Source organism: Hymenobacter crusticola (assembly GCF_002154225.1).
Lineage (GTDB): Bacteria > Bacteroidota > Bacteroidia > Cytophagales > Hymenobacteraceae > Hymenobacter > Hymenobacter crusticola.
The window spans coordinates 1-57,671 of sequence record NZ_MTSE01000001.1 but is presented as its reverse complement, the minus strand read 5'-3'; the positions used below and the strand labels follow the sequence as shown (position 1 = coordinate 57,671).

General features: G+C 54.7%; 43 protein-coding genes (1 of these 43 running past the window's edge). 13 read left to right on the top strand and 30 right to left on the bottom strand.

Annotated features, from left to right (window positions below):
* The 9 genes from fucP to BXP70_RS00175 all read right to left on the bottom strand — a co-directional run.
* A protein-coding gene (gene fucP / locus BXP70_RS00215) for an L-fucose:H+ symporter permease (protein WP_086592009.1) crosses the window boundary here: on the bottom strand, positions 1-252 show its 5' portion. 1,056 nt of this gene lie to the left of the window's left edge; the window shows 252 of its 1,308 coding nt (coding positions 1-252); it begins with the start codon at positions 250-252; its stop codon lies beyond the left edge, outside the window.
* A 20-nt stretch (positions 253-272) separates the two neighbouring features.
* Positions 273-716 (bottom strand): MaoC/PaaZ C-terminal domain-containing protein, encoded by a 444-nt coding sequence (locus BXP70_RS00210; protein WP_086592008.1) that lies wholly within the window; start codon positions 714-716, stop codon positions 273-275.
* Positions 717-964: 248 nt separating this feature from the next.
* A complete protein-coding gene (locus BXP70_RS00205; RefSeq protein ID WP_086592007.1) occupies positions 965-2,065 on the bottom strand; it encodes a Gfo/Idh/MocA family protein in 1,101 nt (366 codons plus the stop codon).
* Complete coding sequence (locus BXP70_RS00200) at positions 2,058-3,299, bottom strand: ABC transporter substrate-binding protein (protein WP_086592006.1); 1,242 nt, start codon at positions 3,297-3,299, stop codon at positions 2,058-2,060. Before BXP70_RS00200 ends, BXP70_RS00205 begins: the two co-directional genes overlap by 8 nt.
* Positions 3,289-4,455: a CaiB/BaiF CoA transferase family protein gene (locus tag BXP70_RS00195; RefSeq protein WP_086592005.1), complete on the bottom strand. Its 1,167-nt coding sequence runs from the start codon at positions 4,453-4,455 to the stop codon at positions 3,289-3,291. Before BXP70_RS00195 ends, BXP70_RS00200 begins: the two co-directional genes overlap by 11 nt.
* Before the next feature lie 4 nt (positions 4,456-4,459).
* Positions 4,460-5,617: a CaiB/BaiF CoA transferase family protein gene (locus BXP70_RS00190; RefSeq protein WP_086592004.1), complete on the bottom strand. Its 1,158-nt coding sequence runs from the start codon at positions 5,615-5,617 to the stop codon at positions 4,460-4,462.
* 140 nt (positions 5,618-5,757) lie between these two features.
* Complete coding sequence (locus BXP70_RS00185) at positions 5,758-6,915, bottom strand: ABC transporter substrate-binding protein (protein WP_086592003.1); 1,158 nt, start codon at positions 6,913-6,915, stop codon at positions 5,758-5,760.
* A gap of 204 nt (positions 6,916-7,119) precedes the next feature.
* Positions 7,120-9,900 (bottom strand): family 78 glycoside hydrolase catalytic domain, encoded by a 2,781-nt coding sequence (locus BXP70_RS00180; RefSeq protein WP_086592002.1) that lies wholly within the window; start codon positions 9,898-9,900, stop codon positions 7,120-7,122.
* A 245-nt stretch (positions 9,901-10,145) separates the two neighbouring features.
* The gene (locus tag BXP70_RS00175; protein ID WP_143436318.1) at positions 10,146-11,306 is read right to left on the bottom strand and encodes an esterase-like activity of phytase family protein; all 1,161 of its coding nucleotides are present in this window, start codon (positions 11,304-11,306) and stop codon (positions 10,146-10,148) included.
* 264 nt (positions 11,307-11,570) lie between these two features.
* Between BXP70_RS00175 and BXP70_RS00170 the strand changes: the two genes are divergently transcribed.
* Positions 11,571-12,710, top strand: coding sequence for a glycosyltransferase family 4 protein (locus BXP70_RS00170; RefSeq protein WP_086592000.1), 1,140 nt, complete (start codon positions 11,571-11,573; stop codon positions 12,708-12,710).
* Positions 12,711-12,770: 60 nt separating this feature from the next.
* On the top strand, positions 12,771-13,313 hold the full coding sequence (rfbC, locus tag BXP70_RS00165) for a dTDP-4-dehydrorhamnose 3,5-epimerase (RefSeq protein WP_086591999.1): 543 nt from the start codon (positions 12,771-12,773) through the stop codon (positions 13,311-13,313).
* A gap of 78 nt (positions 13,314-13,391) precedes the next feature.
* Here rfbC and BXP70_RS00160 read toward each other — a convergent pair whose 3' ends face one another.
* Positions 13,392-14,696, bottom strand: a complete 1,305-nt coding sequence (locus BXP70_RS00160) for a UDP-N-acetylmuramoyl-tripeptide--D-alanyl-D-alanine ligase (RefSeq protein WP_086591998.1) — start codon at positions 14,694-14,696, stop codon at positions 13,392-13,394.
* A 179-nt stretch (positions 14,697-14,875) separates the two neighbouring features.
* Here BXP70_RS00160 and BXP70_RS00155 point away from each other — a divergent pair, with 179 nt between their 5' ends.
* Positions 14,876-17,134 carry a T9SS type A sorting domain-containing protein gene (locus tag BXP70_RS00155; protein WP_086591997.1) on the top strand — a complete coding sequence of 753 codons (2,259 nt, stop codon included), beginning with the start codon at positions 14,876-14,878 and terminating at the stop codon, positions 17,132-17,134.
* 7 nt (positions 17,135-17,141) lie between these two features.
* On the opposite strand, the gene BXP70_RS00150 is transcribed toward BXP70_RS00155, so the two are convergent.
* The 3 genes from BXP70_RS00150 to msrA all read right to left on the bottom strand — a co-directional run bounded on the left by BXP70_RS00150 (position 17,142) and on the right by msrA (position 20,026).
* Positions 17,142-17,924: an amidohydrolase gene (locus tag BXP70_RS00150; protein WP_086591996.1), complete on the bottom strand. Its 783-nt coding sequence runs from the start codon at positions 17,922-17,924 to the stop codon at positions 17,142-17,144.
* Positions 17,925-18,094: 170 nt separating this feature from the next.
* Positions 18,095-19,267, bottom strand: a complete 1,173-nt coding sequence (locus BXP70_RS00145; protein ID WP_086591995.1) for a methionine aminotransferase — start codon at positions 19,265-19,267, stop codon at positions 18,095-18,097.
* A gap of 93 nt (positions 19,268-19,360) precedes the next feature.
* Positions 19,361-20,026 (bottom strand): peptide-methionine (S)-S-oxide reductase MsrA, encoded by a 666-nt coding sequence (gene msrA / locus BXP70_RS00140; RefSeq protein ID WP_086591994.1) that lies wholly within the window; start codon positions 20,024-20,026, stop codon positions 19,361-19,363.
* A gap of 361 nt (positions 20,027-20,387) precedes the next feature.
* Here msrA and BXP70_RS00135 point away from each other — a divergent pair, with 361 nt between their 5' ends.
* A complete protein-coding gene (locus BXP70_RS00135; RefSeq protein WP_245849389.1) occupies positions 20,388-20,777 on the top strand; it encodes a hypothetical protein in 390 nt (129 codons plus the stop codon).
* 15 nt (positions 20,778-20,792) lie between these two features.
* On the opposite strand, the gene BXP70_RS00130 is transcribed toward BXP70_RS00135, so the two are convergent.
* On the bottom strand, positions 20,793-21,644 hold the full coding sequence (locus BXP70_RS00130) for a YitT family protein (RefSeq protein WP_245849476.1): 852 nt from the start codon (positions 21,642-21,644) through the stop codon (positions 20,793-20,795).
* 274 nt (positions 21,645-21,918) lie between these two features.
* Here BXP70_RS00130 and BXP70_RS00125 point away from each other — a divergent pair, with 274 nt between their 5' ends.
* Positions 21,919-22,341 (top strand): hypothetical protein, encoded by a 423-nt coding sequence (locus BXP70_RS00125; protein ID WP_086591991.1) that lies wholly within the window; start codon positions 21,919-21,921, stop codon positions 22,339-22,341.
* Between the two features lie 220 nt (positions 22,342-22,561).
* Here the strand turns inward: BXP70_RS00125 and BXP70_RS00120 are convergent, their stop codons facing one another.
* Positions 22,562-23,023, bottom strand: a complete 462-nt coding sequence (locus BXP70_RS00120) for an META domain-containing protein (RefSeq protein ID WP_143436317.1) — start codon at positions 23,021-23,023, stop codon at positions 22,562-22,564.
* Positions 23,024-23,365: 342 nt separating this feature from the next.
* On the opposite strand from BXP70_RS00120, the gene BXP70_RS00115 reads away from it, so the two are divergent.
* The 3 genes from BXP70_RS00115 (at position 23,366) to BXP70_RS00105 (ending at position 29,689) form a co-directional block, all read left to right on the top strand.
* Entirely contained in the window at positions 23,366-26,239 is a 2,874-nt protein-coding gene (locus BXP70_RS00115) for a TolB-like translocation protein (protein WP_086592555.1), read from the top strand.
* Between the two features lie 214 nt (positions 26,240-26,453).
* Positions 26,454-27,053, top strand: a complete 600-nt coding sequence (locus BXP70_RS00110; RefSeq protein ID WP_179197533.1) for a DUF4136 domain-containing protein — start codon at positions 26,454-26,456, stop codon at positions 27,051-27,053.
* Positions 27,054-27,199: 146 nt separating this feature from the next.
* Positions 27,200-29,689 carry a carboxypeptidase-like regulatory domain-containing protein gene (locus BXP70_RS00105; protein ID WP_086591988.1) on the top strand — a complete coding sequence of 830 codons (2,490 nt, stop codon included), beginning with the start codon at positions 27,200-27,202 and terminating at the stop codon, positions 29,687-29,689.
* A 57-nt stretch (positions 29,690-29,746) separates the two neighbouring features.
* Here the strand turns inward: BXP70_RS00105 and BXP70_RS00100 are convergent, their stop codons facing one another.
* From BXP70_RS00100 to BXP70_RS00080, 5 genes are all read right to left on the bottom strand, one after another.
* Complete coding sequence (locus tag BXP70_RS00100) at positions 29,747-30,298, bottom strand: porin family protein (protein ID WP_179197532.1); 552 nt, start codon at positions 30,296-30,298, stop codon at positions 29,747-29,749.
* A 202-nt stretch (positions 30,299-30,500) separates the two neighbouring features.
* Positions 30,501-31,430, bottom strand: a complete 930-nt coding sequence (locus tag BXP70_RS00095; RefSeq protein WP_086591986.1) for a YsnF/AvaK domain-containing protein — start codon at positions 31,428-31,430, stop codon at positions 30,501-30,503.
* Between the two features lie 73 nt (positions 31,431-31,503).
* The gene (locus BXP70_RS00090) at positions 31,504-31,968 is read right to left on the bottom strand and encodes a YsnF/AvaK domain-containing protein (protein WP_086591985.1); all 465 of its coding nucleotides are present in this window, start codon (positions 31,966-31,968) and stop codon (positions 31,504-31,506) included.
* A 294-nt stretch (positions 31,969-32,262) separates the two neighbouring features.
* A complete protein-coding gene (locus BXP70_RS00085; protein ID WP_086591984.1) occupies positions 32,263-33,255 on the bottom strand; it encodes an aldo/keto reductase in 993 nt (330 codons plus the stop codon).
* Between the two features lie 30 nt (positions 33,256-33,285).
* On the bottom strand, positions 33,286-33,648 hold the full coding sequence (locus BXP70_RS00080; RefSeq protein ID WP_086591983.1) for a hypothetical protein: 363 nt from the start codon (positions 33,646-33,648) through the stop codon (positions 33,286-33,288).
* 291 nt (positions 33,649-33,939) lie between these two features.
* Here BXP70_RS00080 and BXP70_RS00075 point away from each other — a divergent pair, with 291 nt between their 5' ends.
* Positions 33,940-34,437 carry a YciE/YciF ferroxidase family protein gene (locus BXP70_RS00075; protein ID WP_179197531.1) on the top strand — a complete coding sequence of 166 codons (498 nt, stop codon included), beginning with the start codon at positions 33,940-33,942 and terminating at the stop codon, positions 34,435-34,437.
* A 9-nt stretch (positions 34,438-34,446) separates the two neighbouring features.
* Here the strand turns inward: BXP70_RS00075 and BXP70_RS00070 are convergent, their stop codons facing one another.
* Entirely contained in the window at positions 34,447-34,944 is a 498-nt protein-coding gene (locus tag BXP70_RS00070) for a YdeI/OmpD-associated family protein (RefSeq protein WP_086591981.1), read from the bottom strand.
* 93 nt (positions 34,945-35,037) lie between these two features.
* Here BXP70_RS00070 and BXP70_RS00065 point away from each other — a divergent pair, with 93 nt between their 5' ends.
* On the top strand, positions 35,038-35,730 hold the full coding sequence (locus tag BXP70_RS00065) for a DsbA family oxidoreductase (protein WP_086591980.1): 693 nt from the start codon (positions 35,038-35,040) through the stop codon (positions 35,728-35,730).
* Positions 35,731-35,861: 131 nt separating this feature from the next.
* Here BXP70_RS00065 and BXP70_RS00060 read toward each other — a convergent pair whose 3' ends face one another.
* Positions 35,862-38,621 (bottom strand): T9SS type A sorting domain-containing protein, encoded by a 2,760-nt coding sequence (locus tag BXP70_RS00060; protein WP_086591979.1) that lies wholly within the window; start codon positions 38,619-38,621, stop codon positions 35,862-35,864.
* A 748-nt stretch (positions 38,622-39,369) separates the two neighbouring features.
* On the opposite strand from BXP70_RS00060, the gene BXP70_RS00055 reads away from it, so the two are divergent.
* A complete protein-coding gene (locus BXP70_RS00055; protein WP_086591978.1) occupies positions 39,370-40,374 on the top strand; it encodes an AAA family ATPase in 1,005 nt (334 codons plus the stop codon).
* A 43-nt stretch (positions 40,375-40,417) separates the two neighbouring features.
* Here BXP70_RS00055 and BXP70_RS00050 read toward each other — a convergent pair whose 3' ends face one another.
* Both BXP70_RS00050 and BXP70_RS00045 read right to left on the bottom strand, forming a co-directional pair.
* Positions 40,418-41,710 (bottom strand): lipopolysaccharide biosynthesis protein, encoded by a 1,293-nt coding sequence (locus BXP70_RS00050; protein WP_179197530.1) that lies wholly within the window; start codon positions 41,708-41,710, stop codon positions 40,418-40,420.
* Positions 41,667-42,890, bottom strand: a complete 1,224-nt coding sequence (locus BXP70_RS00045) for a glycosyltransferase (RefSeq protein WP_086591976.1) — start codon at positions 42,888-42,890, stop codon at positions 41,667-41,669. Before BXP70_RS00045 ends, BXP70_RS00050 begins: the two co-directional genes overlap by 44 nt.
* A gap of 435 nt (positions 42,891-43,325) precedes the next feature.
* Between BXP70_RS00045 and BXP70_RS00040 the strand changes: the two genes are divergently transcribed.
* Positions 43,326-44,219, top strand: a complete 894-nt coding sequence (locus BXP70_RS00040; RefSeq protein ID WP_086591975.1) for a YicC/YloC family endoribonuclease — start codon at positions 43,326-43,328, stop codon at positions 44,217-44,219.
* Between the two features lie 314 nt (positions 44,220-44,533).
* The gene (locus tag BXP70_RS00035; protein ID WP_086591974.1) at positions 44,534-45,079 is read left to right on the top strand and encodes a hypothetical protein; all 546 of its coding nucleotides are present in this window, start codon (positions 44,534-44,536) and stop codon (positions 45,077-45,079) included.
* A 139-nt stretch (positions 45,080-45,218) separates the two neighbouring features.
* Here BXP70_RS00035 and BXP70_RS00030 read toward each other — a convergent pair whose 3' ends face one another.
* The 6 genes from BXP70_RS00030 to BXP70_RS00005 form a co-directional block, all read right to left on the bottom strand.
* Positions 45,219-46,508: a M28 family metallopeptidase gene (locus tag BXP70_RS00030; RefSeq protein WP_086591973.1), complete on the bottom strand. Its 1,290-nt coding sequence runs from the start codon at positions 46,506-46,508 to the stop codon at positions 45,219-45,221.
* A gap of 23 nt (positions 46,509-46,531) precedes the next feature.
* Entirely contained in the window at positions 46,532-46,936 is a 405-nt protein-coding gene (locus BXP70_RS00025) for a VanZ family protein (protein WP_086591972.1), read from the bottom strand.
* A 12-nt stretch (positions 46,937-46,948) separates the two neighbouring features.
* The gene (gene gcvH, locus BXP70_RS00020; RefSeq protein ID WP_086591971.1) at positions 46,949-47,329 is read right to left on the bottom strand and encodes a glycine cleavage system protein GcvH; all 381 of its coding nucleotides are present in this window, start codon (positions 47,327-47,329) and stop codon (positions 46,949-46,951) included.
* A gap of 138 nt (positions 47,330-47,467) precedes the next feature.
* Positions 47,468-55,063 carry a T9SS outer membrane translocon Sov/SprA gene (gene sov, locus BXP70_RS00015; RefSeq protein ID WP_245849386.1) on the bottom strand — a complete coding sequence of 2,532 codons (7,596 nt, stop codon included), beginning with the start codon at positions 55,061-55,063 and terminating at the stop codon, positions 47,468-47,470.
* Positions 55,064-55,096: 33 nt separating this feature from the next.
* A complete protein-coding gene (ruvA, locus tag BXP70_RS00010; protein WP_086591970.1) occupies positions 55,097-55,702 on the bottom strand; it encodes a Holliday junction branch migration protein RuvA in 606 nt (201 codons plus the stop codon).
* Between the two features lie 214 nt (positions 55,703-55,916).
* The coding region (locus tag BXP70_RS00005; RefSeq protein WP_086591969.1) for a phosphate acyltransferase at positions 55,917-57,671 on the bottom strand (1,755 nt) is incomplete at its 5' end.

The following is a 57,671-nucleotide window of genomic DNA, read 5'->3' as shown; positions in this document are numbered from 1 at the left end:
CTTCAGCAGCACGCCCGCCGGAATAGCCATCAGAAAATACGCCAGGAACACCGCCGTATCCACCAGCGTCGATTGACGGTTGTTCAGCTGACACGCTTTCTTGAGGTGCGGAATCAGGATGGAATCGAGGTTGTGGGCCATGCCCCACAGGAAGAAAAGGCACGTGACCAGGATAAACGGGAACGTGTAGTTCCGGCGGCCGGTGCCTTCGGCAATCGTCGCCGTGGGTGCTGTGTTCGTTGCAATTGCCATGAGCTAGCTTGTTTTCGAGGTTAAGAACGGAATTTCACGACGAGCAAATGGTCGCAGGCTAGGACTACTTCGCCGTGTTCATTGAGCACTTCCACGTGCTCGGTAACGGTGCCGTAGCCGGGCTTCTTGCCTTCTTCCTTGTTTGAAATCGTGACTTCGGAGTGGATGGTGTTGCCAATGAACACCGGCTTCACAAAGCGCAACCGGTCGTAGCCCTTGGAAAAAGCCTCAGGGTTAATCTCGGAAGCCGTCAGGCCGATGCCAATGCTAAAGATCATGGTGCCATGGGCAATGCGCTGCTGAAACGGCTGGGTCTTGCACCACTCGGCATCTAGGTGGTGGGGGAAAAAGTCGCCGGTGTGGCCGGCGTGCACCACAAAGTCGGTTTCGGTGATGGTGCGACCTAGGGTCACGCGCTTGTCGCCAAGCTGGTAATCTTCGAAAAAGGTGGATTTGAAATACATGGAGTACTTATCGGTTGATAATTGCTAGAGCGTGTTAGGCGGAACTGCTCGAGAAGTATCTCGCATGCTTCGTGGTAAACACAAACTGCTGTAGAGACGCGACACTTCGCGTCTCAATCGGTGCTGATGTTGTTTACCTAGGTAGTCCTAGATAAGTCGTTCAGCACCAAGACGCGAAGTGTCGCGTCTCTACACTTGTGCAACAAAGCCTACGAACTGCTTCGGCAAGCTCAGCATGACACGTTCTACTAGTTGGTTGCGGTAAGCTGATCGGCCACGACTACGCCGCCGGTGTCGCTGGAAATATAGGCGCTTTCCACCACAGCCATGGTTTTGATGACGTCTTCCACGCTCGTGGGCAGCACGTCAATTTCGCCTTGCTTGTATTGCATCAGGCTGCCCATGGTGCCCATGAAAGCATCTGGAAACCAAGAGCCTTCTAGCGCTACGGTGTGCCAGGTGGGCGCTTGGCCTTCCTGCATGATGCAGTACTCGAACTTATCCGGTACGCCGTGCGGGTAGTCCATCAGCAAGCCCATCCGCGCTTTGATGGCGCCTTTCGTGCCTTCCCATTTGATAAAACTCTCCTGGTTTTCGGGGCCGAAGGAGTGGTCGTGGTTCGTGTTGATGACGGCGTGCACCGTGTCGCCGTAGTCGAACAAAATGGTCGAGCGGGAAGACGACAAGGACTTCGCCGGGTGCTTTAGGGTCTTGGCCATCACGCTGCGCGGCTCGCCCAGGAACGACCGAATCAGGTCGATGTAGTGGATGCTGTGGTACTGGATTTCCAGGCGCGGGTGCACCATCACGTGCGGAAACAGCTCCCATGGGGTTTGCAGCGTCACGCGCACTTCTATATCGTATAGCTCGCCGATGAGTCCTTGCGTGAGCATTGAGCGCGCGGCACTCACGTAGGGCGCGAAGCGCAGCTGGCAGTTGATGGCCGCCGCTAGGTTTTTGCGCCGGCAAACTTCCAATATTTCTTTGCTCTGCCAGAAGTAGTCGCCCATGGGCTTCTGAATCAGCACGCCGCAACCGTCAGGCAGCTGGTTCAAGGTTTCGACAAACTGTTCGGGCATGATGGTGATGTCGTACACGGCATCTTGCGGCGCGTGCGCGACGGCATCGGCCACGTTGTCGTACACGTTCTGGATGCCCCACTCGGCAGCTAGCTTTTCGGCGCGGGCACGGGTGCGGTTGGTAATGCCTACGACCTCAAAACCAGCCTTTTGGTAAGCCGGCAAGTGCGCGTCGCCCACGATGCCGCCGGCACCGATGATGACGATGGGCAAGGGGTTTTTGGGCAGTACGGGCTTGTACTGGATGGGAGTGCCGTTTATCTCAAACATGCTCAAGCGAATTGATTTTTGATTGACCTGCTGCCAGCAGCTTTTCTATATCGTGCTCAGTGCCCGTAGCTTGCAGCACTACTTCGTCGATGATGGCGGCTATTTGGGCCCAGTTACTTTTTTGCGGTAAGCTCTCGGCTTGCTCGTGCAGCAGGGCTAGCTTATGGTAGTAAGGCACCGTGGCGTTTATCTCTGCATCGTGCCACGTCGAGAGACGGCAGCCAATACCGCCTTCCAACGTTAAGAGTTTGTCATTCTGCGGATTGATAGCGAAGCGAATGAAGTCGTAGGCTGTCTGCTTGTGCTGGCTGCCGGCGCCGATGGCGTACAGCCAATACACGTTCAAGGAGCACGGCTTGCCACCTTCGCCCTGCGGAATGGTGGTGATATCGACCTTGCCTTTCACCTGGGACGCCTCATCGACTTCGCACATCGAAGCGAAGCCAAACCAGTTGATCATCATGGCCGCCTCGCCGCGCATGAAGGCCAAGCCCGCCTGCACCGACTCATAGGTGCCGGAGCTAGGGTGAATGGCGGTTTGGTCGTGCAGCAAGGCGCGGTAGAAAGCTAGGCCCGCCTTCGCCTCGGGCGTGTTAATCTGTACGCGGCCTTGCGCGTCCACTAGCTTTCCGCCCCTCGACCAAAGCTGAAGGCAGAAGTCGAACACCGTGTTGTGGCCGTCGGGGTAGGCGGCCACGATGGTGCCGTAGCGGTTCTGCGCGGGACGGTGGAAGAAGCGGGCAACGGTGTGGAAGTCGTCCCAGGTTTGGGGCGGCTGCAAAGGCTTGCCGTGCTGGCGCTGAAACTTGGCTTGCTCGGCGGGGTCCTCAAACAAATCCTTGCGGTAGATGAGGCATTCGGGGCCGTCGTGGAAGGGGAGGCCCGCTACATCGTCGCCGTATTGCTGCATCCCTAGCAGCGACTGGCTCCACCCTTGGGGAAAGTCGGCGGGCGGATTTTGGGCTAGGTACGGAGCTATGTTTTCGAGGGCACCGGCGCTGTAAGCTTCTAAGAGCCAGTCGGTATTGATGTGCGCCACGTCCCAAGTGCCCTTGCGCAAACCGTTGTCGGTCAGCAGGCTTGTGTGAAGCGGGTGCAGATCCATCGGCACCATCTCAGCCTGCAATTGACAGCCCAAATGCTCACAAAAGCTAGCCCATAGCTTCTCCATCGCGCTTTCAAACGGACCGAATTTGCGCACCGCAATACGAAACGTCTGAGGCTCAGGCGTCATGGCGAGCGGCTTTTAAGTTGGCTATTTCCTGAAGCAGCGCCTCGTTGTCCTGACCTAGCTTGGGTGAGCCTTTTGGGGAGGTAAGTAGCTCGCCGTCAATGCGCACGGGGCAGCGGGTGGTCTGGTACTGGTAGCCGTCCGTCATAGTCACGCCTTGCAGCATGTCGAGGGCTTTGAAGCCGTCGTGTTGCATGAGCCTGTCCCAGGTCAGCACGTCGGCGCACCAAATGTCGGCGGGCTCCAAGATGGTGAGCCACTGCTCGGTGGTGCCGGTGCGCAGGTGGTCAGCTAGCGTCACTTTGATTTCGTCGCGCTTGGAAAAGGCTTCACTGACTTCCGTGTAGGCCAGCAAGGGGTTGCAGCTCAGAAGTTTGCCGAGCACCGGGATAGAGCCCATAGCCAACGCTAGGTAGCCGTTGCTGGTCTGGTAGATGCCGTAGGGTGCCCCGAGGTAGGCGTGGGCGTTGTTGTGCTCCGTGCGCACGGGCAGCACGCTGCCGTCGTTGTAGAAGGTGGTGATGGTTTCGAACTGAAAATCAAACGCCGATTCGAGCATGCTTACTTGTACCAAGCCGCCTTCGCCGCGCACGCTGCGGCGCACCAGGCACGCGAGCAACCCTTGGGCTAGGTGGGCGCCGGCCAGCATGTCCACGATGGAAAGGCCCATCGGCACGGGGCCGTGGCTGGCGTTGCCGCTGAGCCAGGTTAGGCCCGAAACGGATTGCAGCAGTAGGTCTTGGCCGGGTTTGTCGCGCCAGGGGCCTTCGGTGCCGTAGCCGGAAATTTCGCCGTACACCACGCCGGGATTCAGCTGCTTCACGCTGGCGTAGTCGAAACCGAGGCGCTCCATCACGCCGGGGCGGTAGTTGTGCATCACCACATCGGCCTGGCGCACGAGCTCGGTGATGTACTCCCGGTCTTGCGGGTTTTTCAAGTCGGCGGCGAAGCTTTCCTTGTTGCGGTTGATAGCGTGAAACACCGACGACTCGCCATTCATGATGACGTTGGAGGTGTACAGGTGCCGGCAAATGTCGCCCGTCTCGGGGCGCTCAATCTTGATGACCCGCGCCCCAAAATCGGCCAGCCGCAAGCTAGCGGACGGCCCGGAAAGGAACTGGCTAAAGTCAACGACCAGATAGTCTTCGAGTGGTTTCATCGGGTTAGTGGGCGGCCAGGTTAAACTCCTCGTTGATGCGCTCAGTATCCACGCCGGGCCTCGGGGCGGCTTTGTCGGAGTACAGCTTTTGCCCGTCGATGCGGATGGGGCAGCGGGTGGTAGCTAGGTTGCTGCCGTCGGGTAGCTGCACCTGTTGCTGCATGCCGATGGCCTCGTAACCAGCGGTTTGCGTGGCCTGCTGGTAGTTCAGTACTTCAGCACACCAAATGTCTTGGGGCTCCAAAATGGCTAGCCATTCTTTGGTCGGCTTGGCCTGAAGCGTGGTTGTGAGCAAGGCGGCTATTTCGTCGCGGTGCTCAAACCAGGAGCTAGGATTGGGGTACGCGGCCATGATGCCGCAACCTAGGCTAGCATCGAGCTTCGGCATGTTACCCATGGCCAAGGCTAGGTAGCCATCTTGGGTCGGGTACACGCCGTAGGGGGCGCTGAGGTAGGCGTGGGCCGTACCGCGCGCCGCGCTGCGCTGAGGAAGTTGGCCGCCGTCGTTCAGGTACGTCGTAATGACTTCGAATTGCATGTCGAGCACCGATTCTAGTAAGCTTACTTCCACCAGCACGCTCTGCTTGGTCTTGGCCCGCTTGAGCAGCGCCGCCAGCAACCCTTGCGTGAAGTGCGACCCGCAGATAATATCGGCCACGGCAATGCCGAACGGCACCGGCCCGTCGTTCTTGGTGCCCGACAAATACGCAAGACCCGACAACGACTGAATCAGCAGATCCTGCCCCGGCTTCGCGGCCCACGGGCCTTTGTTGCCGTAGCCCGTCACGATGCCGTACACGATGCGCGGATTAATAGCCTTCACCGCCTCATAATCCAGCCCGATCTTCTCCATGATGCCTGGCCGGAAGTTATGGGTCATGATGTCGGCCTGGGCCACGAGCTGGCGCACGCGGGCTAGGTCCTCGGGGTCTTTCAGGTCGGCGGCGTACGACTCTTTGTTGCGGTTGATGGTGTGAAATACCAGACTGTCGCCGTTGATAAACAGGTTCTTGATGGCAATCTGTCGGCCTGCTTCCCCTTTGCCAGGGCGCTCAATCTTGATAACCCTAGCACCTAGGTCAGCCAGGCGCAACCCAGCTGAGGGCGCCGCCAAAAACTGCGCAAATTCAATGACAAGTAAGCCTTCTAAAGGGCGCGCCATAGTATAGTTCGTGATAGATAGTTCTTCAGTTCACTTAGACCGTCATGCTGAGCTTGCCGAAGCATCTCTACCGCCAAAGTAGATGATTACCCTTGCGGTAGAGATGCTTCGACAAGCTCAGCATGACACGGTCTTTAGGATTAGGCCATTGCCCTAGATTCGCGGTAGAGGTCGTTCAGCTGCTTCAGGAGCGGAGCTTCGTCGCCGCCGTTCATCAGGTACTGACGCACCGGCTCGCCGGCGTGGTCTTGGAAGAACATGTGGCCGTGGTAGCGAGGTCGCAAGAAGGCCCGCTGCAAAGCCGGTAGCGTGGCCGCGAAGTAATTGCTGCTCTGGTGGTTCACGTATTCATCCTGCCATGCGCCGAGGTGACCCGGCTGGCCGCCGTTGTTGAAGTATAGCGTCTGCTGGCAAGTGGGCGAGGCCACGAACTCGGCGTATTGCGCGGCTTCTTGTACGTGCTGGCACTTGGCCGAAATAGCGAGGCCGGTGCCACCTAGGGTGCTGCGCAGGCGCGATGCGCCGTTGAGCGTAATCATGTCGTGGAAGTGTAGCAGCTTGCGGGCGTAGCCGCGGCGCGAGTAGTTGGAATAGCCGTAGGCGAAGGGGCAATAGGCAATGTCGTCGGTCTGCGTCATGGCCTCGTACACCTGAATGGGGTTGCGGTGGAAGCACGCCGGATCGACGCGGCTGGCGAGCTGGCGAAACAGCTGCAAGGCCTGACTGCCAACCTGTTCGCTCACTACCACATCTTCCCGCTGACACGGGTCTTCGCCCAACGACGAGCAGAACATGTAAAAGCTCATCAGCGTGTCAATCGGGATGAGCGAAAAGGCGACCAGCTTGCGGTCGGCCAGGGCAAGCAGGTCTTCGTAGGTTTCGGGGAGCTGAAGCCCGTGCTGGGCCAGCAAATCAGGCCGACTGGAAGCCACTGGCGTGGCCGCGTCAATAGCTAGGGCCCACTGGTGGCCGGTGTACGAATAGCTTTCAAAGGAATGCCCTACGGTGTTCTGCGCCTGATCGGCTAGGAACTCCGCCGACAAGTGTTCGTCCAACGGCAGAATGGATTGGGTGCGTGCCGCAAAACCGGCCCACGGGTGGTCAATCACGAGCAGGTCGTACTTCTCGGCGAGCTGTTGAATGGATAAATCGGCGAACTGCTGCAACGAGCGTTTCTCCCACACAATGTCCACGTTTGGGTGCAGCTCATTGAAGCGTTGCGCCGTCGCCGTCATCGGCACAAAGCCGCGGCTATGATTCCAGGTAATTCCTTTTAAAACGATTCGATCGTCGGCCATTTTTTAGTTTGTTTTCTAGCGGAGTAGGAGAGTGGAGTAATAAAGCTTTGTACCAGCGTCATGCTGAGCCTGCCGAAGCATCTCTCCCGCAGTGGTAATCAGAGTTACTGTGGCGGGAGAGATGCTTCGGCAGGCTCAACATGACGGTCTTGTTTGGTTGTTCATTGGGCTGATTGCTAGGTGGCTGTCGCTATAGCCGACGGCTTACTTAGCGCTGACCACAAAGTGGTAAGTACCGGCGCCGGTGCTGATTCGCGCTTTGCCGTGCTCCAGGCCGAGCAGTTTCAAGTCACGGTGCTGCGCTAAGGGTTGGGGTCCTTCCGCGATTTTGGAAGAAGCCGTAGCGGGCAGGTAAATGGTAGCGGTGGTATTAGGCGGGATGGTAGCCGTCAGCTCGAAGGTGGTGCCGGTCTTCTTCCAATCACTCACAATCACGCCGTAGGGCGACTGATAGCTCGCTTTGGCCGCCGTCACATCGCCCACCGGCTCGGGCCGAATGTCAATCTGGTTGAAGGCCACGCCCTCTTCGGCGGGCCGGATGCCAGCGAGGCCGCCGTAGAGCCATTCCATCAGGTGGCCGAGCATGAAGTGGTTGTTCGACACCGTCGGTAGGGCCGCCCACGATTCGGTGAGGGCCGTGGCGCCTTTAGCGAGCTGGTAGCCGTAGCCGGGCACGTCGGCGCGGCTGTTCATGTCGAAAATGACGTCGGAGCGGCCTTCGTCGTCGAGCACTTTCAGCAGGTAGCGGTAGCCGATGTCGCCGGCCGTCAGGCCGTTGTTGCGGCTGCGAATGTCTTGGATAATGTTCTCGACCACCGCGGCTTTGTCCTCGGGCGCAACCAGCTTCATGTACACGGCCATGGCGTTGGCGGCCTGGCTGCCGGTGGCGTACTGCTTGGTGTCTTTATTGAAGAACTTGGCGTTGAAGGCCGTTTTCACCTCGGCGGCTAGCTGGTCGTAACGGGCCGCATCGTGGGGCTTGCCGAGTAGGCGCGCGATTTTGCTCAGCAAGGTGAGGTCGTAGTAATACATGGCCGTGCCGGTCACGCCCATCGGCGTCAGCTGCGACACGCCTGGCGGCTTCGGACCTAGGTCGTACCAGTCGCCTAGGCCTTGGCTGAGAATGTGGCTGTTGGCTTTGGTGCCGAGGTAGGCAATGTAGCGCTGCATGGTGGGGTAGCTCTCCAAGAGCGTCTGCCGGTCGCCGTACCACTGGTAGAGGTACCAGGGCGTGATGATGCTGGTGCTGCCCCACTCCGGCGAGTCGCGGAACATGTCGCCGCCCCACTCAAACTTGACGTACTCCGGCGCAATTTCCGGCACGAGGCCATTGGGCAGTTGCGAGCTGCGGATGTCCTGTAGCACCTTCTGAGTTAGATCGGGTACATCGTAGTTGTAGAGCACCGAGCTGAGCATCAGGTGGGTTTGTTCGAGCCACCCGAGCTTTTCGCGGTGCGGGCAGTCGGTGAAGGTGCTCACCATGTTGCTCTTGATGGCCCAATCGATGAGCGTATTCGTGCGGTTGAAGAGCTCGTTGGAGCAGGCAAACTCGCCTGCGCGGGCGGCAGCGTTGCGGATGTGCAAACCCGTTAGCTCCACAAGCTGGGGCACGTTCTTGGGGTTGGGTTCGCCTTGCGGCACGCCGCCTTTCACTTGCAGGTAGCGGAAGCCATAGTAAGAAAAGCGCGGCTGCCAGGTTTCGGTGCCTTCGCCTTTCAGGATGTACTGGAAGTAGTAAGGACTGCCCGCGTTTTTCTGGTTGATGGTGCCGTCTTCTTTAAGCAGTTCGGCGGGCGAAATGCGTACGGTGTCACCCTTGTGGCCTTTTACCTTGAGCTGCACGATACCCGAAGCATTCTGCCCTAGGTCGTACACCCAGGTGCCGGGCACGGGCTGGGTGGTTTTCTGCGGCGCGAAGTGCTCGAACACTCTCAGCGGCTCTTGCAGCTGGCTCGTCAGGCGCGGCGGACCGTCTACCAGCAGTACGGGCTTCCACCCCGTTTTCGGCTCCCGAAAGGTAGGGGTATCCCAGCCGGGTTGTTCGAGGGTGGCGTTGTAGTCTTCGCCGCCGTAGATGCTGGAAAAGGTGATAGGGCTCGGGGACGTCCGCCACGAGGGGTCGCTGAGGATGTTCTGGGTGGTGCCGTCGGTGTATTCCACCAGCAGGCGGCAGATCAGTTTGGGGTAGCCAAAGGCCACTTTCAGCTTGCGGTAACGGCCCTTCACGGGCGGCACGTAGTAGAAGCCATTGCCGAGCATCACGCCCAGGGCGTTGGGTCCGGCCTTCAGACGCTCGGTGAGGTCGAAGGTCACGTACTGGGCTTCTTGGTCGTACTTGGTCCAGCCGGCGTCGAGGAAATGGTCGCCGACTTTCTGCCCGTTCACGCTCAGCTCAAAATGACCTAGCCCGGCGAGGAAGACGGTGGCTTTTTTGATATTCTTCTGGACGGCGAAGGTTTTGCGCAGCAGTGGTAAGGTGTTGCTGCCGTAGTAGCGGTCCTTCTTACCATCGGTGGGTAAGATGTTTTGGCTCGAATCGGGAAGCTGCTCGTAGGCAATCCAGCGGGCGCCTTGCCAGTCGGCCTTCGTGGGTAGGCCCATCTGCCAGCGGGCCGGCGCGCTCCAGGCCGAAGCAGCGTGCTGGTTGTCCCAGGCCATGACCTTCCAGTAGTAGGTTTTGGTGGGCTGGAGAGCTTTGCCGGCGTACGCTACCTGGATGGAAGCATTGGAATTAACCTTCTTCGAATCCCAGACATTGCCGGTGTTGGCCTTCAGCAGCTCCGGCGTATCGGCCACCAAGATGCGGTAGGCGGTTTGCTTGGCTCCGCGCCGATCCGTGTTGAGTTGCCAACCGAGCTTGGGCGTAGCGGTTTCCACGCCAACCGGGGCGGCTTTGTATTCGCAGGAGAGTTTTCGGAGGGTAAGCTCTTGGGCAAAACCGGTGTGAGCACTCAGCAATAGAAGCAGCAACAATAGCCTAGGCATAGAGAATTGGTGGGAATCGCCGGGGCTAGGGGCCACGGCGAAGCAGGTACAGGATCAGCGTATGCTAAGAGGTAAGAGGAGCAATATCTTCCGCCGCGTGCGGATAACTCTTATGCACTTTCCTGTTTTGGCTGAGCTTGCTGGAAATAGAGAGCAGCCGCTAGGTGAAAAGCGAAGTAGATTGCCAACAAAAAAGGCTCCTCACGAGAGGAGCCTTTTCGGTAAGTACTCTGAAATGAGCTAGGTTACGGCATTACTTCAAACACCAAAAACTGCGAAATCTGGCTGTTGCTGAAGTTGTCGTCGGCCACCAGTACCAGGGAGCGGTGCCCGTTGGCGAGCTTCGGCCCGAAGGTGAAGCCCTCAATGTTATCAACCCGGTTGATGCCAGTGGTGGCTACGTCGAGCACGAGGCGCTTGCTGGCGGTGGTGTAGGAGGTGCCTTGCAGCGTCATGTTGGTCACGTCGGTAGCACCGGCTAGGTCGATTTCGTAGATCTTCACCGAGTAGTCGGGGGTGGCGCCCACGGCGTAGGAGCGCTCCATGGCGAGTAACTTGGTGTCAGACAGAGCCAGCACTTCGACCACGCCGTTTAAGCGGAACTGGTCGCCGGGGATGGGTGCTTTGTGCACGGCATTGAGACGATATGCGTACTGCGCAATGGGTTGGCGGGTGGCTTTGTCGTACTTAATAATACGGATGGGCGAGCCTTCCACGTTGAAATCGGCGCGCGGGCCATCCTCATACAACGGTTCTTCCGACGCCGTGAAGGTGTAGCGGCCATCTGGCGTGAACGACAAACCCTCGAACGAACCATTCGAGCGGGTGCCGTTTTCGGTGGCTTTGATCTGGAAGATAGGCGGCACCAGGTAATCGGCCACGAACGCGCCCTCGGTGGTCGACTCGCGCAGGAACGGGTTGGTCAGCACGGGCGGCGTCACGGTCACGTTGCGCACGCCTTCGCTCGTCCAAACGATGTGCTTGCTGGCTGCGTCGTAGCGGATGCCTTCGGGGTCGATGCTGTTGTAGCGGTCGGTGGCGGTGCTGGGGTAGTTGGTGCCATCGGGGCGCTTCAGCGTGGTCACCGAGTTGAACGTTACGCCCGTGAAGCTGCTCTTGTCGAAAGCTAGCTTGGCCGTGTAGTAGCGCACCGGCTGCAAAGCCGAAGCGTCGTCGCACATAATGTAATACGTGTCGTTGTCGGCGCGGTAGTCGATGCCCGAGAAGCCGCCGAGCGTGGTGCCGTTGTATTGCTGCTGGAAGGGCACGATCTTCTCGCCGATAAAGCGCAACGATTTTACTTTAATCGAGGTGTCGAGGTCGGGCAGGCTAACTTCTTCGCAGGCAGTTAGTAGGGGCGTGGCGCCGAGGGCAAGCGCCGCAGCAAGAGGGAAAAAACGCTTCATAGGGTTGGGGTTGAGGGTGAAAAAAGGTGTGATGCGCAACAAAGAAAAAGAATTGCTGGTGGCCCGACGCGTTATCAAACTATTACGCACCGGGCCACCTAGGCTAGGTGTGTTACGGCCGAGCTTGCTAGCGCTCCGAAGAGCCCCTGAAAGTTGTAAATGCGAAAGAAGCGGGATAAGGTAGCACTTATCCGGTATCTTATGCTAAATAGCTGAGATACTTTAATTAGCTTTTACCTTTGCGGCCCGAATAACTCGTGGTTCATGCGCGTCGCAATTGTTATTAATACCTCCTGGAACATCTGGAATTTCCGGCGGAGCTTGGTAAAAGCCCTGCAAGCGGCCGGGCATGAAGTGCTGGCCATTGCCCCACCCGACGACTATTCGGCCCGCCTCGAAACCGAGCTAGGTTGCCGCTACGTGCCGATTCGGATGGAGAACAAAGGCACCAACCCCGTAAAAGATGCCCAGCTCACCCGACGCTTCTACCAGGTGTACCGCCGCGAGCGGCCCGATGTAGTGTTGCAATACACCATTAAGCCCAACATCTACGGCACGTTGGCGGCGCGCATCGCCGGTATTCCGTGCGTGAATAATGTCTCGGGCCTGGGTACGGTGTTTCTGATTCAGAACTTGGTCAGCCGAGTGGCACTGGGGCTCTACCGCTTCGCGTTCAAGTTTCCGCACCGCGTGTTCTTTCAGAACGACGACGACCGGCAGCTGTTCTTGCAGCACCGCCTCGTGCGCCCCGAAATCACCGACCTACTGCCTGGTTCGGGTATCGACGTGCAGCGCTTTCAGCCGGCTACGGAGTTCAAGCGCCAGCAGCCGTTTACTTTCTTGATGATTGCGCGCGTGCTTTACGAGAAAGGCATTGAAGAATACTTCGAAGCGGCGCGGATCGTACGCGAGGCCATGCCCGGTACGCGCGTGCAGCTGCTCGGAGGTATCGACGAATCGGGCAACATTGGCGTGAAGCGGGTGGTGTTCGAACAGTGGCTGCAAGCTGGCAACATCGAATACCTAGGTACCTCCGACAACGTAGCCGAGCACATCGGCCGCGCCGACTGCGTGGTGTTGCCTTCTTACCGCGAAGGCACGCCCAAAACGCTGCTCGAAGCCGCCGCCATGGGCAAACCCATTGTAACCACCGACGTGCCCGGCTGCCGCGAAACCGTCATCGACCAATACAACGGCCTGCTCTGCCAAGTACGCAATGGCCCCGATCTAGCCGACAAAATGCTCCAAGTTCTGCGGCTCTCCGATCAGGCCCTGCATGCTATGGGACAGGCCAGCCGGCAGCTAGCTGTTGAGAAGTTCGATGAACGCATCGTGCTCGAAAAATACTTGCGCGTCGTGACCGAGGCCACCCAGGCGAGGCGTCGTGTCGCGCCTGGTACGTAACTTGGCGCCTCAATTGTTCGGGCTTGAGCTAGGTAGTTATAATCTGTAGTTATTATCTAAATGGAGTTCAAATACTTCGATATACCGGGCGTAGTAGAAGTGATGCCCCGTGTTTTTGGCGACGCACGTGGCGCATTCTTCGAATCATTCAGTGCCAAGCGCATGGAAGAAGCTGGCATCGTAGGCAACTGGGTGCAAGACAACCAGTCGCGCTCCGACCGAGGGGTGGTGCGTGGGCTGCACTTTCAGCGCCCGCCCCACGCCCAAGCCAAGCTCGTGCGCGTGGCGGCCGGTCGGGCACTCGATGTGATTGTAGATATACGCAAAGACTCGCCTACCTACGGCCAGCATCTAACCGTAGAGCTAGACGCCGCACGCTATAATATGCTCTACGTGCCCGTAGGCTTCGCACACGGCTTCACGGCACTGGAGGACAATACGTTATTTCTCTACAAGTGCACCGATTACTACGCACCTCAAGCGGAAGGTGGCCTCTTGTGGAACGACCCACAGCTCAACATTGCGTGGGGAGTAACGAACCCAACAGTTTCTCCCAAAGACCAAGTGTTGCCTACCCTAGCCGAGTTTGATAGCCCCTTTTAGCGAGTAACTGAGCAGCGGAGTAACTGAGTAGGTTATCGTTGAACAACTTACTCAGTTACTCCGCTGCTCAGTTACTCGCTACAGAAGCTCCGTGAGTGTTTCTAGGCCCATGCCACGAGAGCCTTTTATTAGTACTTGGCGGCCTTGCAACTGCTGTTGCTGCAACCAAGCGGTGGCTTCTCCTTTGGTAGGAAAATAATGGAAAGCGGAGCTAGCTTCGGCGGCGTGGCGCATTTCCTGACCACACAGCACGACCGTGTTGATGGGTAAACCGGCGAGTAGGACCCCTAGGGCTTGATGTTCGGCGGCGCTTTCGGAGCCTAGCTCAAACATGTCGCCTAAAATGGCCACCTTGTCTTCCGCGCGACCGGGCCGTTGTACAAAGCTGGCCAGCGCCGCTGCCATCGACGACGGGTTGGCGTTGTAGGCGTCGAGCACGAGGGTGTTGCGGCCAGTTTGGACTAGCTGCGAACGGTTGTTGGTAGGGGCATAACTCGCCAACGCTTCCGCAATATCGGCCACGGGAACCTCGAAGTGAGCACCTACTGCGGCCGCGGCCGCTAGGTTTGGAAAGTTATACACGCCTGTTATTTGCGCTTCTACCAGCGTGTTGTCGAACAGGAAAAGTGAAACAGTAGCCTCGTTATTCGTCACGAGCCGCGCCGGATAGGTGTCGCCTTGGTTAGGATATGTCACGCGCTTGGCTACTGGCGCACCGAGGCCGGGGAGCTTGGGGTCGGTGGTGTTGATGAACGCCGTGCCGTCGTGGGCAGCTAGGTATTGAAATAGCTCACTTTTGCCCTTGGCTACGCCTTCTTCGCCGCCGAAGCCTTCGAGGTGGGCTTTTCCAATATTGGTGATGAGGCCGTGCGTGGGTTCCGCAATACTGCTGAGCAACGCAATTTCACCCTGGTGGTTGGCGCCCATCTCCACAATAGCTAGCTCGTGCTCCTCAGGACGGATGCTGAGCAAAGTGAGGGGCACGCCGATGTGGTTGTTGAGGTTGCCGCGCGTGTACTGCACGCGGTAGCGGCGGCTCAGCACGGCATTTACCAATTCCTTCGTCGTGGTTTTGCCATTGGAACCCGTAATGGCCAGCACCGGAATGGTGAGCTGCCGCCGGTGATACTGCGCGAGTTGCTGCAGGGCTTCGAGCGGATCAGAGGCGTAGGTATAACGCGCCGGGTCGGTAGCGGCTAGGTCAGCGTCATCGACGACGGCGTGGCGGGCGCCTTTCGCCAGGGCCTGCGGGGCAAAGTCGCGGCCCCGAAAGCTAGGTCCGTTCAGGGCGAAGAACAACGTGCCCTCCTGGGCCTGCCGCGAATCGGTGCTGACGGCGGTACACTGCTGGTAGTGGGCGTAGAGCGCCGCTACATCTTTCATGGGAGAGTAACTAGAGAGTGACTGAGTGGTTGAGTGACTGAATAAGGTCGTTTATAGATCCACTCAGTCACTCTTAATAATAGCGTGAACCATTTAGTCGTTCCTACATTTATGAAGCTGAAGCAGATAGACAACTGTCTTTTTGCCATTTAACTACTGATGCATTCGCCCATCGCCTTATGCTGCAACGAATACTGATAATTCTGTTTCTGCTGCTCGGCCAGCACCTAGCTTTGCACGCCCAATCGGGGCAGCGGTTTGGCTGGCAGTACCAAGCGGCGGCAAAAGTAGTGCACGGCACCGACACCTTGCGCAACGCGTGGGCGGGGGGCTTCAATTCGCCGCAATTCTCCACCATCGACCTCAACGGCGACAACCAGCTCGACCTTTACGTATTCGACCGTATGTCGCAGCGCTCCGTTGCCTACCTCAACGTGGCGGCGGCTGGGGGCCGCGCTTGGAAGCTAGCTCCCGAATACGCGGCCATATTCCCGCCTGATCTGCAAGGGTGGGCGCTGCTGCGTGACTATGATTGTGACAACCGTCCCGATCTATTTGCTTGGGCCCCAGGGGGGAATATTCGCTTGTTTCGCAATGTGGCCGGGGCGGGCGGGCGACCTACCTTTCAGCTCGTCAACGACCAGCTTTCCTTTTTCAATACCACCAACAACAGTGGCAACATTATTACGGGAAGCGCCAACATGCCTGATATCCGCGACATCAATGGTGATGGTAAACTTGATATTATCACCTTCGACTGGATAGCTAGCTCCACCGTAGAGCTTTATCTGAACAATAGCGCCGCGTGCGGGGGACTCAGCTTTCGCCAGGAGACCTCAACGTGGGCGAATCTCTACGGCTGCACGGCTACATGCACCGAGTTTTTATTTGGGAATGTTTCGTGCCGGCCGGGGCAGGTGAACCACACCAGCGGCCGCAACTTGCTCGCCATCGACCTCGACGGCGACGGCGACCAGGACGTGCTAACCGGCCGCGACTACTGCACCGAACTGGTAAGCCTCACCAACCAGGGCACAGCGCTGCAAGCCACCATGTCGGCGAGCAGCGTGAACACCAATTTCCCGGCGGGCACCACGCCGGTGCGCATCACCAATTTTCCGGCTGCCTATTCCATCGACGTTACCTTCGATGGTCGCCCAGACCTAGTAGTGGCTCCTAACTTGTATGACAACCAGGATACTGTCGACTCGCGGCAGGCGGTGATGTTCTACGAGAATACGAGTACTAGCAACGCACCTAGCTTCGCTTTTCGGCAGTCCGACTTTTTGCAGCGCGACATGATTGAGGTGAGCGAAGGCGCAGCGCCCGCGCTGGGCGACCTCGACGGCGACGGACTCGTGGATATGCTGGTGGGCAGCACCAGCCGCGCCAATGCCAATGGCCGCTACCGTTCGTCACTATATTATTATCGCAACGTCGGCAGCCGTACCAAGCCAGTTTTCAAACTTCTGGACACCGACTACCTAGGTCTGTCGAGCCGCCGCTTTGCGGGGCTGAAGCCAGTGCTTGTCGATCTGAACCGGGATGGTGCCTTGGACCTAGCTTTTTCGACGGCGGTGCAAAATCAGAACAGCATCTATTACGTGCTGAACACGGCGCCGGCTGGGCAGCCCGCTGCCTTCAACGTGGGTGCCGCGGTAGCCATCACGGGCATCCCAAACCGTTTGTACGACGCGCCTTGCTTCACCGACGTGGATGGCGACGGCAACGTAGACCTATTACTGGGCACGAACATCAATACGACTGACTTTCCGGGCTATTCGTTGCGCTATTACCGCAACACGGGCAGCCAGCCGTTGAGTCAAGCGTTTGCACTGGTTAACAATGACTTTGGCCAAATTCGGACGTCGACCGGTACCCGACCCGTGAACCTGCATCCCACCGTAGCAGATGTTGATGCCGACGGCACGCCTGATCTGCTTACCGCCGATGCCTCAGGCGACTTGCATTTGTTTCCGAATTATCGAGCGCAAACAGGGTTGTTTACCGACCGCACGGATGTGCTGTACAACCCCGTTACGGCGCAGTATCAAGGGGTTCAACTTGGCTCCGGCCGTCTAGCCCCCGTAGCCGCCGATTTGAATGGGGACAATATCCCCGAGCTGCTAGTTGGGTTGGAAACGGGTGGTGTAGTGGCCATGGCGGCCCGCAGCACCGTGCTAGCTACCTCACCAGCTGCCGTAGCGGCGCTGGCCTTCAGCGTGTACCCTAACCCGGCTACCGCTACGGCTACCGTTGAGGCGGCTAAGCCCGTGCGCGTGGCCCTGCTCGACGTGACTGGCCGGACGGTGCGCGTAAGTGCTACGGCAGCCCGGCAGCATACTTTGGCGCTCGAAGGCTTAGCCGGAGGAGTATACATCGTGCGCTGCGAAACTACGGACGGGGTACTAGTCACCCAGCGGCTGGTAGTGCAGTAAGCGCCGACTAAGAAAGTGTGAATTCGTCTGCATCCTGCAAGGCAGGGAAGCGGGCCCGGAACGACTCTAAGTCAGCGCGCCGTAGCGTGCGTGTGATGCTAGTTTCTTGATTACCAACTTCCACCAGATACTCGCCGCGCATGTCTAGCAGGGCGGAGTCGCCGGTGTAGGAAATGCCATTGCCATCGGCGCCTACGCAGTTAACTCCCACTGTGTAGGCAATATTCTCAATGGCACGGGCCCGGAGCAAGGTCGTCCAGGCGGTGCGGCGTGCGGCTGGCCAGTTGGCTACGTACAGCAATAAGTCGTAAGGGTTACTAGCTAGGTTGCGGCTCCACACGGGAAAGCGCAAATCATAGCACACGAGCGGACAAATCCGCCAGCCGCGCCATTCTTCTATCATTCTATCGGTGCCGGGTTGGTAGGTATGATGTTCCCCGGCCATCGTGAACAAATGGCGTTTATTGTAATAGTTCAAGGAGCCATCGGGTCGTACCCACAACAGGCGGTTGTAGAAGCCGCCATCTTCGTCGCGAACTACCAAGCTACCCGTCACGACGGCATTGGTGGCGGCAGCCGTTTTGCGCAGCCACGCAACGCTAGGGCCATCCATTGTCTCGGCTACCGTTGGCGCTTCCATGGTAAAGCCCGTAGTGAACATTTCGGGCAGAATAATCAGATCAGTGGGGATAGATATCTGATCGATGTAGCGGCCAAACTCGGCAAGGTTAGCAGCCGAATCATGCCATTGTAAAGACTTCTGAATGAATGAGACGGTGAAATCAGACATTATAGAGCAAATAGGCGGACGAATTAGCTGGAAATATCAAACGAAAAATTGATAAAAAAAAGAGAAATAATGCAAGATTTTAGCATTAATTCAGATACTCTTGTTTTGGTCTGATTATTAGTAATATACAAAAATTATTTCTTGGTTGATCCTAATGCAAATAGGATCATTTACTGTAGAGTATCCCCGAACCTTTGTAGCCTCTCGGCAGCAGATAGCAGGGTTTCCTCGCGTTTAGCGAAGCAAAAACGCACCAACCCCTGATTCTGGGTGTGGTGATAGAAAGCGGAAACCGGTACAACCGCAACACCTGCTTCTCGGGTAAGGCGCTGAGCAAATGTATAATCGTCTGCCGACGAAAGCCGGTCATAGCGTGCTACCTGAAAATAGGCGCCCGGTGTGGGTAGTAAGTCAAACCCCGTGGAACGCATCAAGTCCGCAAACAGGTCGCGTTTGTGCTGGTAAAAGGCTGGTAGCGTCTGGTAATGGGTGGCATCACCTAACACATCAGCCAAGGCATGTTGGGTGGGTGTGCTAACGCTGAACGTGAGAAACTGGTGAATGCGCCGTAGCTCAGCCGTAAGGGCAGGCGGGGCAATGCAATAGCCCACCTTCCAGCCCGTTGCGTGGTACGTTTTGCCAAAAGACGATAGCACAAATGCCCGCTCGGCAAGCTCAGGCTGCTGGAGCACACTGTGGTGCTGCTGCCCATCGTACACCATGTGCTCGTACACTTCGTCGCTCAGTACCAGGGTGGGCGTGGGGCGTAGCAGTTCGGCTAGCTGCGCTAGGTCGGCCGGCGTGAGCACGGCCCCGGTCGGATTATGCGGCGAATTCAGCATAATTAGCCGGGTGCTAGGCGAAAGGGCTGCCGCTACTTCGTTCCAATCGGGCCGAAAAGTAGGTGCGCGCAACGATACGTATACCGGGATGCCGCCCTGCAACCGGATGGCCGGTCCGTAAAGGTCATAAGCCGGCTCTAGCACTATCACTTCGTCTCCGGGGCGCACCACAGCGGCCAGCACGGCGTACAGGGCCTCGGTGGCGCCGCTCGTGACGGTGATTTCGGTCACTGGGTCTGGAGCGGGCACGTGATAGTGCTGCGCTGTTTTCTCACTGATCAGCTCCCGCAAGCGGAGCAAGCCCGGCATAGGGGCATATTGTTGGTGCCCGTTGGTTTGTGCGTGTCGGGCCAAGGCTTCCGTTAGCGCTTGCGGCGGATCATAATCCGGGAAGCCCTGAGCTAGGTTGATGGCGCCACACTCCTGGGCTAGCTGCGTCATCACGGTGAAAATACTGGTGCCTACATCGGGCAACTTGGAGACGAGCGGCGGCAAGGGCATAATACGGTGAAATAAAGCTAGGTAGCAACAACGCGAAGGTAGCGCCGAGACAAATGCTCCGCGCTACCTTCGCGTTGTTGCTACTTAGCAAGCTTACAACGGATTTTTGAGCTTGTCTTTAAAGGCTTTCTGAAATTTCTCCACTTTGGGCTCCGATACCGCCTGGATATACGACTGATTCGGATGCAGTCGGTAGAAGCCTTGGTGGTAGTCTTCAGCGGGCCAAAACTGCTTGAAGGGCGCTACCTGCGTCACGACAGGCTCTGGGTAGTGCTTCGAGGCATTCACGCGTTTGATGGCCGCCTCAATTTCCTGCTTTTCCTGGGGCGTGCGGTAGAAAGCCACTGAGCGGTACTGCGGACCTTGGTCGGGGCCTTGGCGATTTAGCTCCGTGGGGTCGTGAGCACCTAGGAAGAAGACGTCGAGCAAAGTTTGGTAGCTGATCTGCTTGGGGTCGTAGTACACTTGCACCGATTCGGCGTGCCCGGTATTTTCGCTCCCTACTTGCTCATAGCTAGGGTGTGCTACCGTGCCGCCTGCGTAGCCTGAAACGGCTGCACGCACGCCGCGCAATTCTTCAAACGTCTCTTCGCAACTCCAGAAACACCCGCCAGCAAAAGTAGCAACCGCCAACCCCTGCAGTTCTTTCGGAGCTGGGCCAGCCGTCGAGCGTACTACACTTTGAGCGTCGGAAGTATTCTGGGAACAGCCAGCGGCTACAAGCAGCAAGCTTAACAAGTATAATTTCAATTTGGCCATGGGAAGAAGTACGTGGGCAGGGATGTACGAAACAGCGTAGTAAACGGTCGGGGCGAGGCTACAAAAAGTAGACAGGCTGCTACCACTTGCCACAGGTGCTAACCTAGCACTGCTGATGTACTTCTGGAAACACCAAAAGGAGTTAAAAAATTTTCAAAATCGTTCTTTTGATTTTCAATGCGTTAGCCTTTGGGTGAGCAATCGAAAGAACGCCACCAATGCAAAACGATGCATCCTATTCTGCGCGCTTACGTAAGGCGTTCAACTTATTGACAACAAATTCGCTTCCCGGCAATACCGCCAATCTTACTATTGTTATACTGTCCTGTGTTTCTCACACACCTTTGCGTTTAGTATGTTTTTGCGTTCATTACTTCAAAGCCCAACTATTGAGATCAGCTTCGATCACAGAAACGATTGGTTATACGCGGAGTGGATCGGTGACCAAGATTTTGATAGTGTACAACAAGGCTGCTTGCAGATGCTCGACCTTATGAAGGCGGAGCGCTGCCATAAGGTGTTAAATGACAACCGCTTGGTAACAAGCATGTGGTCAGATGCGGCAGAGTGGGGCGGCCACGTGTGGTTTCCGGCCATGAAGGGCGCGGGCCTAGAATACTTTGCCTGGGTATACTCGCCCAACGTGTTCAGCCGCCTCTCTACCGACCTGACCTTACAACACACCACCCAGCCCGTCGTGCTGACGTTCGATAATATCGACACGGCCAAGGCGTGGCTGTTGCAGATGTAGCCACGCCTTAGAAGGCTAATGCAAGGGGCGCTTCTTTACCAAGCCGCCCTTAGTGTCGCGGACGCTGTGCATAACTACAAAGGCTTGCTGATCAATCTTTTCTATTTCATCGACCAGCTGGGTAACTTCCAGACGAGTAGTGACGGTAAAGATGATGTCCAGCGTATCCAACTGGTCGCCGTGTGAGCCGTAGCCCCGCTTGCCCACGTAGAGGGTAGCTCCGCGACCTAGCTTCTCGGTAATCATCTTCCGGATGGATTCGCTTTTCGGCGAGATAATCGTGACGCCTGTGTACTCCTCAATACCTTCAATGATGAAATCCATCGTTTTAGCAGCGGCGAGATAAGCTAGGATGGAGTACAACGCCGTCTCGATAGAAAGCAACAAAGCTGCTACACCAAAGATCAGGATATTGATAACCAGTACAATATCCCCGATGGATAGTGGAGTCTTCTTGCTGATGTACACGCCTAGAATCTCGGTGCCGTCGAGCACGGCGCCACCGCGAATCGTGAGGCCAATACCAGCACCAAGAAAGAAACCTCCAAACACAGCACTGAGCAGCTTATCAGAGGTTAGCACCGGAAAGTGACTGACAAGCAGCACCAATGCTAGGCCAGCGATAGTTAGCAGGGTGCGAAATGCAAAGGCCCGACTGATCTGAAAATAGCCCAGCACCACAAACGGGATGTTGAACACGATCAGCAACAGGGACAACGGCAGCTTGGTTAGTTGCAGGGTAAGCAGGGAGATGCCTGTCACACCACCATCAATAAAATCATTAGGCAACAGAAAGCTTTCCAATCCGAGTGCTGCCGAAAATATGCCTGCTACAATGAAGCAGAGCTGGAGGAATTGCCGGCGCAACCAGGATTTGCGCTCATGAGGACCCAGAGGATCTTGGCTGGTAAGAGAAGCGGAGATAGGTAGCTTGTTTTGACTCAACAGGGTAGTAGGTTAGGATTAGTGTAAGAAACAAATGGGTGTGCGGGGGAAAGTTCACCTTAATAAGGACGCTTTTTCTTGCTGATGGGTTTGAGATGCGACCAAAGTAGTGGTAGTATAGAAACATGGTAGGCCAAGCAGTAGGCACCTTTATTGTAAAAACTATATAAGTTTTGTGCAATACATCTGCTCTCTTATGTGTCTGCTTTCTATACACACCGAATCGTATTTGACACTCTCCCTGGATTGCGACAACAATTGGTTGTACGCCGAGTGGCAAGAAGTCCAAACACCACAGACGGTTGAGGCTGGCTGCCAGCTTATACTGCGCTACATTCAGCAGGAGAAGTGCTGCAAACTGCTAAACGACAATACCTGCGTGCTAGGTGCGTGGAGCGTTGTTAATCAGTGGGTTAACAATAGATTTTTTGATAACTTAGCCATGGCAGGCGTGCGTAAGCTAGCTTGGGTCCATTCGGCGAATTGCTTCAGCCGCTACACAACCGACTGCATACTACAACAGGTAAATAGTCTGGTCACGGCCTCGTTCAACGACCTGCCGGGAGCCTTCCTTTGGCTGCAGCAAAGCCAAATGGCGAGCTATATGCGGGCTTCATGAGGCGCTTAGATTTGTCCCATTTTGCAACAATTCTTCCCTTTATGCAAAGAAAGTTGGCTGGGACTTCCAATTTTCAAGGGATGGTAACCGCTGGTTGATAAAAAATATTCGTCTCAAGCCTTTTAGTTTGACAGCTATTGGTGGGCGTAACTCAATAAAAAAGGCGGGACTCTGAGTCCGCGCCTTGGAGGATGCCTAGCTATAATGCTACTCTGAGCAACTACTGAATAGCCTCGAAAGTAGCCCGTGGGGTAGCCCCTTCCTTATCGAAGAGGCTAAGCGTGGCGCCTTCTATTTTGTAGTGTGTGCTTTGTTCGAGGGCCGTCAAATAGCGCAGCTCCACATTCATCGTGGTGTCATCACACTTGAGCAACGTGGTAATGACCTTAGCTAGGGCTAGCAGACGAGTAGAAAAGCTATGAGTAAAGGTTCCGACGTAGCCTCGGCCAGCCAGTTGCTTGCGCGCGCCGCCGTCGGTGGAACGCAGCAGATGAGTCGTAGCATCGTCTACCTGTAACGATGTCGGTACGGTGAGCCCATCGAGTGTGCGCAGTTCCCAATGGTGCTCCAGCGATGCGCTAGGCGCAGCCGGAAAAGCTGACTCTGCCTTCGGACTGTAGCTACTTAACAGCAAGCCCAGCGAGAGGAATAAGCAGGAGAATAAGCGAAAGTATATAGGCATGGCATCTAGATAAGGATAAAACAAGCCTCAACGAACATGATTTTGAGCGGCCTATAATGGTTGCAGCCTCCCTATTCATATCTTGTAAATAATAGGTAAGTCGTTAATAAGCAGATGCTTAATTTTAATCTGCTTCAAAAAAATAGTGTGTAGTAACCGTGTGCAGCCAAAACCTAGGTAAGCACTATGGTGAACAACTGCCGTTGGGAAAGATAGGGGTTATCTAGTAAAAGCAAGAAAAACGGAGGCAAAAGTAGCAGCAAAAAATAGCGTGTAGGCCGTAGAGTGTGCCGTGAGGTTATGCGTGATTTCGGCTATTTTGCCAGTCTGAACGCCTGCTCAATGCTCCATCGTTATGTGTTGCCAGCACTACTTGTGCTAGCCTCCTGGGTGCCTGCCCACACTCAGACTTTGCCCGTGCTAGACCAAAACCCGGCTTCGCTGCGTTGGTATCAGCTTCGAACGGCGCATTTTCGCGTGCTCTACCCAGTTGGCTTTGCCGCCACTGCCCAACGAACGGCGCAGCGTTTGGAACAGGTGTACGGACCCGTGAGTGCGACGCTGGAGCGCCCGCCACGGCCGATTTCACTGCTGCTCCAGAATCAAACCACCGTTAACAACGGCTTTGTCACGATTCTGCCGCGCCATTCGGAGTTTTTCACCACGCCGCCCCAGGACCCGTTCTTGAGCGGCACCCTCGATTGGCTTGACTTGCTGTCGGTGCACGAGTTTCGACACGTGGTGCAGTTCGATAAGGGGCTCCAAGGGTTGTCGCGGGTAGCGTATCAGCTCTTTGGCTACGGCGGGCTAGGGTTGGCGGGCTTAGGCATACCCGATTGGTTTACGGAAGGCGATGCCGTGGGCACCGAGACGGCTCTGACGCGAAGCGGACGGGGACGCATCCCCAACTTTGACCTAGGTTTTCGGGCCAATTTATTGGCTGGCAAACGCTTCAGCTACCCTAAGGCCGTGTGCGGCTCCTACCGCGACAACGTGCCCAACCACTATGTGCTTGGCTATTACTTAACTACCAACTTAAAGCGGAGCAACGGGGCTACGGCTTGGAGCGCAGTGCTGGACCGCTACTACGCTTTTCCCGCCTATCCTTTTTCCTTTTCCAACAGTTTACGACGCTCGACGGGCTTGCGAGTAGAGGACCTGTACCAGCGCACCCTTTCCTCACTCGACTCGCTGTGGCAGGCTCAGCAGGGCCGGCTTACGCGCACGGAGGCTAGGCCGCTGGCCGTGCAGCCTGAGCGCAGAGTCTTCACCGAATACCAGTATCCGCAGTACGTAACCGATAGCACGGTGCTGGCCGTAAAAACGGGCCTAGGTGATATCTCCCAACTGGTTTTGCTCCGGCCCAGCGGCCGCGAGCAGCGAGTGTTCGTGCAGGGCTTAGTGAACAACCCAGAGATGTTGTCGGTGGGCGGGAACAAGGTGTGCTGGCCGGAGTTTCGCTACGATCCACGCTGGGGGCAGCAAGTATTCTCCGAGATTCGGCTGCTCGACCTAGGTACGGGGCACCTCACGCGCCTCACCCACCGCACCCGCTACACCGCCGCCGCGCTCTCGCCCGACGGGCGCAGCCTGGTAGCGGTGCGTACCGATTCGGCTTACCAGCACCGGCTTGTGGTGCTTGATGCCGAAACCGGCCAAGTACGCAAGGTGCTCGCCAACCCCACCAATGATTTCTATCAGCAGCCCCGTTGGCGCGCCGACCAGCACAGTGTGGTGGTTGTAACGCTCAAACCAACTGGCAAAACGCTGGAATTGATAGACACCGAAACCGAACAACACCAGCCGTTGCTGCCCGTGGCCAACGACAACCTAAGCCATCCGCAGCCGTGGGGCGACTATGTATTGTTCAATTCGCCGCGCTCGGGCATCGACAATGTGTATGCGGTAGCTATTGCTTCGGGGCAGCAATTTCAGGTAACGTCGCGGCCTCTAGGTGCTTACCATGCCGCCGTAGCACCCAGCAGCCGGCAGCTAGCTTTTCATGACTTCCGGGCGGAAGGGGCACGCGTAGTAACGATGCCACTGGAGCCCACACGGTGGGTGCCGGTGCCTACCGCGGCTATATCGCCGGCTTCTTACGCCGATCCGCTCACCCAGCAGGAGCCGGGTGCCGCTCGTCTCCAGGCAGCCTCGCCCGATTCAGTGGGCCCGCAGTTGGCGGCGACACGCTACCGCCGGCTCCAGCACCCATTCAACGTGTACAGCTGGGGCGTGATACAGGCACCCTCGGGGCAGGCGTTGAGCCTAGGTATTCGGTCACAGGACTTGCTGAACACCACCCAGGCTATTGTGGGGGCAGGTTACGACCAAACGGAGCGCGTCGGCAACGTGTTTGCCACGCTGAGCTACCAAGGGCTGTTTCCTATCTTCGACGTAACGCTGCAACACGGCAGCCGGCAGACGTCGGTGCCCGTAGACCGGCAGTTGCCCCTCGACAGTGTGCGCAGCGACCGGTGGCAGTACACGCGCCTAACAGCCGGCGCGCGCTTACCGCTCAACCTGACCCGTTCGCGCTACGTGCAAGCCCTAACCCTAGGTACGTACTACAGCGAGGAGCAGGTGCGCGGCTACGACTTGCCCGTGCGCTACCGCAACGAAGTAGGCTATGGCCGCAGCCTGCACGCAGTTACGTACAGCCTCAGCTACACCCGCCAATTGCTACAGAGCAAGCGCGACGTGGCCCCGCGCTGGGGCCAGTCGATCAGTGCTTCGTGGCGCACCACGCCTTTTGCGGCCGGTTTACAAGCCAGCCAATGGGCAGTACAGGGCGGCTTGTATATACCGGGGCTGCTCAAACACCACGCGCTACGGTTGCGTGGTGGCTATCAGCGCCAAAGTCGGGAGTCGTATCAATTTGGCGCCGCCGTGTTCTACCCGCGCGGGCAAAGCTACGTGAGCTTCGAGCGGCTGCAAACCGGCAGCATTGAATACCGGTTGCCGGTGGCCGATATGCATTGGGCGCTCGGGCGGTGGCTGTACGTGCAGCGCCTGAAAGCCGCCGCTTTTTTGGATGTGGCCGTTGGGCAAAGCCAAGGAATACCCGTGCAGCACTACCGCACAACCGGGCTGGACGTCACCTTTGTATTCAACACCTTGCGCCTGCGGGTGCCCTTTGAAGTGGGTGCGCGCACTATTTACAACCAACGCCTAGGCACGTGGGAGGTGCAGCCGTTGGTATTAAATATTGGATTTTAATTATATGGCTGAAGGCAAGGTTGTTACTTCAAAAGCCGATAAACGGCCGGCTTAGCCTAGCCGCCTAAAGGCAACGCGATAGCTCAACAGGGCCACTACGATAACCACAACAGTAGCTAGGTAGGTAGCGCGCAAAACGCTAGCTTCTTGTAACTTCTGTAGGGTAAGTGAGTATGAAATAGGGTTTTCCACTACTATGCAACTATCTCACCTCATGAAACCTACTTTGTATGCAGCAGTGCTCATGCTCGTAAGCCTGATCACCAGCTGCTCGTCCGTGAACGTACAACAAAAGCCGGGCGTTGACTTCAATAAATACCACACCTACGACTGGGGCAAGATGGACGTAAAATCGGCTAATTCCCAGAACCCCATTTACCAGAGCAGCCTGAACGACCAAATGATTCAGGATGCTATTTCCAGTGAGCTAGCCAAGCGCGGTTTGCGCCGGACACAGGGCAATGCCAAGCCCGACCTGTACCTAGCTTACCACTTGTATATCGAAGAGGCCGAGCGTACCGTAGCCAACCAGCCCGCTGCTGGTTTTGCTTATCCGTATGCCTTCTCCTACCGTGGTGCCTTCTTCCCCGTGAATTACGGGTACATGTACAGCTCGCCTTTTTACAGCACCGGCTACCATACCGAAAACTACAAAGAGGGCACGCTTATCCTAGACTTCATCGATTCGCGGAGTCGTAATCTTGTGTGGCGCGGTTCGGTAGCTGATGCCGTGAACAACCCCGCCAACATTGGACCGGAGTTCGCCAAATCGGCCAAAGAGATTCTTGATAAGTTTCCGATTGAAAAGCAGTAAGCTAGCTTACCGTAAAATAGTCGCAGAGAAGCCGTCTTGCTAAGACGGCTTTTTTGCGTCTGTTGGGCAAGCTCCTCTATCAGCTTTCATTCTATATTCATCCGACAATTACTTCTTCCGATCCTTCTACTACTTATCCGTTTTCTATGCAACGCTTACGTTGGCTGGCGCTGGGCCTGAGTGCTTTCGTCGCTGTTCTGATCGGCACTGGTTTTCGCGACCCCGACGAAGGGTTTGTGCAACAGATAGCCGCCCAATTAAACAAGTTTTATCAGGCCCACTACCCCGAGAAAAGCTACCTGCACCTCGATAAGCCAGTGTACGCCGTAGGGGAAACGGTATGGTTTAAGGCCTACGTGGTAGATGCCTCGCGCCACTTGCCCGATACGCTCAGCCGCGTGCTGTACGTAGATCTATTGTCGCCGCAAAACCAAGTGGTGGCGCAACGGGTGCTTGGCTTGCAGCGAGGCACTGCCAACGGCGACTTCACGCTGAGCGATACGCTCACGCAGGGCATGTACACGGTGCGGGCCTACACCAGCTGGATGCGCAATGCGTCGGCTGAATACTTCTTCTCCCGGCGCATTTCAGTCTGGCGCACCGACCCGACGGCGGCGGCGCCGACGACAGCACCTGGGCGGCGCAAGAAGGCCGAACTGAATGCCGCTACCGCTCCTGTGCAAAGCCGGCAGCCCGACGTGCAGTTCTTCCCCGAGGGCGGGTCGCTCATCGCCCAGATTGATAACCGTGTGGCCTTTAAGGCGACGGACGTTTATGGCTACGGGGTGAATGTAACGGGCGTGGTACAGGATGAGCAGGGCGCCGACGTCTTGGCTTTCCAAAGCCAACACCTAGGGATGGGTCAATTTCTGCTGAATCCCGTTGCGGGCAAACGCTACCAGGCGCGAGTGAAGCTGCCCGATGGCACGGTGGCCATCTACCCATTGCCCATTGCGCAACCGGAAGGATTGTCGCTGAGCGTAGCCGAAATAGGTGATTTTCTCAACGTTACGATTCGTCGCAAAACCCTAGCGGGCACTGCGCCTCCCGATAACATTACCTTGCTAGGGCACGTGCGAGGAATCATAAGTTACGCCGGACGCGGGCAAATTGACGATACGCGGGCGTTTACGGCCCGCGTGCCGAAGAACAAATTCCCGACGGGCATTGCGCATTTTACCTTGTTTAATGGGCAGAATGTAGCGCAGTGCGAGCGACTGGTGTTTGTGCGCAATGAACCTAGCCTGCAAGTAAAAATCACGCCTTCCAAAGCGAGCTATGCCCCGCGTGAAAAAGTAAACCTCGACGTGGAAGTGCACGACGCCGCTGGGCAGCCCGTGGCCGCGCAGTTTTCGCTGGCCGTCAACAGTGCCCAAGCCCTGGTAGCCAACCCCGACGCCCACAACATCCTGTCTGACCTGCTCCTTACCTCCGATTTGCAAGGCTTCGTGGAAAACCCGGCGTATTACTTTCAGCAAAATGTGCCCGACGCAAAGATGGCCCTGGATAACTTGCTGCTGACGCAGGGCTGGCGGCGCTTCGTGTGGAAGCAGTTGCTCGCCAATACTTTTGATCCTAGCCCTTTCCCGCTGGAGCGCACCCTGACCGTAAGCGGACAAGTGCTCAATGATGGGAAGCGGCCCATTGCAAACAGCGACGTGGCGTTGATACTGTCGCGACCCGACCGTGGGTTTGCCAATGCCACCACCGACCCCGACGGACGCTTTTTGTTCACGGGCTTCAGCGGGAGCGACACGACACAGGCCTTGGTGCAAGCGAAAGGCACCAAGGGCAACCGTAGCCCCGTTGTCCGCCTCGCTGGCTCCTTGGCGCCGCTACCAAAAACGCCGTTACCTAGGCTTATCAGTCCGCAGCCGGAAATAGCGGAGTACTTGCAAACTAGTAAGAAACAGCAAGCCGCCGAGCGCCGCTTCCGGATGGATACCAGCAAAACCATTATGCTGGGCAATGTGACAGTAAGAGGCAAAAAAGCGCCCCCAGCCGACCCGCGCAAGATTTATTCGCAGGCCGATGCCACTATCAAGCTCAGCGACCTACCCGGGGCGAGCAGCTACATCAACATCCTGCAAGTACTGCAAGGACGGGTAGCCGGTCTGACGATAACGGGTAGTGGCTTCGACATGCGCGCCCAAATTCGGGGACAAGGCTCCCCGCAGTTTCTGGTGGATGGCGTGCCGGTCGACGACAGCTACATCAACTCCATTTCGCCCACGGATGTGGAATCGGTGGAGGTGCTGAAGGGCGCTTCGGCAGCTATTTTCGGTGGTCGTGGGGCAGGGGGTGTTATTGCCATTTATACGAAGCGCGGCAACCCTAGCTACGATTATTCCAAAGACCCGACCTCGCCGCGCCTAGCCTACATCAAGCGACCGGGCTTTTACAGGGCCCGCGAGTTTTACGTGCCGCAATACGACGGCTCTACCAAAGCGCCCACGCGCCCCGACTTCCGAAGCACTACCCTCTACTGGAACCCGCGGGTGAATACCGACGCCAGCGGCATAGCGCACCTCTCCTTCTACTGCTCCGACGCGAGCGGTACCTTTCAAGTAGCCGGTGAGGGTTTGTCCTTTACTGGTACACCAGGGCTAGGTATCAGTAGCTTCTCGGTGCAGTAGCAACACGAAACATTAATATAGCTAGGGTGGCGGCCAAATACTTTGCCACCACCCTAGCTATTCTATTACCGCTGGGTGAAACAAAACCGTGGCTGTTAGCCCTACCAGAACGGTTGACTGGCTTTCATAATACCGCGGGTTGCGAACCTCTACTGTAGGACCAATGCCGTAGCGTAGCAACGGACCAAGCGTTGTTTCGATTGGGTAACTTTTTCCTACCCGGAATTCCATCCCGGCCACAAGGCCCCAGTCTTGGTGGTGGAAGTGCCAGTCTTGCGTAGTAGTACTAATAGGGGCTACCGGGGAAATAACGCTCGAAAAGCTAGCTCCTAGCAGCAGATGAAATCGGTCGTGGGCAGAGCCTGTGCGCACGTACACGGGTAGCGTCAGATAGGAAAAGGTAGTGGCGGCGTTTAGCGTGGGCACTAGGAGGCGGCGTTGCTCATACACCAAGTCGGCGCCAAAGCTCAACCGCGAGGCACGGAAGTAACGTCCGCCCGTTAGCCCAAGTGTCGGACCTAGGTGGGCATGCTGGTATTGATCGTGTCGCAGCCAGGCATTTGCTACACCTGCTTTGACGCCCCACTGCCAATAAGAGCGCGCTGGCATTTGGGCGTAGGAAACAGTTGGAAGAAGGATCACCAAAAGCAACCTCGTTTTCATACTGCTTCGGTTAAAACACGAAAACAAAAGGACAGCACTCGTTACTCTCGAAGATACGAAGCTGTCATATACCTAGCTCACGCTAAAAAGCAAAAGCGGCGACTCCATAGGAGCCGCCGCTTTTAATACACAATCTCTAGTTGCTTAACTAGTAAGAGTTAGAGTCTGAATTATTTGTGTTATTCGTCGTATTCGTGGTGTTCGTATTGGTGGTAGTGGTCGTGCCGCTGTTGGGCAGTTGTTCCACGTCTACTTCCGTTTTGCGCACCGTGTCGTGAATGGTTTCTTCACGCTCGGTTACTTCTTTGCCTAGCGTTACTTCTTCCACCACGCGAGCTTCTTTGCCCACTACGGCGCGCTCAGCGCTTTCCGTGATTTCAACATCGCCTTCTTTGAAAGCAGCGAAATCAGCTTCAGTAGCCGGACGGTTCACGGGGTTGCGTTGCACCGTAACGTGCTCCTCACGCAGACGTACACTGGCTTCTACTGGGCGCTCTACGATGCGGCTACGCAGGCGAGCACCGCCGGTTTGCTCCGTACGCTTGCCTACTTGTAGGTTTTCCTCAATCACTTGGGCCGATAATTGGCCATCAGTGGTGGTAGCTTGCGTGCCAGTGTTAGCAGCGTAGTTGTTGGCTTGGTAGCCCGATTGAGCAGCGCGCTCATCTACGTCTACGGCGCCAGCGGCGTCAAGAATTTCAGCAGCACGCTGGGCGTTTTCAGCCGAGCTTACGTGCACTGTTACAATAGAGCCCGAGTTGCGAGCTACGTGCGAATAACGGCGCGTATCGTCGTCGTCATCGCCGCCGAAGAGGTTGCTGAAGAAGTTACCGATGCTGTCACCCGTACGGCCAGCGGCATCAGCAGCACCTTCGGTTACAGTACCGCTCGTATTCTGGTAGTCAGATGAGTCGCGGTTGGCGCCACTCGTGGAAGAGCCACTATTATAGTAGTTGCCACCTTGTGATGACTGAGCTACGTCTACGCTATCTAGGCTAAAGCCGGCAGCGGCTAGTTGTTGGGCAGCTTGCTGCGCTTCGGCAGCGGTGTCGAAAAATCCTACTACGGTCTGAGACATGATCTTAAAGATTAGGTTAGGGAGTGGTTGGGAGAAAAAAGAGTACTATGTAAGGGTAAAGAGAGGCAAAAAGCTAGGGTGTTGTGGGAGCAACAGGAGCAGCCGGAGCATTGTCAGGAGTGATGCGTTCTACATGCACTTCCTCTTTGCGCAGTACTATTTGCTGCGTTTCCAGGGTTTCTACCCGGCGCTTCGTGATGTGTAGTTCTTCTACCACAAGCAGCCGTTTGACGATCACCTCGCGCACCACCGGAATAATGGTTACTTCGCCTTCTTGCCGCATGGCAGGCGCCACGTCGACGTATTGGTTGCAGGCCACACGTTCTACGCTCACTTCCTCGTGCACGAGTGGTATCACGGCAGCTTCCGGCGTTTGCGTCACGCTTTTGGTGATGCGTACGCGGCCCGTTTCTACCACTTCGCGCCCGATCTGGAGGTATTCCTCAATCACCGGAATGGTCACCTGATCCGGCACCGTTGGCGAAATGCGCTGCGGGTCTGGCACGGCCTGTTGACTTAAATCCTGGGTGGCACTCATTATGAATAGCTCTCTAGCAAAGTGGTGTGCTAGGCTATACGCCCTCGCTAGCAGGGTGTTATGGTTGAGGTTACTTGGAAATAGGCGTTCATACGGTATTTCGGCACGTAAAAGGCACTAGTGCGCGCCCGGCACTTGAGGCATTATGGGCATTACAGGGTAGCTGATTCCCTTTTCGAGCGTATCCCTCCGTTGCTTCTTATTTCTTTCGCGCTAACCACTTTTCGACCAGAATTATGCACAAAAAAAGCGCTGCCTTCCTAGGCAGCGCTTTTTTCTACTGGCAGCAAAAAGCTAGGCTAGTTGAAGTTGGTTGAGCTGTTTGGTAATAAAATCCAGCTCCTCGGCCGACAACTTCACGTCGACGGCCTTTGCGTTTTGAGCGGCTTGGTCAGCGTTGCGAGCTCCCACCAAAGCTACCGTAATGCCGGGCTGCTCGATGGTCCAGCGCAATACCACTTGGGCCAGCGTTGCATTTTTGCTTTCGGCCAAGGGCTTAATCTTATCCAGGAAGCCGTTTACCCGCGTCAGATTATCGCCCGAAAACAATGGGTTGTTCTTGCGCAGGTCTCCTTCGCCAAACTGGTAGCCCGGCGTTACTTTGCCCGTCAGCAAACCCAGCTGCATGGGACTATAAGCCAGAATAGCTTTGTTGTGCTCCAGGCAGTAAGGCACCACATCGCGCTCGATGTCGCGCTTCACCATGCTATACGGCACTTGGTTCGACGCTAGCTTCACCGTTTGCTCGGCTTCCTGCATCTGTTCCACTGAGTAGTTGCTCACGCCTACTGCGCGCACTTTGCCTTGTTCAATAAGCTTAGCTACGGCGCCCATGGTGTCGGCAATGGGCGTGGTTACGTCGGGCCAATGAATTTGGTAGAGGTCGATGTAGTCGGTGCCGAGACGGCGCAGGCTATCTTCGCACTCTTTGATAATGCTTTCGGGCGCCGCGTACTTGTACACGTCGAGGTCGTGGCCATTGTTGTCCTTGGTTTTGAAGCCAAAGTCTCCTTTTGCAAGGTCCCAGCGCATGCCGAATTTGGTCAGGATCTGCACCTTGTCGCGGGGTAAGCTCTTGATGGCTTCGCCCACAATCTCTTCGCTCAGGCCCTGCCCGTAGATGGGAGCCGTGTCAATGGAGGTAACTCCTAGGTCGTAGGCCGCATGAATAGCCCCTACAGCATCGTTTTGTTCGGTGCCACCCCACATCCAGCCGCCGGCAGCCCAGCTACCAAAGGTGATGACGGACGTCTTAATACCGGAGTCGCCTAATTCTTTGTATTCCATAAAGTGTGCGTGAAATGCTAAGCAGCGCTATTACTGGCGTTTGCCCGCTGAGTTCTTCTGCATGGTTTCGCTATTGCCGGAGCCAGTTGCACCGCCCTGCTTCGAGGGGGTAGTAGGTGCCATCTGAATCTTGCCTTTGGGTGGGGGCGTGGTGTTGTGGCCCTGTCCGCCCGAGCGCGTGATCTGGTTTTTGCTGGTTTTGGACACTTCCTTCGTACCGCCGCCGGGCTTGTAGTTTACCTTCGAGGCGCTAGGGTGGGAGGTGCCGCCACCAGTGGTGCTGCTGCCTGAGCCGCCCGTGGTGCTACCCGTGTTTGGGCTGCCTGTGGTTTGGGCGGCGGCGGTGCCGAGCGTAGCGGCCAAGGCGGCTACGAGTGCGAGCGTAGTTTTCATAGTGGGGGTTGGGTGAGATGCGAAAGAGAAAGCCCGGCCTGATATGCGCCGCGCCAATGGGCTTACGGCGAACAAGGGCTGCGCGTTCGGGCGCGTACACTACACAGGAGCTAGGATGAGCCGGCGAAGCAAGGCCGCTTTTGGGTGCTGTTTTGTGCAACGCGTGCAAGCATTAGTTCTGCACTTCAGCCTGCCAAGGTTTCGGAGAGCCTAGGTCGTAAGAACTATCGCGAGACTCATGCGTAAGGGTTTGTAAGCCACAGGGTAACATTCTCTTGACTACCAATGCTCATGGAAGCGCTACGAGAGCTCAAAGAACTGCTTGCTCATGAAATACAGATGCTACATAGCGCCGAAAATCAATTGCTGGTTGGAATACCACGGCTGATTGAGAAAGCGTGCAACGAAGAGTTGAAAGCAGTGCTTGATTTGCACTGGAAAGAAACCGGGATGCAAGTGAAGCGGTTGGAAAAAGCTGCCAAACACCTTGGTATATCAGCTGGCAACGACGACAACCCTAGCATAAAAGGCTTACTCGCCGAAAGTGAGCGGCTGCTAAGCAAAGGCGGAGTAGAGCCCATTGTGGATACTGCTCTAATCGTTGGGATGCAAAAGATCGAATACTACGAAATAGCTAGCTACGGCACGGCTGCTTACCTCGCCGATGAGCTAGGGCTAACGGAAGTAGCTAACCTTTTGCGCGAAACGCTGCTCGAAGAAAAAAACACGAACGCAATCCTCAACCACATTTCTCAGAACAACATCCTTCGACAAGCTGCTAATCTGTAAGCCTGCGGCTTAGTCACGCGCGGTGGAGCCAAATGGATGACGGCCCGCCGCCAACAAGTGCAGCGCTTTTACAATGCGCTCGGCGCGGGTTTCTGCTCGCACGGCACTGCGGATATGCTGGACAAGGGCACGTTTCATACTAGGCGTCAGCCGCAAAAAGCCTGCTTCTGCTTCGGGCCACTCCGCCAGGGCTTGGGCAAACTCGGCGGGTAAGTCAACCGCGTCGGGTTCGGGGTCCGGAGTGAGCGTGACGGCTACTTGGTCGCCTAAGCGGATACCAACTTGCTTACGCACCTCTTTGCTGATCATCAGGTATCGTTCACCAGTTTTGAGCGGGTGCAACCCTAGCCGGAACGTGTGCCCATTCAGCGTACTCACGACGCGCCGCACGGCTTTGCCTCCTAGGTCTTCTACCACGGCCAGGGGAACAAGCAGAATTGTCATGGGCATAAAGCTAGGTCCGCCTGGTTCTAACAGCGCTTGGAAGGAGAGAGGCGTATCTTTCATCGGAGGAGGGGGAAGGGCGCGCAGCGGGCAGTATATAGACCGAACAAACTTTTTCGCCACCAAAACGCTTTTGCAAGCAAACGATAGCAGAAGATGAAAGTAGAAATCTGGTCCGATATCATGTGCCCGTTTTGCTACATTGGCAAGCGGAAGTTCGAAAATGCCCTGCAACAATTTGCCGGCCGTGAGACGGTAGAAGTGCAGTGGCGCAGCTTTGAACTCGACCCCAACATGCAAACTGTTCCTGGGCAGAGCATTCACGAGTTGCTGGCAGCGCGCAAAGGCGTGTCGGTGGAACAAGGCAAGCAGATGAACGACCATATGGCGGTCATTGCCGCCGAGGTAGGCCTGCACTACGACTTCGACCGGATGATCCCGACGAATACCTTTTTGGCCCACCGGTTCTTACACTTAGCTGCGGCCCACGGCTTGCAGGATGCTGCCGAAGAGCGTGTGTTTGCCGCCTACTTTGTGGAAGGTAAAAACGTAGGCGACCTAAATACGCTGGCCCAGCTTGGCGCCGAGCTAGGCTTGGACGCAATGGAAGTAACCCGCCTTCTCGAAACGGAAGCATACGCCCAGCAAGTGCGCCTCGATGAATACGAAGCGCAGCAGGTAGGTGCCCGTGGCGTGCCCTTTTTCGTGTTTAATAATAAGTACGCCGTGTCTGGCGCGCAGCCATCGGAGCTTTTCCTGGAAGTGCTGCAAAAGGTGCAAAGCGAAGAACAGCCCGTAGTAGTAGCCGGTGCCGAAGGTGCTGCCTGCGATGTGGATGGTGCCTGCTGATTTGTTCTTACTCTACAAACAACAGAAGCGCGACCTAGGCCTAGGTCGCGCTTCTGTTGTTTGTAGAGTAAGATAGCGTTAGTAATCAGTAGTATAGTAACAAATATCTTTTAGTTTAAGAAGTAGCTAGACTATTCAATAACTACTTTCTGGGCGTGTTGCTGGCCATCGGCGGTGCGTAGGATCAGCTGGTAAAGGCCCTGGGCTAGGCGGGAAGCTTGTACTGGTACTTGGTTAGTGCCGGTGCGCAAGGCTACCTGCTGCTGCTGCACCTGACGACCTAGACCATCGGTGAGGGTAAGCACAGCGTTTTGGGCGGTGCTGGCTGAGTACTCTAGCGTGAAATCACCTTGCGTTGGGTTTGGATATACAGTCATTGCAGCCTTGGTAGCGTTGGCGGTGGCCGAAGCTAGCACGGCAGTGCCGGCGCAGTTTTGGGTAGTAGCTACCGAGCCGCGGTTCACTCTGTTGAAGCGCTCGTCGCGCATCAAGTTGCGTGAGTTCACCATGTTCATGTTGCACACCAGCGTGTTATACGAGCCTGAGTTCAGGTGCACCGCATTGTCGCAGTTAATGGCGGTGTTGTTCTGAAAGATGGTGCCGAGTACAGCCGGGATGCCTTCGTCCACGTATTCTTCTGTCCAGGGGTGAAACTCTAGGTAGTTGAGGTAGCCTTCTGGAAAGTGGGCGTCTACAATCGCCGGAATGTTGGGTTTACCAGCCGTGAGTTTGTTGTTGCGCACTTCCAAGTTCACAACGGAGGTGCCGAAGGTTTGGGCCTGAATGTGCTGCACTGTGTGTACCCCGATGAATACCCCGTTGGAGCCATCTAGGTTTGCCACGTCGTTGCCAATGATTTGGTTGTTGTACATGGGCAGGAATTCCTGCGGAACACCAGCACTGGAGTTATCCATCTGCCAGGGCGTCAGGTCGATGGAACCACTGTTGATTAGCTTGTTATCCACCACGGCTACTTCCAAGGAGGCGTTCTGGTAAAGCGTCACACCGCGGCGGTTGCCTTCCATCGTGTTGTTCTTGATCAGCCAGTTGCGCGAGCCCCAGTTGAAGATGGCATAGTGGCTGCCGGCACCCGGTATCACATCCCACGGCCGATTGATGGTGAGCGTGTTGCCGCTACGGCTTGTGATGGTGCGGAACTGACCCATGCCTTTACCGCTCACAATGGCTACAACTGGCTTCAACGTTACTGCGCCCCAGTTGCGGTTGTTATCCCGCAGCGTCGTGGCGGTAGCAACGCTTACGGTACCAGCATCTTCGTCGATGCGCTGACCGTGGCCGCCGCCACCCTCCGCAATGATGGTTTCTCCGTCGTTGGAGTTCTGGGCTGGGCCGTTGATTACTTTAAATAAGCTGTTGGTTACTGCTACGTTCTCGGCAAAGTTGAGTACTAGAACGTGGTTCGTAATGTTGGTGGGGTAGCGGGCGCTACCATCCCGGTACACGCGGTTGTTTTCAAAAACGCCGTCGTGGGCGCTATTCAGGTTGATGCCATCTACTGCGTAGGTTACGTCGTTGTTCGCAAAGATGAAGTTAGTGCACCCGTTCAACTGAAGCGGACCATGGAAACCGGATTCGCTGTCGATTCCTTGAATAAACTCGGAGTTCGTAATCGATACTTTATTGGAGTTAGCCCACCAGAGCCAGTCGCCGCGGTCCATGTTAAAACGAACGCGCTGCATAAATACTTCCGTGCCGCGGCCAGTCCAGTTCTGTACCCACTTACCTGATTCGTTTACGTTGACCATGCTTAAGTCGGCAAGGCCCGATTGCTGGGTTTCATTCCAGATGATACCCCACTTGTCTGGGGCGGGCGCGCCGTAGCCGAACTTGATAGTGGTCTGGTCTTTTCCGTCGCCTTTGAGCACAACCCGGTTTTGCATGTAGATGCACAAGCCCCAGCCTGGTGCTAGCTTATAGGTGCCAGCGGGCAAGTACACTACGCCACCACCAGCGGCGCCTGCCTTGTCGATAGCCTCCTGAATTGCTTCATGGTCGCTGACTTGGCCGTTGCCTGTGGCGTGTTTGCTGAGGCGAGGATCAGTTTTTACGTTGTACACGTTGCCGTAGTAGTTGAGCTTAGCAGCCCACGGCACACCAAGGTTGAAGTAGTCAGTACCGCCGTTGATGGCCGTTATGGTCTGCTCTAGCTTCGTTTCGCCGGCGTTGCCGCCACGACCGTTGGTGACGAACACATCGTAGCGGGTACCTGGTTGGAGGGAGCTAGGTACCGTCATTTTGAGCGTATATGCGTCGCTCTGGCTGGCATTTATGGTAGCAGTGCCGCTGCCTGCGCCGCCATTTTGCGCTACGAAGCGCACTTGAGGAGTGCTACCAGGTAGCATCAGGTTACGGCCGAAGATGCGCAAAGGACCGCCAGCTACCACTTCGGGTGAGTCGAAGTGCATCCCGCGCGCTTGGTTGATGTAGACGCTGGAGCTGCGTTGGCCGTTCTCTTCTACCCACACTTGGTAAACGTCTTGGCTTACGTTCATGGGAATAGACACGGTGGTTTGACCGGCACTTTGAATGAGCGCAGGCATGGGCATGCGGCCAGTAGAGGTGCCAGGGGCTAGGTACACTTTCGCGGCCGCTCCGAAATTTCCTTGCAGACTAATTGCATCGCCAGGCTGTGCGCTTGGGCTAGCGTTGAAAATAGCCGCTTGTGCTAGAGCTTGCTGATGTACACCCGCGCTGCCGAGCAACGCCGAGAGTACGAAAGCGGATTTGAAATTGCGACTAACCAACCCTGTTTGACGTGGGGCCGTTACGTAAGCAGGCTCGAGCGTAGGAACCAGCTTTTGCGAAACACGCTTAAAGAACTTAGATAAGGTAGAAGATTGGAAAAGCGCAAATTCGTACTTGTCTCTCATAGAACTCGGTTTGGATATAGCATGGGTGCCTTGCGAAGCAAGCAGGACTATCGAGCGGAGAGAGTAGTTGAACAAAATCCAGAATAGGCCTATTGAGAGGCTAGCAATTAGCTGACCAGATTATCAATAAATTTAAAAACATAACTTCCTGATCATCCGCTCCGTATAATGTGATTGCATGCAGGAAGACGGATGGTTGGATTACATAATTAAATTGCATTTACCTAAAAATCAGGTAAATATAAATACATAGTAAAAACTATATAATTATAATTATTATATCTTAGGCCAGGATAATACAGACTATTAATGATTGAAAATTTATTGTTATAATTATATAACTTACTTAGAAATGACAAACATATTTTATTAACCTAATTTTAACTATCGTAGCTATATCATTAGTTGTGTCTGAGGAATATAGCTATACGATGAAGATTTATGCGGCGTAAATAGAGGATGATGAATTAAGGGAAAAGTGCTGTAAATGCTGGCGGTACATTATAGGTAATGTCGTGAGAGCAGGCAGATAAATGCTTGATCTGAAATACTATATCGTAATAACGGAGGAAAGGCACCTAGCCTACGAAGACAGTACATTGGCTACGTTTCTCTTATATGGCATCTGAAAGCTGGAGCATGGCTGAGGAAACTAGCAATTGCCACAATGACGTCCGATGTTAAGTGACAGCAAAAGCTACCCTTACCGTATCTTTACTTTTACGGTCATCCATTCTGCTCTCAGCTTATGTCACTATCCTTGTCTGCATCAGGGCAGCCTGCCGCACTACAGCCTGAAGACTACCAACAAAAGATTAAACAAGTATTTGCCGAAGTAGGCAAAGTTGTAGTTGGTCAGCAGTACATGGTGAACCGGCTTCTGATCGGGTTATTTACGGGCGGACACATCTTGCTGGAAGGAGTGCCGGGTCTAGCTAAGACGTTGACTATTAGTACACTTTCGAAAGTGCTGTACTTGCCTTTTCAACGCGTGCAGTTCACCCCCGACCTGCTGCCTTCCGACTTGGTGGGCACTATGATCTACAACCAGAACCAGTCGGTTTTTGAGGTGAAAAAGGGCCCGATTTTCTCAAATTTAGTATTGGCGGACGAAGTCAATCGCTCGCCTGCCAAGGTACAGAGTGCACTGCTCGAGGCCATGCAGGAGAAACAGGTAACAATCGGTGAAACAACGTATCCGCTGGATTTACCCTTTCTAGTGCTCGCCACGCAAAATCCGGTCGAGCAGGAAGGTACTTATCCTTTGCCCGAGGCGCAGGTCGACCGTTTTATGATGAAAATCTACGTCGACTACCTGAAGAAAGCCGATGAGCTGGAAGTGATGCGCCGCATGGCCAACCTCAGCTACGTGGGCGACGTGAGCCCCGTCCTGACGAAGGAAGATATCTTCGGTATTCGCAGCCTCATCAACCAAGTTCAGATTTCGGAGACCCTAGAGAAGTACATTATCGAACTGGTATTTGCCACCCGCAAACCCGCCGACTACGATCTGGCGGAGTATGCCCAATACGTACAATTTGGTGTGAGCCCACGGGCCAGCATTGCCTTGCACCGAGCTGCTAAAGCCGTGGCTTTTTTTGATGAGCGTGACTACGTGTTGCCAGAAGACATCAAAGAAGTAGCGAAGGATGTGCTCAATCACCGCATCTTACTTAACTACGAAGCCGAAGCTGATGGCGTCCGGACCGCCGACCTGATTGAAGCCATCTTGCGCAAAGTACCAATTAGCTAAGCACGCAAAAGCACGTGAGTAGTATAGGACGGCGGGGGCCAGTCTATTGAGTTACTCTTTGTAAATCGGTGCGGTTAGGTAATAGCGCTTCTACTCCCGTACCTGTGGCGTGGCCGAATGCACGGAGTAAGTACGCCATAGAAGCTAGGTAAGACAAGGAGCTAGCCAGTGCTGCGCCCTGAATGCCTAGCTTTGGAATAAGGAGCCAGCAGGCAGGAACCGTTACCGCTAGCCCAAGCGCCGTTGAGATATTATTAGTACGGTACTGGCCTAGCCCGCTGAAATAGGTGCTACACATTATATTACTAGCAATGGCCAGTACGCCGGGCGCCAGTAGGATAATAACTGAGCGGGCTGCTCCAAACTCGGGCCCGAACACTGCCATGAACACAGAAGCAGGCAAGAGACTCAGCGTGAGAACCCCGGCACCGGTGGCGAGTAGCGAGAGCCGGGCCACGCCTAGGGCCGGCGCCACTTGTGCCTGCTTATCCGTTGCATGCACCAGATCAACGTACTGCACCAGGGCGGTGCTGCGCGGAATGAGCCACACCGCTTCGGCCAGTGCCACCCCCACCGACAGAACGCCTACGGCATGCGCATCAACGTAATGCGCCACGAAGTAGTAACTCAGGCGATAATTGGCGAAGGCAAGAATATTAGACAAGTGGGCTCCCCGACCATTTTGTGCTAGCTCGCGGGTCGTTTCGCGTAAGCCCTGGCCTCCAGCCCATCGGTCAGGCAACCGAGATAGGGCAATGAAGCTCAGCAGCAAAGGGATGCCGTAGGCAACGTATGTTGCGTAGTAATAAACGGGTACTTCGCGCCAAGCCAGGCCCGCAAAAGCGAGTAGTAGACAGCCCGCTAACAGAGTAACCTGCAGAACGGTGAGAAAATTATAGGTCGTTTCCCGCTTACGGCCCAAAAGCAGCAGGGTATTAATTGTGAAAAAAGCCTGTAACAATGAAAGCGCGCCCAAATGACCTAGGTATGTGATAGGTACTGGCCGCAGCAGTCCCACCGCAAGTGTGCCAGCAATGCAAACTACCACGGCCCACACATACGCTGGCGGCAGCAGATGCCAAATGCTACGCTTTGGCGACAAGTAGATCAGGGATGAACCGCCAACTAAGCCCGTAAACAAAAGGAGCGCCGCGCAGTCAGTAGTGAACAGGCTTACGGCGCCCCGTCCGCTAGCACCTAGGTAGCGCGCCGTAAACCAAACAATAGCGAAGCTGAGAAGTGCTGTTGCAAACCGAGTAGCAAAGTTTTGTAGAATACGGCGCACCATGCTACTAAGCAGAAACGGGAGTGGGGGCGCCGTGCAGTACAACGGCATAAAGGCGGGCGAACGAGCGCCCCACTGCTGCATTGCTGAACTTAGCAACGGCCGTACGGTGCATCTGTTGCGAGTTAAAACGCTCCGGATAACTTAACACTTGTTCTAGGGCAAGCTGCAAAGCTACTTCGTCGCCGGGCGAAACGAGCAGCCCGCGCGAACCATCGGTGGGGAGTAACTCGGGCACGCCCCCAACGTGGGAAGCCACTGCAGGCAGCCCCGTAGCTTGTGCCTCAATGAGCACGCACGGTAAATTCTCGTAATTGCTAAACAAAACAAGGCAGTTAGCGCGGCGCATTTCGGCGGCAATAGCTGACTGAGGCAGTTTGCCCAGAAAAAAAACGGATCGGTTGAGCAGACCTAGCTCCGCCGCTAGCTGTTTTACGGCTGCCTCCTGGGGCCCGTAGCCCGCAATACGCAACGTGAGATCAGGCCGTTTTGCTACTAGCCGCGCTGTTGTGCGCAGAATGCCACTTAGGTTTTTGGCGCGCTCATTAAAAGCGGCCACATGCAGTAGTCTACTGCCACCCAGTGTTCTTACTTCTTCTCGCAGCGATGACGACTCAGGAAGATGAAACAAGGAAGTATCAACCACATTCGGAATAACAACCGAGTGTGCATTAGTAATACCTAAGTTAGCCAACGCTTGGCGGAGGTTGTCCGAAACGGTATGCAGCGCTGCGGCTTGTGCTACTACGCGCCGCGTTAGCCAGCGCCGCAGGCGACCAATTCGGTGCGCATTAGCCGGCAAATACAAGGTCCAATGTTCTGTTACTATATAAGGAGTACGACCCCATACCCGCAACCACCACGCAAAGAGTCCTGTGCGCAGGAGCACGTGTACATGAATCAGGTGCGGCCGTGCTCCCCAATGGTGTATTAAGGTGCGGTAGCCTTGCCCAAGGCACCAGAAATAAAGGAATAGCTTGAGCACTTTATCGAGTGGACCTAGCCCCGTTGGCCGCGCCCGGTAATAATACCGCACAGTTGGCAGGGAGGCACTAAGATCAGCATCGCAAGCAACCCAACTTGCAAGGGGCCCGCGGGCCACGGTTGCGAACAGAACGGCCACTTGCGCATGGCAAGCAATAGCAGCAACATGCCGGGCTACGAAGTCCCCATCTTGGTCATCGTAGCAGTGCGGGTACCATTTAGGCAGCATCAGCACGCGAGGTTTCATAAGCAAGCACAAGCTACATGTTTTAACCGCACTGCCTAGCTTTCTCTTCTTAAGACTTCTTCACAACCTGCTGCGGATACTACCGAGGCGCTGCAAGAGGCTATTGCCTAACTTTAAAATTCAAGCGTCGTAGTATTTCAGCTGTGCTATGTCGAGCTTACTAAGCTGTTCTGCTTTTCTAATGCGCAGTAGCGGACCTAACTCCCAGCAGCGCTAAGCTGCTGCGAAAACAAGAAAAGTAGCTTTGTCGACGACACGGCATCGCACGAACCAGTTTATTGGTAGTGTCGGTAGCAACGGTGGGAAAGCAATATGCGCCCAAAAGATGTTATAGGCTGGTGCAAGCTTAGCAGTAGCTGGGTGCGCTCACAACACGGGGGCTCACCTCATGTGTTACTAATACCCTAATTTAACTCGCTCCTTAAGCACCAAATCATGCTCCAATCTATGACTGGTTACGGTATCGCTCATCGCGAAACCGATCATTATTCGGCAACAGTCGAAATCAAATCGCTCAACTCTAAAACCCTAGATCTGAGTTTGCGTTTGCCACGATTCCTGCAAGAGCGAGAGCTAGAAATTCGAAATCTGATAAGCAAAAGCTTAATTCGTGGGAAAGTCAACCTAAGCCTCGACTTTGTGCGACCGCGCAGCGCAGTCCGCGCAGCCGTCGGTGTGAATCAGGAATTGTTGTTGGCGACTTACCGCGAGCTTGAAAAAGCCGCTGATCTGGTAAGTGCTTCTAAAGAGCAGCTCTTTGCTTTAGCGATCAGCCTGCCTGGGGTAATACAGACTGGCACGGAAGCTCAGGCTGCCGAAAACGAAGAAGAAATAGCCTGGGATGAGCTATTGCCTTTAGTGCACGAGGCCTTGGACCGCGTGAATCAATTTCGGCAGGATGAAGGGCAGACGCTGACTACCGAGATTCTGAGTTATGTAGAAGCTATTCGCACTCAGCTAACAGAAATAGAACGCCACGATCCAGAAAGGGTTGAGCAAGTGCGGCACCGTCTGCAGCAGCACCTCGCCGACCTGACGACCAACGAACACTTTAATGTGATCCGCTTCGAGCAAGAAGTGCTTTACTATATTGAAAAGCTCGACATCGCGGAGGAGAAAGTTCGGTTAGCTAGCCATCTAAGTTACTTCGCCGAAACGACGCAGCTACCAGAGTCCGCCGGAAAGAAGCTATCGTTCATTGCCCAGGAAATTGGACGTGAAATCAATACCATCGGCTCTAAAGCAAATGACTCGATCATTCAGCATTTAGTGGTTAGCATGAAAGAAGAGTTAGAAAAGATAAAAGAACAGATTAATAACATTTTATAAGTGCGCGGATATGCGAAATATATTTATTGCACTTTATTAATATTATTTTTAATATTATTTATTTTTAATATTTATTCAAGTATAGAATAAAAGCAAGTAAGTATTAGATCGATGAACTTAACTATTAAAAAATACCAGTTGATTATCAGCTATTTGTACAATATATCTGCTTAGTTTAATTTATCACTAAGATTATTTTTGGTACAGTGCTTGTAAGCAGTATTTTTGTACGTAAATTGTGTTATCCAAACAGTGCACCCGCTTTGAATACAAGGCAACCCAAAATGAACGATCATCCTTTTAAGGCTAGTGTTATGAAAAAAGTAATACTCTTTCCGGTCTTGTGCTTAATGCTGTCGTTGATGGCTTTTCGCTCTGAAATTGAGCTTATCAAGAAGCGCGTTCTGAGCGAGCGTGTGGAAATTTTGATCCCTAAAGGATTTGAAGTGATGAGCGAGCAGCAAATGGATTTCAACTACGCCAAGGCAACGAGCCGCCCAAGCGTAATTTACACGAACAGCAACGAAGCGAGCATTGCCTTCTCGTACACCGAAACTTCTGCTGATCAGGATATGATTCAGATGTACGCCGATAACTTTTACAAGACGTACACTAAGCAATACAAAGGCGCAAAGTGGTTCTCTAATGGCGTAAAAGAAATCAACGGCCGCAAAGTTGGTTATCTGGAGCTAATGAAGCCTGAGCTAGGTCACGAAGTATACAATCTAGTTTTCTTCACTGACGTAGAAGACAAGCTGTTGCTTTGCACCTTCACCTGCGCCGATCGCCAGAAGCCTGAATGGGAAACTATTGCTAAGCAAATCATGGGTTCGTTCAGAACAAACGAGCCGCAGCGCTAAGACTACTTAGTAAAAGGAAGCTTAAAGTTCGGCTAGCACTGACGTACGTCAGTGCTAGCCGAACTTTTGTTTTAGCGTGCACAACATCTGATTCTATTTCTTTATTCTGAAATTCAGAAACCACTGCTCGTTCTGAACTTCAACCACCAAGTGTGGCTAGGAAGCTAGTCAGCAAATGGAAAACACCCGTGAAAGCAGTAAGTGGAAGGGTTTCGGCTCGGTCGTATACATCGTGATAGGCAGTAATGCCGCCACGCGTATACAGGAAGAAAGCAGGGACGCCACGTTCTGAAAAGGGGAAATGGTCGGAATTGGCTGCGCGGCCACGGGCCGCTACCTGCGGCACAAAATGGTTCGACTCATTAAGCTGTATAAGACGTTGAAATGCGGGTTCCAGTAGCCGCCCGTTAACTACTGTAATGCCTTCCTCACCGGTGCCGAGTAGATCTAGGTTTACTAAAAAGCGAATACGGGCAAGTGGGAACAACGGGTGCTCGGTGAAGTAGTACGAACCAAGGAGGCCAGCTTCTTCGGCGCCAAAAGCAATGAAAACGATAGAATAAGCTGGTTGATGAGTTGGCTGGGCATAGTAAGCAGCAAGCTCTAGTAACATAGCTGTGCCACTAGCGTTGTCGTTGGCACCAGGAAAGTAGGTGTGTCGCCCCATTTGTCCAAGGTGGTCGTAGTGGGCAGTAACCACTAAGAAGGAATCCGGCTGCGCACGACCACGCACATACCCGATCAGGTTTTGCGTATTATACGAAGACGTTAGCGTAGCATCTACCTTTATCTTAACGGCTGTCTGCTTGCTTGGCCACTTGCTAGCTAACACCTGTAGCCTGATCTGCGAGGCTTGTTCTTGAGCAATGGAAGCAGTTAGCTTGCCACTTACCAGCGTAATACGTGCGCTTGCTTGCTCTAAGTGCTGAGCAAGAAGTGGCTGTTTGACTAGGCGTATGAGGTCTTGTTGGCTCAATACAATGACCTTCCCACGTAATGATTGAGCGAGAAAGCGTTGCTGAACTGCTTCGTCAAAGAAGATCAGCGTATCGAGCGGCATGGGCACTTGGGTGAGTGTGCCGCCGCCAGAGGTTGGTTCTGCAATAAAATCAACACCCGGTTGAAATCGGGTATTCCCGCATTGAAGATAAAGTCTTCCTGGGAAGGTGTTGACCGCTAGCGTAAAAGGCTGGGTGTAGGAAGGAGCAAGTGGTTGTAAGCCTAATGCTTGGAAACGGGTGCGAAGGTAGCGAGCCGCTTGTTGGTCGCCTTGGTGGACATAGCCCCGGCCATGCAAAGCTGGCGCAGTAAGCTCGCGGATTGTCTGCCGGACGCGGGGCATATTTTGACCCTGCATTGGTGTAGCACCGAAGATCAGCAGTGCTAGCCAGGGTAGCGTAGACGGAATGCCAATAGTTAGGGTTCCCATCAGCGGCTAGCTTCGCATACGATTTATTGCCACCAGCGACGCAAAGCCGCCATGCCGAGTAACCCAATGACAGCTCCGATAGAGTCACTGATCAGATCAGACCATTCACCGTGTCGGCCTAGGTTCATTGTCATTTGTAGTATTTCGATGAGCGCGCCAAATGCCACGCAGCCTACCAGTACGAGCGAGAAAACATGTGTGCGCAGGGTAGGGAAGCGGTGCTGACGGCCCGCCGAAAAGCACGTGAGAATGGCCAATAATAGAAAAACCGCCGCGTGCGCAGCCGTATCGAACGACAGCAGTTTCCACTGCGGCGTTACAGGCATTTCATCAGCCGGCGTGAGGGTAAGAACCAAAACAATCACCGCCCACGTCACCGGCAGGGCAGCAAAAGCTCGGCGGGACGTGGGCGGTGCAGTCGTAAGCATTGTCAACAGTTATTAGGCTCCTACAAGCCCGCCATAAGTTTCAGCGGTCAGCAAGGCGTCGAGTTCAGATGGGTCGGCAATGGACATCTTGATCATCCAACCATCACCATAAGGATCTGAGTTTACTGATTCGGGGCTACCATCAAGGTGGCTATTTACTTCTAACACAGTACCGGTGATGGGGCTAAACAGGTCTGAAACAGTTTTCACTGCTTCTACCGTGCCGAACACCTCATTCTGAGCTACTTCCTTGTCTAACGTGTCAATGTCAACGTACACGATGTCACCTAGCTCCTTCTGAGCGTGGTCGGTGATGCCGATGTAGGCAACGTCACCTTCCACACGGATCCATTCGTGCTCTTTCGTGTATTTCAGATCGGTAGGCAGATTCATGATCAAATTAAATTAAGAAGTAGGACAGAAGGCCGCAGAGCGCCCGCGCCTCAAAAGTAAAACGAGGAACTGAGTAGCGGAGCAACTAAGCTAAATTTATTGAAGATCTTGGCTTAGTCACGCCGCTACTGCGTGCCTCTATTGCGATAAACTGTAGCGCAACTGGATACCGCCTTCGGTTGCTGTGTTCTTGAATGAGTTGCTCACCCTGGGTTCCGATACCGTGCGCGTAAAGTAAAACTGCAAGTTCAGGCGTTGATTGAGCGTATAGTCAATTGTGGGGCGAAGCTGTACCTGCCGGTTACCGTTGGTGGTCTGGCTCACGGCTCGGCCAGTGCTGGCTTCAACTCCAGTAGCAGCAGCCTCATCAGGATTCACCACATCTTCGATAGACCGCTGGATGGTGGTATTATCGCGAATAGCTAGGTCCAGGCGGGCATTTAGCTCATTGCGCAGCACTCGTTGCTCCCCATTAACCTTGAAAGGCAGTTTGAGGCGGTTAGTTACGAAGCCAAGGCCAATGACCATTTCTGTAGTGTAGAGCTCCGTCACCTGGGCGTTGGTCGTGTTCAAGCCAATGTTGCGTGCGGTACGGTACTCCACACGTCCTGTTAGTTTGTCCACTGTTGTGAAGTTCAGGCCGATAAGTGGCGCTAGCTGCTCCGAAATTGTCACCTGACCGAGTACATAATAGGGAATAAACTGACCGCTGAGGTTAGTGATATCACCTGTGTACCCGCCATTGTTGTTTAATACATTGAAGCTATTTAACTCATAAGCGTACTGCGTAGCAGTGGTGTAGCTCGTGATGTTGTAAGCTGAAGAGTAGGCATGGTTAAGCGTAATCGTTCGGAAGTAGCGCTTGATAAAGGGTATCTCCGCTAAGCCATTGTAGTCGATGCGCCAGTTAGGCAATGGGAGAGTCACAAACGGCTGGAAGCGCTTGGCTTTATAGCCGTTCGACGACTTGCCTTTATAAGCATCCAGGAAGGCCGGAATGAGCACATCCTGCGAGTTATAGCCATACGTGCCGATCTTACGCTCAAGGTCACCAGTTTTAGGGTTGCGCACCTCTACACCGCCATTTTCCTGCGCTACCGGGTTAGCCGTAGTCAGCCGATCCCGCACTGTACCTCGGTTAGCAATAAACCTATTGAAGGCTTTGGAGATGTTGCCATTAGCACTTCGGTCGCCAAACAGCGTTTGAATGGTGATAATAGAAGTGCTAAAGGAACCATTGCCAAGAGCTTGCGATTGTTGAATCCTTCTATCGCTGTAAGGCAGCAATGTCGTTGTGTCGACCTCTAAACGGTAATACCGCTCCCGGTTGCGGGCTAGCTGCCGACGTGCGTCAATCTGGATGTTGAAGTCGCGGAAGGGTTCCAATGCGGTGCGTAACGTGAGATTTTCAGTAAGTAGCGAACTGAGCGGCGTGTTCAATAGGTCGCTGCGCTGTGTGTACCAACCATTGCGTTCAGCGCGTTGGTACAAGCTGTTCAAGTCGTACTGTTGACCCAGGATGAAGGGTACGCCCGGAGCATCCCAGTCGCTGTTAAGCCCGAAGAAGCGGGTGCCAGGTAGGTAACCGGGCAGCAGTGTGCCGTTGCTACGAGCGTAAGTGAAATTGATGGAGCGTGCCGTCATCAGGGAGCGAAGCACGGCTTTTAGCACGCGTAGCTGCGGCCCTTTGGTCGTGTCTTTTACCACGGGCTCTTTGTTGGCGCCTGCCAACGTGCGTGGCGTGGCTGCCCGATCCTGACCAGGATTGTTTGCGGTCCGGCCCGGCGCGGGGGCGTTATTGATGATGTTGAGGAAACGTACTTTGTTGTAGAGCTTCACCAAATCAATCTTGCCGTTGGCACTCAATTCCCCGTTGTTCTGAATCGTGTTACCTAGGTTCAGGCGGGTGGTGGTGGTGTCTTCTAGGCTGATCGGGTTGACCGGGGCACGCAAAGCAGTGGAGGCCGCTTGCCAGCTATAGTTGACCTGGTAACGGATGTCCGACGATATCCAGTCAGTGAGCGGAAACTTGTCTAATGGCAGCCGGTAAGTGGCAGCAATCGTCTGGTTGAAGTTGGTGTTGCGGCCACCGCGGCGGAACAAGTTGTCGCGCAGTTGCTGGCGATTCTGCTGGGAGATGGGGTCGTTGCCGAGCGTTGGGCCCACGCCCTCATCCACCACTCCACGGTTGGTGGCCGTGTAGTCTAGTATCAGGCTCTTGGTCAGATCCCACTTCAAGTCGTAGATGCGATTAATAAAGAAGCTCTTCTGATACACACCGGCAATACCAGCAGTCGTAGGTAGCTGGCCTACTTCCAACACCCGTTGCAGTAGCAGTTCGTTGTAGCGACGATCAAGGTCGGCACGGAACGAGAAACGGCTTGGTAGGGGCGTGAAATTGATGTCCTGAAAAATCTTTAGGTAAGGATTATCCAACAGCTTGGCCTTGGCAAAGGGTGCGTAGTTTTTGGGCGTAGTCTGATACACGTAGGCCAAGGCACCCGTATACGTCCTGCTGTAATCGCGGTCAGTGTTGATATCGGTGTGCGTACGCTCGGTAATGGCGTAGCTCACAGCTAGGTTTTCGATATCATACGGTTTGACTTTTTTGTCCGGATTAGTGCGCTCTTTATGTACGTTCAGCACGCTAATACTTCGACTGCGGGTCTGCGAAATAACCTCCTTACGGTACGCTGCCCGGTCGGTAGCACTTTCGAATTTTTGCAATGATTGGCTCAGCTTCGTATCTGGGTCGAGCGGATCGTACTGCGGCGCGGCGCTCTCCACGCCTGCTTGCACCAGCACGGGTACGCGCAAACCTAGGCTAGCAGGCAAAAACTTGTCAGCGGCTATGGTGGCGTTCAGGTCACCGCGGGTGATGCTGCTAGTAGTGCGGTCGATGAGCTTTGACTGCAAAGCCCCGAATCCTACTGACGTATAGCTGCCAGTGGCAGTAATATTGGCCACATCAGCTAGCTTGGTATTGAAGCGGGCCGTAGCGGCAAAGCCACCGTTGCGGTCGAAATCATACACGCGAAACTCATCTGCCCAAATGCACAGTGACTTAGGCGTTTTGTCGTCAGCTGGGTTTTGTACCCCGAGCATTACACCTTGCACTGCGCTAAAGTCGGGGTTGCCAAGGATCGTAATTTGAGCTATAACGCCATTCTGCGCCGTAACTGTTTTCACGTAAGGCACCGTATAGGCAATACCTAGGCGGTTGCGTTCTGCCTTCGCATCAATGAAATCCTGAAAGCTGATCTGTACTTCGTTTGCCGTGGGCCAGATCTCCGCAGCAGTGCTCCCAGAACGGGTGACTTGCAATGGAATTGAGTACTCGTAGTAATTCTGCGTATAGTCAGTTCCGATGCGAACAAAGCCTCTTACTTCGCCGTCCTTTAAGTTTGGATCTTCGCTTTCGGCGTGCAAGAATAAGCGTAGCTGCTTGTAACGCAGCATATTGATGCTCACATTCTTATAAGAAGCTGCACTGAAGCCATCCTGCAATTCGTCCACGCACATACGTAGCGACTGTTCGTTCTGCTGGCGGCTGGTCGTCGTAGAACCATATTCCCGGTCACGCTGAATATTGGGGGGCGATACGTATGGAATGGCACTGGTACCCTGTACGTTGGCCAAGCCGTTAGTTTCTAGGCTAACTGTCGATATGTTGAAAGCGCCAAATGCCTTGGTAGTATTTACATAGGTTTGACCTGGTTCTCCGATAACAGTCAAGAAACGGCGCCACTGGTTAGCTACGAATTGCATTTGCAGCATACGCAATACGACAGGCTCCTGCCATTGGGTCAAATACATCCGCAGGAAGCGAATAGATTTAAACCCAAACTTGTCTGCGGTACCAGGCCCTTGATACCCCGAGTACTGACGAATAGGAATACGGAATTGGTACCAGTTTACGGGTTCATTCGAGCCATTAGGATTAGGTGCTGTTACTTTATCGACAATGTTGTTCTGGCCTACTTGCAACTGACCAGGGCGGATAGGAATGCGGTACTCGTAGTACTGTTCTGTATCCGAAATAACATTATCACGATTTAGGTCTTCCTTGTCAGGGTAGGCAGTAGAGCTCTGTTGGCTATTCTCTACTGAGTTACCCTCCAAGCCATTATACTGCTTATAACGACCTAAAATCTGTGTATTGTTCGTGTTGTAAAATGCATCCAAGTGGTGGCGGAAATTGTCACCTGATGGGTCGTCAAATTGGCTATAGGCGCCTTTGAAGAACTCTTTCTCGGCGTCGTTATTCAAGCCGTCCAGCCCAATGTCTTGTCTAGCGCGACCACCTGGTGCAGTACTGAATGCGTCAGTTAGAAATTGTTGGCGCGTAACAACACCCCAATCAGTAGATTGAACAACATCATTCCGGTTAGCCTCCGTGCCATCAGGCAAGCCATTCTCAAATTCGTGTTGGCCGTTGTCCCGCAGTGCGTCTTCCGAAATAGAGCCTAGGTTGAAATATAGCTCGCCGCCGTTTTTGTTTGGTTCATTGGTGCCATCCGAGTCAATCACGTTGCCGTTTGTGTTGCCAGCAGGAAGGCTAAGACCAATGAACGGGTCCATTAGCCAAAACTCCAGGAACTCTACGTTCGCATTATCGAAGTCAGTGTCAAATGTGATTTCGCGGCTGATGCCACCATAATGGTTTTGCGGAGCATCAGTCAACAACCGTCCGTCATTGCTTACCTGTGGATTGTAATTATAAGGACCCCGCTCCCTTGGGAAGTAAGCTAGGTCCAGCGGATATTCATATCCGTTGCCAGTTGCGCCTACGTCGCGGTTCGGAAACACTTCCGTGCGCAGAATGCCACGGGTATAATGGTTCTTGGTGGCTGAAGATTCAGTAATACCAGCTGGCTTGCTAGGGCCATTTGTGTAGTATGTTTGGTCGATGGTATACCAGGCTAACTTGGCGCGGTTGTAAGCAACGGCAAGGCCAGTAGCGCTGCCTACGAGTGGCGAAGGCGTAGCAGCTAAGCGCCAAGCTGTTGCTACATTGGTGCCACCTAGAGTGTAGGGTGTACTGGCATTCTCGAAGTCATCGATGTACGACACACCATTTTCACCCCGACCTAGCTTGGTTTTACCAGGTACGAACTGCGCAAATTCTCCGCTGAACGCTACCGAAGAAGGTTCTTTGGTCGAGATGAACGGCAATGCATCAAGGTACTTGGTAAGAGCCCGTGACTCGCGCCGTATGTTCAAGTCGAGGCCATACATGGTGTTGTTGCCTGGCTCGTCACCAATGTTAACGCGGTTAATGCCCGGCGCTTGATTTTCGGTCAGGTGTAGTACCGTCGCACCGAAGTTTACATCTTGGTTAAGGCGGTAATCGAGGCGGGCGCCGAGCAGCTTGCGCGGCTGCACCTGCACCACAGCATTTTTCTCAAAAGTAATGTTCAGCGCATTAGCGGAGTTCAGGTAGCTAGGGTTAAGGATCTTAACCTTCGCTTGATCATAAAACACCTGGTAGTCGACGCCTTCCTGCAACAGCGTGCTGCCTGACATCACCCGCACCGATCCTTGAGCGACGCCAATGCCGGGTAGGTTGATTTCGTCAGTAGAGGTCGCCTGGAAGCGGCCTCGCAGCACGAATTTGTCTTTCACCTGCACTTGCTGCGCGTCACTTTGTATTTGATTATATAGCTCCGAGTAAACGTATTTGCCTATTAGAGCCCGTTCCGCGGCGGCGTTGGCACCTGTAGTGTCAAACTGTGCCCGCAAGTAACTACCAAATGGCTGTACGTTGGGGAAGATGATGCGACCTAGCTCCGGATCGATGGTGATACCAGGCAGAAAGTCAAAATTGCCGTCAGCGTTGCGGTCGTTATTAGGGTTTACGTTGTCGAGATTGAGAACCTGAACAAGGGGAATATTTGCAATTCGCTCTCCTTCCTTCAGCGAAATCAGGTCAACGCCTGTCTGGTCATCCTTGTAAACGATGTTGAGGCGGAAGTTATCTCGGTTGAGCTGGTTGGCGTTCAGCGAATAAATGTTCTTCATCAACAGGTCCCACGTCGGTAGGTTGCCAGTTGCCAAGTTGGGATTTTGCTGAAGCGAAGCCACTGCTGGCGATGAACTACGGTCGACCAAGCCTACGCCAGGCTTCGTGGCTTTCAGCATCTTTAGGAAGATTACCTCATCCTGACCCACATTGGCATAGTCGTCGGTGAGTTCTCCTACTTTATAGGTCTGGCCGTTGTAGAGGTATTCAAAGGATACCCCCAGTACCTGCTCGGGCAGCAACTGCGTATTCAGCGAGAGGTATCCGAGCTGGGCATTAAAGGTGTATTCGTTGGAGGCTAGCTTCCGAGCCCGTACCCGTTCAAAGTCAATGCTTTTTGTGAGCTGCAAATCAGCAGTAGTTTGCAGGTACGTATCCACCGAGAGGTTGCTACGCGTTGCACCAGAGCGTGTAACGCGCGAGAACTCAAGGTTAGCGTTGTTGGAAGTGGCTGTGCTGGCTGAAGTGCCTCCACCTTTCAGGAATTGCGCCCGGTATACTTTACTGGGCTCCGCTAAGTCCATGAGCGTAACGACGTTGCGCAGGTTATCTGTGGTGCGGTTGTCGTTCGTGACGTACACCTCCAAGCGTCGAATCTCGATGCCACTCTGCACCGTGGGCAAGTTGCGCAACGTCGCGTCGTACCGATCGCGGAAGAACTGCGACAGGAAGAAGTGGCGGTTGTTTTCGTAGGCACTGGCCTTCACCTCAAACGTGCGGCTCTGCGCGCCGTTCTGCACCGTCACAGCATCGGCTTGGCCACGTAGTGTAGAAGCTACCGTTGTGACAGCAAGGCGACCAAATTGCAGCTGAGCTTTAGCACCGAACAGGTTCTGTCCGCCTTGAATGAGGGAGTTAGTGAGCGGCAAGCTAACGTTGCCTAGCTCAATTTTGCGAATAATGTCGGTGTCGAAGCCCGTATAGTCGAGCTTCATGTTGTTCTCAAAATCGAAGGCGGCCTTCGTATCGTAATTGAACGTGACCCGCAACTTCTCCCCGATCTGACCGGTGAGGTTAAGGTTCATGTTCTGGTCGTACTGGAAATCGCCTACTTTCTGCTGGCGCAAAGTCAGCGTAGGATTGTAGTTGCGGTTGAAGCGGGCACCCATGCGCAGCGTCACCGAGCCTTGCGGCCGAATATCCACGTAGCTGCCGCCAAAGATCCGGTCGGCCATGGGACCTAGGTAGATCTTCGGAATCAGACGTTTAGCCGTCGCAGGGCTCTGGGTTTCGCCCGTCACGCCACCTTCCGATTTTTCACGGAAGTATTGGCGGATAGCCTGTTGCTGCTGCCACTGCGCATACTCCTGCGCCGACATCAGGCTAGGGTTGCGGTAATCGATTTCTGAACCTATTTTCTCCCGAATGTCGTAGTACTGTAAACTGTCGTCGGGAGTCACCTCCATCTTCACGTTGGAAGGTAGGGGCAGAATCAGGGGCGAGCGGCGACGTTGGGGCGAAAAGGGCGTACCGATCCGATCCTGTGGCCCTACTTTGGGCCGACGGCTCGGACGGTAGCGACTAGTGTCGCCGGGCGCAGTGCGAGGGGTATCAGACGCCAGTGCCAGTCGGTTGGTTGTTTTGGGGAGCCAGGCCCATAATTGGCGCAACGCAAACGGGTTATTTCCCGTAGGTGCAGCCTGGGACCACCACGCAGCCAGCAACGACACAACAACAACTGGGACGGCGAGAGACTTCTTACCGGTATTCAAGAGCTAAGAAACGGGCGGTAGCCGGGTAGATTTCTAATTAGATTTCAGCGCAAATTTGATGAGGGCCTCCACGCTCAAGTCATTGCCGTGGCGGCTTTGGATAGTGTCTAAGGTTTTCTCGGCCGCAGCGCGCGCAAACCCTAGGGTAACTAAAGCGGCTAACGCTTCGGCGCGGTTGGTATTGTGCGCGCGGGCCAGTGGCACCGTGTCGACCCCAGCTTTAGCTAATAATTCATCTTTTCGTAATCGGTCTCGTAGTTCCAGGATCACGCGTTGAGCGGTTTTTGGTCCAACGCCCTTAATGCTCTGAATAGCACGCACATCTTCCTGCACGATGGCTTGCCGAATTTCGCCTACTGACATCGACGAAACCATCACAATGCCTGTGCCTGGCCCAATGCCCGACACTGAAATCAGGAGCATAAATAAGGCACGTTCGTTGGGATCTAAAAACCCATATAGTGTGTGGGCGTCTTCCTTGATGTGTTGGTACGTATAGAGTTTAACGCGCTCGTCCTCAGCAGGAAGCTTGGAGTAAGTAGCCAGCGAAATTTTGATTTCGTAGCCGATGCCGTTGACGTCTAGTATGGCCTGCGCGGGATCTTTGTAAGCCAGTTTGCCGTCGATATATGCAATCATAGAGGGGATTTCAGAAGCTGTATAAGCGGTTAACTCAGCTGCGCCAGACGAGCTGCCCTGGCTGAGTTCATCAACACTTCATAAAACTAGTGAAATCGGAGTAGCACGCCAAAAAAGCGTCTGTTATAGTTCACCTAGGTTAAATCATAATGGCCGAGTCAGTAACTCAATTGGTTGCTGACCCGGCCATTATGTTATTAGAAAGTAGATTACACTATAGTCCCTTGCCGCCGCGGTGAGCATCAACTACCGCAATGGCCGCCATATTCACGATTTCACGTACAGAAGCACCTAGCTGTAAAATGTGCACAGGTTTGCGCATACCCATCAGCACAGGCCCAATTACTTCGGCGCCGCCAATCTCCTGCAGCACTTTGTAGGCAATGTTGCCCGAAATAACGTTCGGGAAGATAAGCGTATTAGCACCGCCTTTTTGCGCTAGCTCACTGAATGGATATTGCTCCTGCAAAAGTTGTGGATTCAGAGCTGTGTTGGCCTGCATCTCACCATCCAGAATCAAATCGGGGTAGCGCTGCTTGGCTAGCTCCGTGGCGCGACGGGCCTTATCGGGCAGGTCGCCAGGGTTGGAGCCGAAGTTAGAATAGCTCAGTACGGCCACCCTAGGTTCGGCGTCGAAGAAGCGCACGGCCCGGGCTGTCAGACCAATGATATCCACCATCTGCTCAGCCGTGGGGTCGATGTTTACAGTGGTATCGGAGAAAAAGAACGGCCCTTTTTTGTGCTGGATGATGTACATACCCGCTACTCGTTTCACGCCATCTTCTACGCCAATTACTTGCAGCGAGGGCAGAATGGACTTGCCGTAATCTTTGGTCAGACCCGTGATAAAGGCATCTGCTTCGCCAGTTTCTAGCATCATCGAGCCATAGTAGTTCCGTTCGCGCAGCAAGCGGCGCCCTTCGTAGAGCGTGATGCCACGCCGCTGGCGCTTCTGGTAGAGTAACTCGGCATACTCCGCGCGCTTCGCATCTTCCTGCAGAATATCAATGATCTGGCAACCTTCTAAATCGAGGTTGTTGGCTTGAGCAATCTGCCGGATCTTGTCGTGGTTGCCGAGTAAGATCGGGTAAGCGATGTTCTCGTCGCGCAGCGTTTGGGCAGCCTTCAGAATCTTGTAATTGTCGGCCTCGGCAAACACGATCCGCTTGGGGTTGGCTTTGGCGGCCGAGATGATGCGGTTCATCAACTTCTGATTGGCGCCTAGGCGGCCACGTAGCTCATCCTCGTAAGCATTCCAATCGGTGATGGGTAGCCGCGCCACGCCGCTTTCCATGGCGGCTTTCGCCACAGCCGGCGAAATAGTGGTGATCAGGCGTGGGTCGAGCGGTTTAGGAATAAGATACGTGCGGCCGAAAGTAAGTGTGGTGTCACTATAAGCCTGGTTCACCATCTCCGGTACCACGTCCTTGGCCAACTCCGCTAAGGCATGTACGGCGGCTAGCTTCATGGCCTCGTTGATTTCGGTAGCGCGCACGTCGAGGGCTCCTCGGAAGATATAGGGGAAGCCCAGTACGTTGTTGACCTGGTTGGGGTGGTCGGAGCGCCCCGTGGCCATGATGATGTCGTGGCGCGTGGCAATGGCCAGATCGTAGTCAATCTCGGGGTTGGGGTTGGCCAGGGCAAACACAATGGGGTTGGGCGCCATGGTCAGCAGCAGCTCGGCGGGCAGCACATTCGCTGCCGACAGCCCGAGGAACACGTCGGCGCCCTGCATGGCTTCGGCCAGCGTTGTGATAGGGCGCGTGGTGGCAAAGCGCAGCTGCATGTCAGCTAGGTCCGTGCGAGCTGGGGTAATGAGGCCATCCTTGTCGAAGACCACCACGTTTTCCAGTTTCACGCCGAGCTCCAAATACAAGCGCAAGCACGAGACGGCTGCCGCGCCGGCCCCGCTCACGACGAGCTGCACTTGGTCGATGCGCTTACCCACGACTTCCAGCGCGTTGAGCAA

Bases quoted from the DNA above. Each gene is read 5' to 3' on its own strand.
- BXP70_RS00210 (WP_086592008.1), bottom strand. From the start codon at position 716: ATGTATTTCAAATCCACCTTTTTCGAAGATTACCAGCTTGGCGACAAG.
- BXP70_RS00205 (WP_086592007.1), bottom strand. From the start codon at position 2,065: ATGTTTGAGATAAACGGCACTCCCATCCAGTACAAGCCCGTACTGCCC.
- BXP70_RS00200 (WP_086592006.1), bottom strand. From the start codon at position 3,299: ATGACGCCTGAGCCTCAGACGTTTCGTATTGCGGTGCGCAAATTCGGT.
- BXP70_RS00195 (WP_086592005.1), bottom strand. From the start codon at position 4,455: ATGAAACCACTCGAAGACTATCTGGTCGTTGACTTTAGCCAGTTCCTT.
- BXP70_RS00190 (WP_086592004.1), bottom strand. From the start codon at position 5,617: ATGGCGCGCCCTTTAGAAGGCTTACTTGTCATTGAATTTGCGCAGTTT.
- BXP70_RS00185 (WP_086592003.1), bottom strand. From the start codon at position 6,915: ATGGCCGACGATCGAATCGTTTTAAAAGGAATTACCTGGAATCATAGC.
- BXP70_RS00180 (WP_086592002.1), bottom strand. From the start codon at position 9,900: ATGCCTAGGCTATTGTTGCTGCTTCTATTGCTGAGTGCTCACACCGGT.
- BXP70_RS00175 (WP_143436318.1), bottom strand. From the start codon at position 11,306: ATGAAGCGTTTTTTCCCTCTTGCTGCGGCGCTTGCCCTCGGCGCCACG.
- BXP70_RS00170 (WP_086592000.1), top strand. From the start codon at position 11,571: ATGCGCGTCGCAATTGTTATTAATACCTCCTGGAACATCTGGAATTTC.
- rfbC (WP_086591999.1), top strand. From the start codon at position 12,771: ATGGAGTTCAAATACTTCGATATACCGGGCGTAGTAGAAGTGATGCCC.
- BXP70_RS00160 (WP_086591998.1), bottom strand. From the start codon at position 14,696: ATGAAAGATGTAGCGGCGCTCTACGCCCACTACCAGCAGTGTACCGCC.
- BXP70_RS00155 (WP_086591997.1), top strand. From the start codon at position 14,876: ATGCTGCAACGAATACTGATAATTCTGTTTCTGCTGCTCGGCCAGCAC.
- BXP70_RS00150 (WP_086591996.1), bottom strand. From the start codon at position 17,924: ATGTCTGATTTCACCGTCTCATTCATTCAGAAGTCTTTACAATGGCAT.
- BXP70_RS00145 (WP_086591995.1), bottom strand. From the start codon at position 19,267: ATGCCCTTGCCGCCGCTCGTCTCCAAGTTGCCCGATGTAGGCACCAGT.
- msrA (WP_086591994.1), bottom strand. From the start codon at position 20,026: ATGGCCAAATTGAAATTATACTTGTTAAGCTTGCTGCTTGTAGCCGCT.
- BXP70_RS00125 (WP_086591991.1), top strand. From the start codon at position 21,919: ATGTGTCTGCTTTCTATACACACCGAATCGTATTTGACACTCTCCCTG.
- BXP70_RS00120 (WP_143436317.1), bottom strand. From the start codon at position 23,023: ATGCCTATATACTTTCGCTTATTCTCCTGCTTATTCCTCTCGCTGGGC.
- BXP70_RS00115 (WP_086592555.1), top strand. From the start codon at position 23,366: ATGCTCCATCGTTATGTGTTGCCAGCACTACTTGTGCTAGCCTCCTGG.
- BXP70_RS00110 (WP_179197533.1), top strand. From the start codon at position 26,454: ATGAAACCTACTTTGTATGCAGCAGTGCTCATGCTCGTAAGCCTGATC.
- BXP70_RS00105 (WP_086591988.1), top strand. From the start codon at position 27,200: ATGCAACGCTTACGTTGGCTGGCGCTGGGCCTGAGTGCTTTCGTCGCT.
- BXP70_RS00100 (WP_179197532.1), bottom strand. From the start codon at position 30,298: ATGCCAGCGCGCTCTTATTGGCAGTGGGGCGTCAAAGCAGGTGTAGCA.
- BXP70_RS00095 (WP_086591986.1), bottom strand. From the start codon at position 31,430: ATGTCTCAGACCGTAGTAGGATTTTTCGACACCGCTGCCGAAGCGCAG.
- BXP70_RS00090 (WP_086591985.1), bottom strand. From the start codon at position 31,968: ATGAGTGCCACCCAGGATTTAAGTCAACAGGCCGTGCCAGACCCGCAG.
- BXP70_RS00085 (WP_086591984.1), bottom strand. From the start codon at position 33,255: ATGGAATACAAAGAATTAGGCGACTCCGGTATTAAGACGTCCGTCATC.
- BXP70_RS00080 (WP_086591983.1), bottom strand. From the start codon at position 33,648: ATGAAAACTACGCTCGCACTCGTAGCCGCCTTGGCCGCTACGCTCGGC.
- BXP70_RS00075 (WP_179197531.1), top strand. From the start codon at position 33,940: ATGGAAGCGCTACGAGAGCTCAAAGAACTGCTTGCTCATGAAATACAG.
- BXP70_RS00070 (WP_086591981.1), bottom strand. From the start codon at position 34,944: ATGAAAGATACGCCTCTCTCCTTCCAAGCGCTGTTAGAACCAGGCGGA.
- BXP70_RS00065 (WP_086591980.1), top strand. From the start codon at position 35,038: ATGAAAGTAGAAATCTGGTCCGATATCATGTGCCCGTTTTGCTACATT.
- BXP70_RS00060 (WP_086591979.1), bottom strand. From the start codon at position 38,621: ATGAGAGACAAGTACGAATTTGCGCTTTTCCAATCTTCTACCTTATCT.
- BXP70_RS00055 (WP_086591978.1), top strand. From the start codon at position 39,370: ATGTCACTATCCTTGTCTGCATCAGGGCAGCCTGCCGCACTACAGCCT.
- BXP70_RS00050 (WP_179197530.1), bottom strand. From the start codon at position 41,710: ATGCCGTTGTACTGCACGGCGCCCCCACTCCCGTTTCTGCTTAGTAGC.
- BXP70_RS00045 (WP_086591976.1), bottom strand. From the start codon at position 42,890: ATGAAACCTCGCGTGCTGATGCTGCCTAAATGGTACCCGCACTGCTAC.
- BXP70_RS00040 (WP_086591975.1), top strand. From the start codon at position 43,326: ATGCTCCAATCTATGACTGGTTACGGTATCGCTCATCGCGAAACCGAT.
- BXP70_RS00035 (WP_086591974.1), top strand. From the start codon at position 44,534: ATGAAAAAAGTAATACTCTTTCCGGTCTTGTGCTTAATGCTGTCGTTG.
- BXP70_RS00030 (WP_086591973.1), bottom strand. From the start codon at position 46,508: ATGGGAACCCTAACTATTGGCATTCCGTCTACGCTACCCTGGCTAGCA.
- BXP70_RS00025 (WP_086591972.1), bottom strand. From the start codon at position 46,936: ATGCTTACGACTGCACCGCCCACGTCCCGCCGAGCTTTTGCTGCCCTG.
- gcvH (WP_086591971.1), bottom strand. From the start codon at position 47,329: ATGAATCTGCCTACCGATCTGAAATACACGAAAGAGCACGAATGGATC.
- ruvA (WP_086591970.1), bottom strand. From the start codon at position 55,702: ATGATTGCATATATCGACGGCAAACTGGCTTACAAAGATCCCGCGCAG.